This window comes from Pseudomonas sp. D2002 (assembly GCF_013385735.1).
GTDB lineage: Bacteria > Pseudomonadota > Gammaproteobacteria > Pseudomonadales > Pseudomonadaceae > Aquipseudomonas.
Window position 1 is genome coordinate 275835 of record NZ_JACAPL010000009.1, and the last position, 57422, is coordinate 333256.

The following is a 57422-nucleotide window of genomic DNA, read 5'->3' on the forward strand; positions in this document are numbered from 1 at the left end:
CGCTGGTGCTCAAAATGGCGCTGGCGCTGAGTGCAAGCACGCAGCGGCTGATCAGTCGGTTCATGGTGGATCCCTCGGCAGGTCGTTATTGTGGGGGCCGGCGTCTTTGTGCGCCGTGGGATCAAGTTACGTACCTTCGGGCCCGACAAAACGCACGGCGGCGACCCGCTCTTGCACTGCAGCGACCTGTGCTCTTGAATGGCCCGTTGAACTGGCGTATCACAGTGACCACGCTGCCCGTCCTACGAGAGCGCCACCATGTCCCAGGATTTCTACTTTCTGTTGATGCCGGGTTTCTCGGCCATCGGCTTTATCTCCGCGCTGGAACCGCTGCGGGTGGCCAACCGCTTTCGTGGCGAGCTGTACCGCTGGCATGTGTTGAGCGCCGACGGCGGCGCGGTGCTGGCGAGCAATGGCATGTCGGTCAACGCCGACGCCGCACTGGAACCGCTGAAAAAAGGCGCGACGCTGATGGTGGTTGCCGGCTTCGAACCCTTGAAGTTCACCACACCCGCGCTGGAACACTGGCTGCGACGCCTCGACCATGAAGGCGTGACCCTTGGCGCCATCGACACTGGCGCCTGTGTGCTCGCTGAGGCCGGTTTGCTCGACGGCCACCGCCTCACCCTGCACTGGGAAGCCATCGACGCCTTCAAGGAGTCCTATCCACAGCTCACGGTGACCCAGGAACTGTTCGAGATCGACCGCCGCCGCATCACCTGCGCCGGCGGCACTGCGTCCATCGACCTGATGCTTGACCTGATCGCCCAGGCCCACGGCCCGGAGCTGGCGATCCAGGTTTCCGAACAATTCGTACTCAGCCGCATCCGCCCACGCAAAGACCACCAGCGCATGCAGATCGCCACGCGCTACGGCATCAACAACAAGAAGTTGGTGCAGGTGATTGGCGAGATGGAACAACACACCGAACCGCCGCTGAGCACCCTGGCATTGGCCGACGCGATCAAAGTCACGCGGCGCCAGTTGGAGCGGTTGTTTCGTCTGCATTTGAACGATACGCCGAGCAACTTCTACCTCGGCCTGCGCCTGGAAAAAGCCCGGCAGTTATTGCGCCAGAGCGACCTGAGTGTGCTGGAGGTGAGCATTGCATGCGGGTTTGAGTCGCCGTCGTATTTCACCCGCAGCTATCGGGCAAGGTTTGCCAAGTGCCCGCGGGAGGATCGGCGACGGGAGGTGGTTTGACGGGCAATTATAGTCAATTATACTCGGTACTATAATTTATAGTCCTTTCCATAATTGAGTATAAAAGCATGTCGAAGAACAGCGGCTTCGTGTTTCGCCGCCCCGCTCTGGCAAGCAGTATTGCTGACGGATTGGTGGGGGCTGGTATTCAGGATTTCACCTCCGGCCTGTTCCTAGCGGCGCCGCGTCGTACCGGCAAAAGTACCTTTTTGCGCGAAGACCTGATTCCCGAGTGCCAGCTGCGCGGCTGGCTGGCGGTGTATGTAGATCTGTGGGCGGACAAAGAGAAAGATCCGGCTGAGTTGATCGCCAGCGCGATTGCCGCTGCGTTGGTGCCTTATGAAAAGGGCATTCGTAAACTGGCCAAGAACATCGGTATCGAGAAACTAAGCTTTCTGCGCACCCTTTCCTGGGACTTCACCAAGCCACAATTACCTGTCGGTGCGACGCTGACCCAAGCCTTGGAATTGCTCCACAGTGCTGCGGAAAAACCCGTCGTGCTGGTGATTGACGAAGCGCAGCACGCCTTAACCACCGAGTCAGGTATCAACGCGATGTTCGCGTTGAAGGCCGCCCGGGATCAGCTCAACCAAGGCCGTGACGAGGAGGGCAGTGGCTTGCACTTGGTGTTCACCGGTTCCAATCGCGACAAGCTGGCACATTTGGTTCTCGGTAAAAGTCAGCCGTTCTTCGGCTCCAGCATCACGCCATTCCCCTTGCTCGGCAAAGAGTTCACCCAAGCGTACACCGTGCACCTCAACGCGCACCTGGCCAACACCAATCAATTCAACGCCGCCGATATTGATGAGGCGTTCGAGTTGGTAGGCCGTCGCCCCGAGATGCTGCGCACCATCATCGGTGAAGTGGCCTTGGAGTTGGGCGAGGCAAGCAATTTGGGGCAACTGCTGCACAGCCGCGCCGAGTTTTTGCGCGCGGGCGTGTGGACGGAGTTCGAAAGCGCCTGGAACAACCTCACCATCCCACAGCGCGCGGTGCTGGAAGTGATGGTGGAGCGTTCGCAAAACAACCAACCTTTCGCGCCGTTTACCGACAGCACCCTCACGGCAGTCAGCAAAGCGCTGGAAGACATGGGCAGCGACGTGGTGCCAGGCACCCAGACCATTCAGGCCTGCATCGATGCGTTGCGCGACAAGGAGCTGGTGTGGAAGTCGAGCCGGGGCGGCTATGCCCTGGAAGACAAGTCTTTTGGCGATTGGCTGCTGCACAGAAGCCGTACATCTCACTGAAGGGCAACACGCATCAAATGTGGGAGCGGGCTTGCTCGCGAATGCGGTGGGTCAGTGAAAGATGTTTAACCTGACACTCCGCATTCGCGAGCAAGCCCGCTCCCACAGGGGATTTGTGGTGTGGCTTACTTCTTTACCAGTGCCGAACACGCTGTTTTGTAGGCCTCATGCTGATACTTGTTCAGCGTCGCCGGCAGCTCAAAGTTGTGTTTCTTGTTCTGCGCATTGATGGTCTGCGGCGACAACAGCATCACCTCAACGCCGTCCAGCAACTGAAACACACCTTCAATCTTGAATGTGGTCGGGCCACCGGCGAATTCGCCTTTTTTGCTGCGCTTCTTGATCGCAATGCGGGTGATCGCGTTCGCCTGTACGAAAGCCTTCACCTGGGCGGCGAAGGCTTTGACGTTGGCCGCTTCATCGTCATCTTCGAGGGCGATTTTCTTGGTGGCGAGGGCGACGTGTGTCAGCGCCTGGCTGTCCAGCGAGGCGACAGCGATGATGGCTTCGCTGCCTTTGATTTCGATGCCGCAGATAGTCATGCATTAGCCTATTGAGAGGGAGGAGGGCTGGGGGATCAGGTATCAGTAGTGCCGATCTTCCTCTTTATGTGCGTAGATTTTGTGGATCGTCCAGAACATCAGGATCAAGCACAGAATCATCAAGCCGGCGCTGACGCTCATGATGTAGAAGTTGGGTGAGCTGGATTTCAGGTTAGCCTTGATGTTATGCACCGTCGGGAACCACTTTGAGTACACCACCTCGACCGGGCCGCCAACCGTGTAGCCTCGGTCTTCGACATAGCTACTGTTGTTCACCATGCCTTCTTCGCGCTGGCCTTGGTGGTCGAAGGCGTAATACACGTTGGTGCTTGAATCCCGAGGGCCGACGCTTTCAAGTTGGGTGATTTGCCCCATCGTCTCCACGGGCGACACGTTGATCACTGCATAAGGTGCGCCCTTGTCCTTGGACAGGAACAGCATCAGCGACAGTACCAGCATGGAAACGAACAGCAGCGTGGCGCGCGTGAACAGGAAATCCCGTTGCGCTTCGCGTGGGTAGTACATGTGACGTCCTTTTCAATGATTTTCAGCGATTAAACCGACTTATTCCTGCCCAATCGACTCCAAAAACTCCGACCGCTCATCACTCATCCGCGCCAGGCAGTCATTCTGCTGGATCGCGTAGTCCTTGCTGCCATTCACCGCCGGGAAGGTGTCCACAGCGCAATCGGCGTCACGCAGTTTTTCCCATTTTTGTTGGGCATCCTTCAGACGAGCGGTAATGTCGGCCAGTTGCGACTTGTTACTGCCATAGGTCGAACCCATGCGTTCCAGCAAGCCTTGATAGTTATCCTTGAGCAATTGCTCGGCGGTGGTCTTGTTGTAGGTGGCGCATTCCAGGGTTTGCTTGTCGTTCTCGATGCCATCGCACGGCGTATTGTCCGTGTCTTCGGCCGCGTGGACGCCGGTTGCGATGAGTGCCAAAGCCAGGAAAATCGATTTCATTGCGCCGTCTCATATCAGGTGATGCGGAATTCTGGCTCAAGCGTAAGACAAAGAACAGTCGTCAGTCAGACGTGTCATGTAGGCCTTTGTCGCGGATTGACGCTTTCGGCAATTCCCCTGTCGTTTTTGCACCCGGTTCTTTCAGCCCCTGGGCATATGCTGGCCCCAAAGCGCCGGCAGACGATTCGGCGCATGAATCGCCAATAAGGGGACGCCTGATGAGCCCAGCCGAATTGCACGCCGACAGCATCGTTATCGACGGGCTGATCATTGCCAAGTGGAACCGCGACCTGTTCGAGGACATGCGCAAAGGTGGCCTGACCGCCGCCAACTGCACGGTGTCGGTGTGGGAAGGCTTCCAGGCCACGATCAATAACATCGTGGCCAGCCAGACCCTGATCCGTGAGAACAGCGACCTGGTGATCCCGGTGAAAACCACCGCCGACATCCGCCAAGCCAAGGAGCAGGGCAAGACCGGCATCATCTTCGGCTTCCAGAACGCCCATGCGTTTGAAGACCAGTTGGGCTACGTCGAGATCTTCAAGCAGCTCGGCGTGGGCGTTGTACAGATGTGCTACAACACCCAGAACCTGGTCGGCACCGGCTGCTATGAGCGCGACGGCGGCCTGTCGGGCTTTGGCCGTGAAGTCGTCGGCGAGATGAACCGCGTCGGCATCATGTGCGACCTGTCCCACGTCGGCTCCAAGACCAGCGAAGAAGTCATCCTCGAATCGAAAAAACCGGTGTGCTACTCCCACTGCCTGCCTTCAGGTCTTAAAGAGCACCCGCGCAACAAGTCCGATGAAGAGCTTAAGTTTATTGCGGACCACGGCGGTTTTGTCGGCGTGACCATGTTTGCGCCGTTTCTGGCCAAGGGCATCGATTCCACCATCGACGACTACGCCGAAGCCATCGAATACACCATGAACATCGTCGGCGAAGACGCCATCGGCATCGGCACCGACTTCACCCAGGGCCATGGCCAGGATTTCTTCGAAATGCTGACCCACGACAAGGGCTACGCCCGCCGCCTGACCAGCTTCGGCAAGATCATCAACCCGCTGGGCATCCGCACCGTGGGCGAGTTCCCCAACCTCACCGAGACCCTGCTCAAGCGCGGTCACAGCGAGCGCGTGGTGCGCAAAATCATGGGCGAAAACTGGGTCAATGTCCTGAAGGACGTCTGGGGCGAATAAGCCACCGCCAACATTTCTTTTCCCCAGGCCATCCGGTGCCTGGGGCATCCAAACGAATTTTCTGGAGTTAAGTTTCCATGGCCAAGATCGCCCCGCAATTGCCTATCGAAGTCGACAGCGAAACCGGTGTCTGGACCTCCGACGCCCTGCCGATGCTGTATGTGCCGCGCCATTTCTTCGTCAACAACCACATCGGTATCGAAGAAGTGCTGGGCGCAGATGCCTACGCCGAAATCCTCTACAAGGCCGGCTACAAATCCGCCTGGCACTGGTGTGAAAAAGAAGCTGAATGCCACGGCCTGGAAGGCGTCGCGGTATTTGAGCACTACATGAAGCGCCTGTCGCAACGCGGCTGGGGCCTGTTCAAGATCCAGGACATTGACCTCGACAAAGGTACCGCCAGCGTCAAGCTCGAACACTCGGCCTTCGTCTACGTGTACGGCAAGGTTGGGCGCAAGGTCGACTACATGTTCACCGGCTGGTTTGCCGGCGCCATGGACCAGATTCTGCAGGCGCGTGGCAGCAACATCCGCACCGTAGCCGAACAAGTCTACGGAGGCTCCGAAGAGGGCCACGACGACGGCCTGTTCACCGTCAAGCCGTTGTAAGTCGAGGAACCGTGCCATGGCTTTCGAAGCAATGTTCGCGCCGATCCAGATCGGCAAACTGACCATCCGCAACCGCGTGCTCAGTACCGCCCACGCCGAGGTGTATGCCACCGACGGCGGCATGACCACCGACCGCTATGTGAAGTATTACGAAGAGAAAGCCAAGGGCGGGATCGGCCTGGCGATCTGCGGCGGGTCTTCCAGTGTGGCCATCGACAGCCCGCAAGGCTGGTGGAAATCGGTAAACCTGGCCGATGACCGCATCATCCCGCACTTCCAGAACCTGGCCGATGCCATGCACAAGCATGGCGCCAAGATCATGATCCAGATTACCCACATGGGCCGTCGTTCGCGCTGGGACGGCGAGCATTGGCCGACGCTGCTGTCGCCGTCGGGCATCCGCGAGCCGGTGCACCGTGCGACCTGCAAAACCATTGAGCCGGAAGAAATCTGGCGCGTGATCGGCAACTACGCCACTGCGGCGGCGCGGGCCAAGGCCGGTGGCCTGGATGGCGTGGAACTGTCGGCGGTGCACCAGCACATGATCGACCAGTTCTGGAGCCCACGGGTCAACAAGCGCACTGACGAATGGGGCGGCAGTTTCGAAAACCGCATGCGCTTCGGCCTGGAAGTGTTGAAGGCCGTGCGCAAGGAAGTCGGCCCGGATTTCTGCGTGGGCATCCGCCTGTGCGGCGACGAATTCCACCCGGACGGCTTGTCCCACGAGGACATGAAGCAAATCGCCAAGTACTACGACGACACCGGCATGCTCGACTTTATCGGTGTGGTCGGCTCGGGGTGCGACACCCACAACACCCTGGCCAACGTGATCCCGAACATGAGTTATCCACCGGAGCCTTTCCTGCACCTGGCCGCCGGTATCAAGGAAGTGGTCAAGGCCCCGGTGCTGCACGCGCAGAACATCAAGGACCCGAACCAGGCCACGCGCATTCTGGAAGGCGGCTATGTGGATATGGTCGGCATGACCCGCGCCCATATCGCTGACCCGCACCTGATCGCCAAGATCAAGATGGGCCAGGTCGACCAGATCAAACAATGCGTCGGCGCCAACTACTGCATCGACCGCCAGTACCAAGGGCTGGACGTGCTGTGCATCCAGAACGCCGCGACCTCGCGTGAATACATGGGCGTGCCGCACATCATCGAGAAGTCCACAGGGCCCAAACGCAAAGTCGTGGTGGTGGGTGCCGGCCCGGCCGGGATGGAAGCTGCCCGCGTTGCCGCCGAGCGTGGCCACGACGTGACGCTGTTCGAGAAGAAAGAATTCATCGGCGGGCAAATCACTACCGCCTCCAAGGCGCCGCAGCGCGACCAGATTGCCGGCATCACGCGCTGGTTCCAGCTGGAGTTGGCGCGATTGAACGTTGATCTGCGCCTGGGCGTGGCGGCGAATGCCGATGCGATCCTCGACCTGCGCCCGGATGTGGTGGTGCTGGCTGTGGGCGGGCATCCGTTCCTGGAGCAGAACGAACACTGGGGCGCGGCGGAAGGCCTGGTGGTGAGCAGTTGGGATGTGCTCGACGGCAAGGTGGCGCCGGGCAAGAACGTGCTGGTCTACGACACCATCTGCGAATTCACCGGCATGTCGGTGGCGGATTTCCTTGCGGACAAAGGCAGCCAGGTCGAGATCGTCACCGACGACATCAAGCCAGGCGTGGCCATCGGCGGTACGTCGTTCCCGACTTACTACCGCAGCATGTACCCCAAGGAAGTGATCATGACCGGCGACATGATGCTGGAAAAGGTCTACCGCGAAGGCGACAAGCTGGTGGCGGTGCTGGAGAACGAATACACCGGCGCCAAGGAAGAACGCGTGGTCGATCAGGTTGTTGTCGAGAACGGTGTGCGCCCGGACGAAGCGCTCTATTACGGGCTCAAGGAAGGTTCGCGCAACAAAGGCCAGATGGACATCGAGGCCCTGTTCGCGATCAAACCGCAGCCGTGCCTGAGCGAGCCGGGCGAGGGGTACTTGCTGTTCCGCATCGGTGACTGTGTGGCGCAGCGCAATACCCACGCCGCGATCTATGACGCCCTGCGCCTGTGCAAGGATTTCTGACCCACTTGATCGTTCCCGCGCTCTGCGTGGGAATGCCGCCCTGGACGCTTCGCGTCCGCTCTTAGGTCGTGACGCAGAGCGTCACAGGATGCATCCCCACGCAGAGCGTGGGGACGATCATTGACCCCGTGGTCTTTGGGAGCTTCACCATGTTGAACATCCTTCTTCCCATCCTGCTCTTTGCCGCCCTGGGCCTTGCCGTCCTCGGCGCGCTGCGCCGGGTGAACATGTGGCGCCGTGGCCGTGCCTCCAAAGTCGATTTGCTCGGCGGCCTGCTGGCCATGCCCAAGCGCTACATGGTCGACCTGCACCACGTGGTCGCCCGCGACAAATACATTGCCAACACCCACGTCGCCACCGCCCTAGGCTTTGTGCTGTCGGCGTTGCTGGCGATTCTGGTGCACGGTTTCGGCCTGCATAACCGCATCCTCGGCTACGCCTTGCTGCTGGCCTCGGTGCTGATGTTTGTTGGCGCCACCTTCGTCTACCTGCGCCGTCGCAACCCGCCTGCGCGCTTGTCGAAAGGCCCGTGGATGCGCCTGCCGAAAAGCCTGATGGCGTTCTCGGTGAGCTTCTTTGTGGTGACCTTGCCGGTCGCCGGCATCCTACCCGCTGACTTCGGCGGCTGGCTGCTCGCCGCGTTGTTGAGCGTGGGCGTGCTGTGGGGCGTGAGCGAGATGTTCTTCGGCATGACCTGGGGCGGCCCGATGAAACACGCCTTCGCCGGTGCCCTGCACCTGGCCTGGCACCGACGCGCCGAGCGCTTTGGCGGCGGCCGTTCCACTGGCTTGAAGCCGCTGGACTTGAGCGACAAAACCGCGCCGCTGGGCGTGGAAAAACCCAAGGATTTCACCTGGAACCAACTGCTCGGCTTCGACGCCTGCGTGCAATGCGGCAAGTGCGAAGCGGCGTGCCCGGCGTTCGCCGCCGGCCAGCCGCTGAACCCGAAAAAGCTGATCCAGGACATGGTGGTCGGCCTGGCCGGTGGCACCGATGCCAAGTTCGCCGGCAGCCCGTATCCCGGCAAACCTGTTGGCGAACACAGCGGCAACCCACACCAGCCGATCGTCAACGGCCTGGTGGATGCTGAAACCCTGTGGTCGTGCACCACCTGCCGCGCCTGCGTGGAAGAGTGCCCGATGATGATCGAGCACGTCGACGCCATCGTCGACATGCGCCGCCACCTCACCCTGGAAAAAGGTGCCACGCCAAACAAGGGCGCCGAAGTCCTGGAAAACCTGATCGCCACCGACAACCCTGGCGGCTTCGCACCGGGCGGTCGGCTGAACTGGGCAGCGGATTTGAACCTGCCGTTGTTGAGCGAAAAAGGCAGCTGCGATGTGCTGTTCTGGGTCGGCGACGGCGCCTTCGACATGCGCAACCAACGCACCCTGCGCGCGTTCGTCAAAGTGCTGAAGGCGGCCAAGGTCGACTTCGCGGTACTTGGCCTGGAGGAGCGTGACAGCGGTGACGTCGCGCGGCGCCTGGGCGATGAAGCCACCTTCCAGCTGCTGGCCACGCGCAATATCCAGACGCTGGAAAAATACGGCTTCAAACGCATCGTCACCTGCGACCCGCACAGCTTCCACGTGCTGAAAAACGAGTACGGCGCGTTCAATGGCAACTACCTGGTGCAGCACCACAGCACCTTCATGGCCGAGTTGATCGGCGACGGCGCGCTGAACCTGGGCGAGCACAAGGGCAACAGCGTGACCTATCACGACCCTTGTTATCTGGGCCGCTACAACGGCGAATACGAGGCGCCGCGCCAAGTGCTGCGCGCGCTGGGCATCGAGGTCAAGGAGATGCAACGCTCGGGCTTCCGTTCACGCTGCTGCGGCGGCGGTGGCGGTGCACCGATCACCGACATTCCCGGCAAGCAACGTATCCCCGACATGCGCATGGAAGACATCCGCGAGACCGGCGCCGAGCTGGTGGCCGTGGGTTGCCCGCAGTGCACGGCGATGCTCGAAGGTGTGGTTGAACCGCGCCCGTTGATCAAAGACATTGCCGAACTGGTCGCCGATGCTTTGCTCGAAGACGCCGCCCCGGCAAAAGCCCCGATTAAGCGTGAACCTGCGGAGGTGCATTGATGAGCGACATTATCCGCCGCGACCCACGGGCCGAATGGATCGCCCGCAACCGCCTGCACCCGCTGCATGCGGCGATGCAGCCGGCGCTCCACAGTTGGATGGGGCCTAACGGCGTCATCCGCAAAAACCTGCACGGTGTGGGTTTTATCGGCCCCAACGGCCTCAAGCGTATCGACCGCAGCGGTGCCCAGCAGGGCGGCGCGGTCAAGCGCACGGCGGCAGTGGACGTGCAGTTGCCATTGCATCAGGTGACAGCCCCGGCGTTCTACATCAACGTGGTGCCGGACATGGTCGGTGGCCGCCTCAGCAGCCACGACCGCGATCTACTCGGCTTGGCGCGGCAACTCGCCGGCAGCGACGGGGCGGTGCTGGCGGTGGTGTTTGGCGAACACAAGGAAAGTGCCTTTGCCACGGCGGGCGTCGACCGGCTGTTGGTGCTGGACGGCCACGAATTCGAAGGTTATTCACCGGAACAACGTGTGCACGGCCTGCGGGCTGTGGATAACCAGTACAACCCACGCCATTGGCTGTTGCCGGACAGCCGCAGTGGCGGCGGCGAACTGGGGCGGCGTTTTGCTGCGAGCCTCAAGGAACGCCCGGCCACACGCGTGTGGCAGATCAAGGACGGAGCGTGCATCGGCCGCGCCGGTGCGGGCCAGGAAGATTTGGCCCGACCATTGCCACGCCTGATTCTCGCGGCGGCCGAATGTGCCGATCCGGTCAGTGAAACGCGTCACGAAGTGTTGGCCATGGAGTTATCCACACCCCTGGCGCGCAGCTTGCCGCGCATCGAAGACCTCGGCGCGGTGGCGGTGGACCCGGCCGCGATTCCGATGGCCGAAGCCGAATTCATTTTCTCCGGCGGCAACGGCGTGAAGGATTGGGCACTGTTCCACCAGACCGCCGCCGCACTGGGCGCCACCGAAGGTGCGTCACGGGTGGCAGTGGACGATGGCTTTATGGCGCGTGATCGCCAGGTCGGCGCCAGCGGCACGTGGGTCACGGCGCGGGTTTACGTGGCCGTGGGGATTTCCGGGGCGATCCAGCACCTGCAAGGCATCGGTGCCTGCGACAAGGTGGTGGCGATCAACCTCGACCCGGGCTGCGACATGATCAAGCGTGCCGACCTGTCGGTGATCGGCGAGAGCGCCGCGATTCTGCAAGCCTTGATCGCTGCGGTCGAGGCCTACCGCAGCGGCGCCAAGCGCGACGCGGCTTAAGGACATGACCATGACCACGAATGTAATCAGCTTGGTGTCCATCGGCGCCCATCCGACCTCAGGCCGCCCACGTCGCGCCGAGCAAGATGCCCGGGCGGTCGAGCTGGGCCTGCAAATGGCTGGGGATAAGTTGCAGGTGCTGCATGCCGGCGATATTCACGAGCCTACGTTGCGCAGTTACCTGGGCATGGGCTTGCCACAATTGCAGGTGCTGGAACAGCCGGCAGGTTCCGATGCCTTGCCGGTACTCAGTGAGTATTTGCGCGGTGCCGGCGCCCAAGTGGTGCTGACCGGCAGCCAGGCGGAAACCGGCGAAGGCTCGGGCATGTTGCCGTTCCTGCTGGCCGAGCAACTGGGTTGGCCGCTGATTGTCGGGCTGGCGCACGTGGAGTCCATCGAAGGCGGTGTAGCCCACGTGCTGCAGGCGTTGCCGCGTGGGCAGCGGCGGCGCTTGAAAGTGCGCCTGCCGTTTCTGGCCACGGTGGATAACGCCGCGCCCAAGCCACGCCAGAGCGCCTATGGCCCTGCACAGCGCGGTGAGCTGGCGGCCCATGAAGTCGAGATCGAACAGGACGAGTTATTCACAGACGCACTGCTGCAACCCGCCAAGCCACGGCCCAAGCGCCTCAAGGTGATCAAGGCCAAGAGTGGTGCGGACCGTATGAAGGCTGCCACGGCCAAGGCCAGTGGTGGCGGTGGGCAAGTGCTCAAGGGGTTGAGCCCTGAGGCGGGTGCTGAAGCCATTCTCAAGCTGCTCATCGAAGAAGGCGTGGTGCGCTAATTAAATGTGGGAGCGGGCTTGCTCGCGAAGACGGCGTGTCAGTCGATACATGTGTTGACTGATCCACCGCCTTCGCGAGCAAGCCCGCTCCCACATTGGACCTATGGCCTTACCCACAATCCCTGTTGACCCACCTGTGGATAACCTGTTCGCGGTTGTCCACACCCCCGGTAACTCAAGCCCTGCAGCCCTCTGTACGAAAAACAACCAGGCTAACTGACGGTTTTTCCAGGGTTTTTCCATGAATAACTTAATTCGCCGATCCAGACTTGCCCCCAAAGTCTGTTGGCGCTTCTGTGGATAAGATGTTCGCTATCGTCTGTAGCCCCTATAAATAAAGGCTTTCATGGGGTTGATCAAAATTTGATCAAATTGGCTTCTTTGTTGATTTAAAGCGCCAGAACCCCCGACTTATGAAGGTTTGACGCGGTTTTCCACAGCGCCGATAAACTTGCCCCCAAAGTCTGTTGGTGCTTCTGTGGATAAGGTGTTCGCGTACTGCTACAGGGCACGTAATCCGTGGCCTTCGAAGATTTGATCAATAAATGATCAGGCCGGGCTGAAACCGCACTACTTGAATAAGTCACGGATTTTCTTGATTTATTTCCGGGGGGTAGCGCACTTGCCCACAATTGCTGTGGGTGGCTTTGTGGATAAGTTGTTGGGAGAAGGCTGGAGGGCAAGGTGGTAAGGGGTTGCGAAGGACTTGATCAATTCTTGAGCAGTGTGGAAACCTAATGTGGGAGCGGGCTTGCTCGCGAAGGCGGTGTGTCAGTCACCGGATGGGTTGGCTGATCCACTGCATTCGCGAGCAAGCCCGCTCCCACATTTTGATCGGTGGTGTAGCCGTTATTCGTGAACGGCCACGCCCTTGAGGTATGGCGCCGGCGCAGCGCCGAGGTTGCTCAGCAAACGCTCGCTGTACCAATCCACGAAGTTCACCACGCCAAACTCATAGGTCTTGGAGTACGGGCCTGGCTGGTAAGCGGTGGAGTTGATCCCGCGCTGGTTCTCTTCGGCCAGGCGACGGTCCTGGTCGTTGGTGGCGTCCCACACTTTGCGCATGCGCTCCACGTCGTAGTCCACGCCTTCGACGGCGTCCTTATGCACGATCCACTTGGTGGTGACCATGGTTTCCTGGGCGCTGATCGGCCACACGGTGAACACGATGATGTGGTCGCCCATGCAGTGGTTCCACGAGTGCGGCAGGTGCAGGATGCGCATCGAGCCCAGGTCCGGGTTTTTGATGCGGCCCATCAGCTTGTTGCAGCCTTGTTTGCCGTCCAGGGTCATCGACACAGTGCCCTTGAGCAGCGGCATGCGCACGATACGGTTACGCAAGCCGAAGCTGGCGTGGGCGTAAGGGATTTTTTCAGCGTCCCAGGCGGCAGCGGAGGCGGCCACGTGGTCCTTGAAAGCCTGGTCGGCGCGCGGGTCGGTGACGTCGTCCCACTCCAGCAGGGTTTTCAACAGCTCCGGGTGCGACGCGTTGCAGTGGTAGCACTCGCGGTTGTTTTCCAGTACCAGCTTCCAGTTGGCCTTTTCGAACAAGGTGGTCTGGATCGCCACCTTGGTGTTTTCCATGTCGTAGGGTTCCATGTAGTGGTTCAACGTCGACAGGAAGTCATCGATGGCCGGCGGGTTCTCCGCCAGGCTGATGAAAATGTAGCCGCCGGCAGTCTTCACATTCACGGGTTTCAGGCCGTACTGCTTCATGTCGAAGTCGTCGCCCATCTCGGTACCGGCGAACAGCAGGCGGCCGTCCAGCTCGTAGGTCCACTGGTGGTAATGGCACACCAGTTTGGCAACCTTGCCCTTGTCGCTGGTGCACAAGCGCGACCCACGGTGGCGGCACACGTTATGGAACGCATGCACCACGCCTTCGGCGCCACGAATCACGATGATCGGGTTCTTGCCCACTTGCAGGGTCAGGTAATTGCCCTTGGTGGGGATCTCGCAGGTCATGCCGGCGATCAACCACTCTTTCTGGAAGATCTCCTGCATGTCGATATCAAACAGCCGCTCGTCAGAGTAAAACGGCTGCGGCAGCGAAAAGGTGCGCTCGCGCTCTTGCAACATTTGCGCGGTGGCCTTGCGTGCGGGTTCCAGCGGATCGCCCAAGCTTAAGGTTGCGGTGACGTCCATCGTGTGTGTCCTCAGGGCCATTCTGTGTGGCCGGCGAATAGTGGCTACGGTTGGTGCTTTGCAAGGCGTAAAGAAAGCGTCTTTGTTGAGAGCGAGTGTGGGGCCGCCGATGCGCCGAACCTTGTCCATTAGCGACATGGCCCACTCTGATCCCGACGCGCAACCCCCGTGGTATGGGGGCTGGTCGCGATAAGTATGTGAATGTCGCAGATAGGTAAATGGGTGGTTCTCGCGTTACGCAGAATCGCCACCATCAGGCCGATATACGGCTGCGGAGAACAGCATGTCCAACAGCTTCCTGAATCCGGTAACCACCCAGACCTGGGCCAATGGTCGGCACATCGTCCGTTGCGTCAAAGTCATCCAGGAAACCTGGGATGTGCGCACCTTCTGCTTTATGGCCGACCAGCCGATCCTGTTCTTTTTCAAGCCGGGGCAGTTCGTCACCCTGGAGCTGGAAATCGACGGCCAGCCGATCATGCGCTCGTACACCATTTCCAGTTCGCCGTCGGTGCCGTACAGCTTCTCGGTGACGATCAAGCGGGTGCCGGGCGGCAAGGTTTCCAACTGGCTGCACGACACGCTGCATGAAGGCCAGGAGCTGGCGGTGCACGGGCCAGTCGGGTTGTTCAATGCCATCGACTTCAGCAACCCCAAAGTCCTTTACCTCAGCGGCGGTGTCGGCATTACGCCGGTGATGTCCATGGCGCGTTGGTATTACGACACCAACGCCAATGTCGACATGACCTTTATCCACAGTGCGCGCTCGCCCAAAGACATCATTTACCACCGCGAGCTGGAGCACATGGCGTCGCGGATCGACAACTTCAGCCTGCACCTGATCTGCGAGAAACACGGCCTGGGCGAGCCCTGGGCGGGTTATCGCGGCTACCTGAACCACAAGATGCTCGAACTGATGGTGCCGGATTTCCTCGAGCGCGAAGTGTTCTGCTGCGGCCCTACGCCGTACATGAACGCGGTGAAGCGCCTGCTGGAAGCGGCGGGCTTCGACATGGCGCGCTATCACGAGGAATCCTTCGGCGCCACGCCACCGGAGGCGCGTGCCGATGCGGTCGAGCAAGCCGAACAAGCCGCCGAAGCGCCGGAAATCGACCTGGCCGACTTGCATCAAGTGGAATTTATCGCCTCGGGCAAAAGCATCCGTGTGGCGCCAGGCGAAACCGTGCACGCAGCGGCAGCCAAACTTGGGCTAATGATTCCAAAAGCCTGCGGCATGGGGATTTGCGGCACCTGCAAGGTGATGAAGCTGGGCGGGGAGGTCGAGATGGACCACAACGGCGGCATCACCGAAGAAGACGAAGCCGAAGGCTACATCCTGTCGTGCTGCAGCGTGCCGAAGGGCGACGTGCGTATCGAGTTCTAACTTCCCGCATCCGATCGTTCCCACGCTCCGCGTGGGAATGCCTCATGGGACGCTCCGCGTCCCGCCTTCAGTTGTGACGCGGAGCGTCACTGGCTGCATTCCCACGCAGAGCGTGGGAACGATCATCAGTTCTGACTTCCCGCATCCGATCGTTCCCACGCTCCGCGTGGGAACGCCTCTTGGGACGCTCTGCGTTCCGCCTTCAGTTGTGACGCGGAGCGTCACTGGCTGCATTCCCACGCAGAGCGTGGGAACGATCATCAGTTCTGACTTCCCGCATCCGATCGTTCCCACGCTCCGCGTGGGAATACCTCATGGGACGCTCCGCGTCCCGCCCTCAGTACCACCTTTGTATGTCTATTAACCCCTCCCGTCCGGCGTAATTACGGGCGCTGGAATATCGCCAGTGCTCAGCTAAGTCCACGTACCCTCGCTTTACCGGGTTGTGGTGGATGTAATCAAGTTTTTGGCGCATCACTGTCTCGCTGTAGACCAGTTCGGCATGTGAGCCTTCCTGCCAAAGTTGATAAACCCGATCTGCCTTGTGTGCCCGTTTGCTGAAGCGTAGGCGTTGTAATACCCGCTCGGCACCTTTGCGCTGCAGGTCGTCGACGAGGGTGCGAGCAGTGAAGGATTTGAATTGACTGACGCACTTGCACAGATCAGGCGCTTGCGCGACGAAGTGCAGGTGGTTTTCGAGAATGACGTAGCCAAACAGGCGTAGCGCATGGTGCTTTTGCTGATATCGCCAACAATCCAGGAGATGGCCCACGAGGTAGTCGCGGGTAAATAGCGGTAGCCACTCCATGACAGTACACGTCAGGAAATGCGGTTTTTCGGGTTCGGTGATGACGTAGCGGCTTCTACCCATCCAGTCGTCCTTGATTCGAGTTGTGGCAATGGACGCGGAGCGTCCGGGGAGGCATTCCCACGCGGAGCGTGGGAACGATCGGGCTGGTTAGGTATTAACGGGCGTAGAGTTGGATGGAGAACTGATCGCCGGAGGCTGTCAATTCAAAGGTTTTTTCATAGATGTGCAGGGTTCTTGAAGGCTCCCTGATGGTGTCACCGACGTTAGCCAGTTTTCGAAACTCGTCCCAGCTTACGAACGTGTTGCTGAGACTGCCGTCTTGTTGCGCTTTGGCGGCGTAGCATTGAACTTCCATGGTCTAACCCTCTGCTGGATTTCCGTTTCCGGCCGATTATTCGGCAGGCAGTTGTACCCGAAAGGTGGCCGCTGCAGCGGCGTTTTCCTTTCGGGTTCCAAGAGGCTAGTCGATGAAAATAGGGTTGGCTGCTGTCGGAAATACCAAATAACAGTCTCGGCAATTCGCCAGTATTCGTCGCGCCTAGGCGCCCATCACTGTCCGAATATCCGCGGCTAATTCTCTTACACGCTCTTCCTCTGTATCCCACGCACACATGAAGCGCGCGCCGCCTTTGCCGATGAAGGTGTAGAAGCGCCAGCCCTTGGCCGTCAGGGCTTCGATGGCCGCTTCCGAGAGCTGCAGGAACACGCCGTTGGCTTGTACCGGGAACATCAACTCCACGCCGGGAATATCCGCCACCAGGCTGCTCAGCAGTTGAGCGCAGTGGTTGGCGTGGCGGGCGTGTTTGAGCCAGGCGTCGTTTTCCAGCAAGCCCACCCAGGGCGCGGAGAGGAAACGCATTTTTGAGGCCAACTGGCCGGCCTGTTTGCAGCGGTAGTCGAAGTCTTCAGCCAGTTTGTGGTTGAAGAACAGGATGGCTTCACCCACCGCCATGCCGTTTTTCGTGCCGCCGAAGCACAGCACGTCCACGCCAGCTTTCCAGGTCAGGTCGGCCGGCGAGCAGCCGAGGAAGGCGCAGGCGTTGGAGAAACGTGCGCCGTCCATGTGCAGGTTCAGGCCCAACTCTTTGCAGGTGACACTGATCGCGCGGATTTCTTCCGGGGTGTACACGCTGCCGACTTCAGTGGCTTGGGTCAGGGTGACCACGCGCGGCTTGGGGTAGTGAATGTCCTGGCGCTTGAGGGCGATCTCGCGGATCGATTCCGGAGTCAGCTTGCCGTTTTCGGTGCGGGCAGTGAGCAGCTTGGAGCCGTTGGAGAAAAACTCCGGCGCGCCGCATTCGTCGGTTTCGACGTGGGCGGTTTCCGAGCAAATCACGCTATGGTAGCTCTGGCACAACGAGGACAGTGCCAGGGAGTTGGCGGCGGTGCCGTTGAAGGCGAAGAAGACTTCGCAGTCGGTTTCGAACAGATTACGGAAACCGTCGGCGGCGCGGTGGGTCCATTCATCATCGCCGTAGGCGCGTTGATGGCCCTGGTTGGCGAGTTCCATGGCGGCCCAGGCTTCCGGGCAGATGCCGGAATAGTTGTCGCTGGCGAATTGTTGGCTCTTGTCGGTCATGGCCCATTCCTGTGGTCGATGTTGGTGCGCACTGTAACCAAGATTGTCGCGGGTGCGCACGCACTGTAAATGCAAAGTCACTGGGGAATTATGCACGGTACACAAACGATGCCTGTCGGACGCTTGCGCGATGGCGCCCTGGATTTGCTCAAGTGGTTGGCGCTGCTGAGCATGGTGCTGGACCATCTGCGCTATGTCGGGCTGAGCCTGGATGGCCTGTATGTGCCGGGGCGCCTGGCGTTTCCATGGTTTTGTTTGGCGATTGCGGCCAATTTGCAGCGTGTCCGAAATTCGCCCGTGACCGGCCAATGGCGCTACTTGGGCTGGCTGCTGCTGTTCAGTGTGATCAGCGAAGTGCCGTACCGGATGTTTATCGACGATGCCGATACGTTGAATGTATTGCCGACGTTGGCATTGGGGCTGCTGGTTGCCAGAGGATGGCAGCAGAAGGCGCTTTTTGACCGAGGGTTGGCGCTGCTTGCCCTGATACTGGCGGGTGTGTTTTCGACGCAGCTGATGTTCGGTTTCTTTGGTGTGTTGTTGCCGTTGGCGATGCTGCTGGTGTTCAGCCGCCCATGGTATTTCAGCGTGTTACCGGGCTTGGTCTGCGTGGCTGCCAACCAATGGCAGATTCTACTCAACAGTGGCAGCGTGATTGCGCTGCTGGGGCTGGCCGCCTGCCTGATCGCGCCATTGGCGGGGTTGCTGCTTTTGCGCCGCGCCAAATATGTCACTGTACCGGCCATGCGCCGGTGGGCCTACGCCTTGTACCCGATGCATTTTTTACTCTTGTTGGTGGTCCGCAAGGCCATTGGCTGACGTCGTGTTGAGCCAATCAGGAGCAAACGGATGAGCGGCGTAGAACGCGCGCATTTTTTGCACATCGTGCTCGAACCAATCCCGCAACCATTGGCAATAGTGCCGCGAGATTTCGCGTCTATGCGCGGGGCTGGCCGTTTCATCGGCGATACAGCGTGCAGCCATCATGCCCGACATCAGTGCCTTGAGTACGCCGTGAGAGGCGCCCGGGTCCAACACACTGGCGGCGTCGCCGATGATGAAATAGCCGTTGCCGGCCGCTTGATCACAGCGTCTCCAGGTGACATCGGCACCCTGGATGGCGCCCTCACAGGCCAGTTGTTCCAGGCAGGCCGGCACCGCTGACGCCTTGGGCTGCTTGTCTTGGGCAAAACGCAGTCGTGTCCAGTGATAAAGCCCCTGGCCGATGTGAGCTGTCCAATACCAACCCGATTGATCCGCGAAGATACCAAGTGCTGTTTCTTCCACCCAGCCTCGCTTATAGCCATACACGGCGGTTAACTGCGGTGAGTAGCGACGCGCTGTAAGCCCCAGTTGGCGAGCCAGCCAACCGTGCGCGCCACTCGCATCAACCAAGTGCCTGCAATACACATTCTCTGTCTGGGTCTGAATGCCGATGACGCGGCCCTTTTCCACTAACACCTGTTTTGCCTGGCAGGGTTGCAGGGTATGCACGCCGGATGCGATGGCTTGATCCAACAGCAACCCATCGAGCGTCGCCCTGGGAATTTGAAACCCTCGCCAGGGCCCGTCTTTATCTTCGCCAAATGGAACAAAGCGTCGCTCTTGATCCCACTGCACCCAGGTCCCCGCAGGTCGGATGAATGCATCGCCGCGAATGTGTTCAGCCACGCCCAGTTGCGCAAGCAAAGGCTCTATGCCCGGATGCAAGGTTTCGCCCGGGCGTGCGCGTGGAAACAGCAGGCGCTCGATAACGGCTACTTTCAGGCCGTGTTGAGCGCACGAAATGGCCGCCGCACACCCGGCCGCGCCGGCACCCAGGATGATGACGTCGTAGTGCTTCATGGGGCCTGGCCTGGCATGTTCTAAACGCGCTGCCAGGGCTTGATGCCCTGCTGACGCAAGACAACCTGCGGCCATACCAGGTAAGTAAACGTTTCCGTGAGTTTGATACGCACTTGGTCGAACGCGGGCGATGTCACCCGTTCATAGCGAAACAGTTCAAAGCGATAACCCACGTCATTCGGCGTAACGGTAACGTTGGTGTTGAGAGTGATTATGTGGGACTCGTCCGGTGTTGCAGTGTTGAACGAGTCGATAAACCAATCCCTGGCGTTGGTGCCCAATGACAGCCTGACTCGGCGCCATGCATCGACACGACGTTGATATTCCAGCGAGTCGACTTTGCCCGTCAGCGCCAGCGCGAACTTGCCGTTGAGCGCGTTTTCCACATAGTCGGTGTAGCGGAAAGTCTCGTAGGCCCTATGGGTGGCGCTATTGGCGATATATTTTTTTGCGGCGGGTACACCGTCCCAGGGGAACCCGGCATTTTTGCCGATCTCCTGGTCCAGCATCGGTTTGATGCTCGGACCGGCGCCGGCATTCGGCTCATAGGATTGCGCTGAGTCGGGTGCAACGGCGGGCCAAAAGGAACTCAGGGCTGCACACAGCTTCGCATCTTCGGGAAATGGGCTACCCAGCCTGAAAGCCGCCAGGTGTTCAATGCTGCTCGAATCCTCTGGGTAAAAACCGGTGCCAATATCCCAGCCGGGTGCGAACACCCCTGAACCTGCATCGGGAAGGCACGAGGCGCACCTGGCGGACGGGACGCTCGGCTGAGGCGTGGCCATGGCAGGCGAAGTATTAAATTGGGCAACGATGGCAGTAATGCTGAGGTCCGTACTGGAAAAGGACTCGGGAAAAGACTGGATATTGGCGGGCATACGAGTGTCGGACAGGCACCGCGGTTGCACGCGGAACATCGTGAGCTGAGTAAGCAGGTCCAGGGTTTCGAGCCACTCCATCAGGTGGCGCTGCTTGCACAGGGGATAAAAGTCCGGTGCGCAAACCAATGAATACGCGGCCACGCGCTGTGGAATGGCGTTGTCCAGCGCTGCGCACTGAGCCTGGATTCGACCATCGGCGGTAAAGTCCACGTAGTGCAGGGCCTTGTAATTGCCCTTCTGCAACTCATCAAACATGCCGGCCCGGCGATTGAGATTGATGACGTTGCCCGCGTCATCGACTTTATGGCGAATATGCACGAACTCCGGCGCATTTCCGTTCAGTGCCAGGCTGGAAGCCAGGAGGCTAGCGTCTTCAGGAACGTTGAACGTCAACGGTTTACCCAGGTATCGGGCGGCTTCAGCCAGATGTTCATGGGGCGTGGCGGCCATTAACCCTGGGCCATACGCTGGCTCAGGCAGCCAGTCCGCGAGGCCTTCGGTGGTGATGAAGGGCGGTTGGCTGATATGGGGTTCACCCCAGCCGGAATCCGGTGCCAACTCCAAGTGTATGCGGCGTAACTTTTCGTTTTTATGCTGTGCGTGCAGATTAAGATCAAGGGTCATGCCAGCCATGCACTCACTGCCATTGAACAGTTTATGCAGCGGCACCCAGAAATCACCGGTTGCATCTGCTGCGCCAAAGCGCATCGGGCCGAAATTGGCACGGTCGCCTTTGAGCTGGACCGCGATGTAAGCACTGTAGCGCGCAGGCAGCACTCGAATGGCGTGGTCTTCCCCTTCTACAAACGGCAGGAAACCCCGGGTCGGCGCGTCGTACAACGGGGCCTTTGTGCCCACCCGCGCGATGCCGGTGCGCGAAAAACACAAATCGGCGTGGGCCTTGTGCACCGTGTCCGGTGCCGGGCGGTACTCGACCGCGAACACCACCACCGCCATCGGGTGCCCATTCGCACGTGCCTGCAATTGCGCAAGGCTGGGCGGCTGGCGGCCGTAAACGTAGTTGAGGACGGTTTCAAGTTCTGCCGGCGTGGGATAGGCCTGCAGTGGGTTGCCGCTGGCGTCGGTGGTCACATTGGCGTTGGCCAGAGCGTGGTAGAGCAGGCTGTGTGCGGGCTTGCCAGGTTCAATACCGCGCGTTCCGGTCAAGGCAAAGTCTTTAAAACCGCTAAGTGTCCGGTTTGGGGTCAGCGGTTTACCCAGTTCGGCGTCAAGGTTGGGCGCGAGGATGTCGAGGCCATGGCCAAGCAACAGGTTTCGCCAGCCATGGGGAGCCAGACGTTTGCAGATATCAATAACTTGGTTAAGTAGCGCCATGCCTGCTTCCTCGACGGGGTGGCGTTCAATCTTTCGGATTGAACGGTGAACGCGTCGAATGCATGAGCTGGCGCTGTTTGAGTGGCAAGCGTAGCTAGCTTTTTGGTGTTTTGTGCGAGTGGGTGGTTTTTTCCACCTCCGCAGCTCGTAAGACGTGAACAATCCCGGCGCTTTGTTCGCCTGCGCGCCAGGCCATGTCGTAAACGCACCTTTGCGTGGCGTCCGTAGGCATTTGACCTGTGTGCACCAGCCCTACCATCGCATCAAAGGGCTCTGCACGGGCCTCAACAATACGAAAGGCTGGGAGAGACGCGATGTTCAGCAAAAAAGACCAGATCCAGGGATATGACGACGCTTTGCTGGCGGCGATGAATGCCGAGGAGCAGCGTCAGGAAGATCATATCGAGCTGATCGCGTCAGAGAACTACACCAGCAAACGTGTGATGGAAGCTCAGGGCAGCGGCCTCACCAACAAATACGCCGAAGGCTACCCTGGCAAGCGCTACTACGGCGGCTGCGAGCACGTCGACAAGGTTGAAGCCCTGGCCATCGAGCGCGCCAAGCAACTGTTCGGCGCCGATTACGCCAACGTGCAGCCGCACTCCGGTTCTTCCGCCAACAGCGCGGTGTACCTGGCACTGCTGAACGCTGGCGACACCATCCTCGGCATGAGCCTGGCTCACGGCGGCCACTTGACCCACGGCGCCAAAGTGTCGTCCTCGGGCAAGCTCTATAACGCCGTGCAGTACGGCATCAATACCGACACCGGGCTGATCGACTACGATGAAGTCGAGCGCCTGGCCGTGGAGCACAAGCCGAAAATGGTCGTGGCGGGTTTCTCTGCCTACTCCAAGACCCTGGATTTCCCACGTTTTCGCGCGATTGCCGACAAGGTCGGTGCGCTGCTGTTCGTCGACATGGCCCACGTCGCCGGCCTGGTTGCCGCCGGCCTGTACCCGAACCCGCTGCCGTACGCCGATGTGGTCACCACCACCACCCACAAAACCCTGCGCGGTCCCCGTGGCGGCCTGATCCTGGCCAAGGCCAACGAAGAGATCGAGAAGAAACTCAACGCTGCTGTATTCCCCGGTGCCCAGGGCGGCCCGCTGATGCACGTGATCGCCGGCAAGGCCGTGTGCTTCAAGGAAGCGGCGGAGCCTGGCTTCAAGGCCTACCAGCAACAAGTGATCGACAACGCCCAGGCAATGGCCAGCGTGTTTATCCAGCGCGGTTATGACGTGGTGTCCGGCGGCACCGACAACCACCTGTTCCTGGTCAGCCTGATCCGTCAGGGCCTCACCGGCAAAGAGGCGGATGCCGCCCTCGGTCGCGCCCACATCACCGTCAACAAGAACGCCGTGCCGAATGACCCGCAGTCGCCGTTCGTGACCTCGGGCCTGCGCATCGGCACCCCGGCGGTGACCACGCGCGGTTTCAAAGTGCCGCAATGCATCGAGTTGGCGGGCTGGATCTGCGACATCCTCGACAACCTCGGCGACGCCGACGTCGAGGCCAACGTGGCCAAGCACGTGTCTGCCCTGTGCGCTGATTTCCCGGTTTATCGCTGAGCGCGGTTTTGGAGTAATGACTATGCAACGCTACTCGGGCTTCGGCCTCTTCAAACACTCACTCAGCCACCACGAAAACTGGCAGAAGATGTGGCGCACGCCGACCCCTAAAAAGGTCTACGACGTGGTCATCGTCGGCGGCGGCGGGCATGGTCTGGCAACCGCTTACTACCTGGCCAAAGAACACGGCATCACCAACGTGGCCGTGGTCGAAAAGGGTTGGCTGGGCGGCGGTAACACCGCGCGCAACACCACCATCGTGCGTTCCAACTACCTGTGGGATGAGTCGGCGCACCTGTACGAACACGCGATGAAACTGTGGGAAGGCCTGTCCCAGGACCTGAACTACAACGTGATGTTCTCCCAGCGTGGCGTCTACAACCTGTGCCACACCCTGCAAGACATCCGTGATTCCGAGCGTCGCGTCAGCGCCAACCGCCTTAACGGCGTCGACGGCGAACTGCTCAACGCCAAGCAAGTGGCCGACGAGATCCCGTACCTCGACTGCTCGAAAAACACCCGCTACCCGGTACTCGGCGCCACCGTGCAACGGCGTGGCGGCGTGGCTCGTCACGATGCCGTGGCCTGGGGCTTTGCCCGCGCGGCGGATGCACTCGGCGTGGACTTGATCCAGCAGACCGAAGTGATCGGCTTCCGCAAGGAAAACGGTGTGTGCATCGGCGTGGAAACCAACAAAGGCTTTATCGGCGCCAAGCGCGTCGGCGTGGTGACCGCGGGTAACTCCGGGCACATGGCGTCGCTGGCCGGCTTCCGCCTGCCAATCGAATCCCACCCGCTGCAAGCGCTCGTCTCCGAGCCGATCAAGCCGATCATCGACAGCGTGATCATGTCCAACGCTGTGCACGGCTACATCAGCCAGTCCGACAAGGGCGACCTGGTGATCGGCGCCGGTATCGACGGCTACAACGGCTACGGCCAGCGCGGCTCATACCCGGTGATCGAACACACCATCCAGGCCATCGTCGAGATGTTCCCGGTGCTGTCCCGCGTGCGCATGAACCGTCAGTGGGGCGGCATCGTCGACACCACGCCGGATGCGTGCCCGATCATCTCCAAGACGCCAGTGCCGAACATGTTCTTCAACTGCGGTTGGGGCACCGGTGGCTTCAAGGCCACGCCGGGCTCAGGCAACGTATTTGCTGCCAGCCTGGCCAAGGGTGAAATGCACCCATTGGCTGCTCCCTTCTCCATCGACCGTTTCCACAACGGTGCGTTGATCGATGAGCATGGCGCTGCGGCCGTCGCCCACTAACAGGAGAAATTCCCTATGTTGCATATCTTCTGTCCTCACTGTGGCGAACTGCGCTCCGAAGAGGAATTCCACGCGTCCGGCCAAGCGCACATCCCGCGCCCGCTGGACCCGAACGCCTGCACCGATGAAGAGTGGGGCGACTACATGTTCTTTCGCGATAACCCGCGTGGCCTGCACCACGAGCTGTGGATTCACGCTGCCGGGTGCCGCCAGTATTTCAACGCCACGCGCGACACGCTGACCTACGAAATACTTGAAACCTACAAGATCGGCGAGAAGCCGCAATTTACCGCCAAGGCTTCTGGAGAGAAGGTATGAGCCAGATCAATCGCCTGTCCAACGGTGGCCGCATCGACCGCAATAAAGCCCTGACGTTTACCTTTAACGGCCAGAGCTACAAAGGCTTTGAAGGCGACACCCTGGCCGCCGCCTTGCTGGCCAATGGCGTCGATATCATCGGCCGCAGCTTCAAGTATTCGCGCCCACGCGGCATCTTTGCAGCGGGCGCCGAAGAGCCCAACGCGGTGCTGCAGATCGGCGCCACCGAAGCCACCCAGATTCCCAACGTGCGCGCCACACAACAGGCGCTGTACCAGGGTTTGGTCGCCACCAGCACCAACGGCTGGCCGAGCGTTAACAACGACATGATGGGCATTCTCGGCAAGGTCGGCGGCAAGCTGATGCCGCCGGGTTTCTACTACAAAACCTTCATGTACCCGCAATCGTTCTGGATGACCTACGAGAAGTACATCCGTAAAGCTGCTGGCCTCGGCCGCTCGCCAACCGAGAACGACCCGGACACCTACGACAACATGAACCGTCACTGCGACGTGCTGATTGTGGGCGCAGGCCCTGCCGGCCTGGCGGCTGCGTTGGCGGCTGCGCGCAGCGGCGCTCGGGTGATCATTGCTGACGAGCAGGAAGAATTCGGCGGCTCCTTGCTGGACTCGCGCGAAAGCCTCGACGGCAAGCCAGCAGTTGAGTGGGTTGCCAGCGTGATTGCTGAGCTGAAAGCCTTGCACGATGTGGTGCTGCTGCCCCGCGCGACCGTCAACGGTTACCACGACCATAACTTCCTGACCATTCACGAGCGCCTCACCGATCACCTCGGCGACCGTGCGCCGATTGGTGTGGTACGCCAGCGCATTCACCGGGTGCGCGCCAAGCGTGTGGTGCTGGCGACCGGCGCGTGCGAGCGCCCATTGGTGTACGGCAACAACGACGTGCCGGGCAACATGCTCGCCGGTGCGGTCTCGACCTACGTGCGTCGCTACGGCGTGGCACCGGGTAAAAAACTGGTGCTGTCGACCAACAACGACCACGCCTACCGTGTGGCACTGGACTGGTTCGACGCCGGCCTCAGCGTCGTCGCCGTCGCCGATGCCCGCCACAACCCACGTGGCGCGCTGGTTGAAGAAGCCCGCGCCAAGGGCATTCGCATCCTCACCGGCAGCGCCGTGATCGAGGCGCGTGGCAGCAAGCACGTGACCGGCGCGCGCGTGGCGGCCATCGATGTCAAAGCCCACAAAGTCACCAGCCCCGGCGAGTGGCTGGACTGCGACCTGGTCGCCAGCTCCGGCGGCTACAGCCCGGTGGTTCACTTGGCTTCGCACCTGGGCGGCAAGCCAACCTGGCGTGAAGACATTCTCGGTTTTGTGCCGGGCGAAGCACCGCAAAAACGCGTGTGCGTCGGCGGCATCAATGGCGTCTACGGCCTGGGCGATTCCCTGGCGGATGGTTTTGAAGGCGGCGTGCGCGCAGCCAGCGAAGCCGGTTTCGCGCCGGTGGAAGGCACCTTGCCGAAAGCCTTGAGCCGTCTCGAAGAGCCGACCTTGGCGCTGTTCCAGGTGCCGCATGAAAAAGCTACCGCACGGGCGCCGAAGCAATTTGTCGACCTGCAAAACGACGTGACCGCCGCCGCCATCGAACTCGCCACCCGCGAAGGTTTCGAGTCGGTCGAGCACGTTAAACGCTACACCGCGCTGGGCTTCGGCACCGACCAGGGCAAGCTCGGCAACGTCAACGGCCTGGCCATCGCCGCCCGTTCGCTCAACGTGACCATCCCGCAGATGGGCACCACCATGTTCCGCCCCAACTACACGCCGGTCACCTTCGGCGCTGTCGCGGGCCGCCACTGTGGGCACATCTTCGAGCCGGTGCGCTACACCGCGCTGCACGCCTGGCACGTGAAAAACGGCGCCGAGTTTGAAGACGTCGGCCAATGGAAACGCCCATGGTATTTCCCGCGCAACGGTGAAGACCTGCACGCCGCGGTGAAACGCGAATGCCTGGCCGTGCGCGACAGCGTCGGCCTGCTGGATGCGTCCACGCTCGGCAAGATCGACATTCAAGGCCCGGATGCCCGCGAATTCCTCAACCGCATCTACAGCAACGCCTGGACCAAGCTCGACGTGGGCAAGGCGCGCTACGGCCTGATGTGCAAGGAAGACGGCATGGTCTTCGACGACGGCGTGACTGCCTGCCTCGCCGACAACCACTTCCTGATGACCACCACCACCGGCGGCGCGGCCCGCGTACTCCAGTGGCTGGAAATTTACCAACAGACCGAATGGCCAGACCTTAAGGTGTACTTCACCTCGGTCACCGACCACTGGGCGACCATGACCTTGTCCGGCCCCAACAGCCGTAAGCTGCTGGCGGAAGTCACCGACATCGACCTGGACAAGGACGGCTTCCCGTTCATGACCTGGAAAGAAGGCCTGGTCGGCGGCGTGCCGGCGCGGGTGTTCCGTATCTCGTTTACCGGTGAGCTGTCGTACGAAGTCAACGTGCAGGCCGACTACGCCATGGGCGTGCTGGAAAAAATCGTCGAGGCTGGCAAAAAGTACAACCTGACGCCGTACGGCACCGAGACCATGCACGTGCTGCGTGCCGAGAAGGGTTTCATCATTGTCGGCCAGGACACCGACGGCTCGATGACCCCGGACGACCTGAACATGGGCTGGTGTGTAGGCCGCACCAAACCGTTCTCTTGGATCGGCTGGCGCGGGATGAACCGTGAAGACTGCGTGCGTGAAGAGCGTAAGCAGCTGGTGGGCTTGAAGCCGATTGACCCAACCGTGTGGCTGCCGGAAGGCGCGCAGCTGGTGCTGGATCCGAAGCAGTCGATTCCGATGAAGATGGTCGGCCACGTGACTTCAAGCTATGCGCATAACTCGCTGGGTTATTCGTTCGCGATGGCGGTGGTGAAGGGCGGCTTGAAGCGCATCGGCGAGCGAGTGTTTTCACCGCAAGCGGATGGCAGCGTGATTGAGGCGGAGATTGTGTCTTCGGTGTTCTTTGACCCGAAAGGTGATCGCCAGAACATCTGACACCTGATCGTTCCCACGCTCTGCGTGGGAATGCATCCCGGGGCGCTCTGCGCCCAAAGAGCGGACGCAGAGCGTCCATGGCGGCATTCCCACGCAGAGCGTGGGAACGATCAAGCAGAATTCAGGAAAGGTGCTTTATGACAGCAGCCAATGTTTACCAACAACGCCCCACCTCCGGCGCCAAGGCCGAGTCGTCGCTGCACCATGCCGACCTCGCCAGCCTGGTCGGCAAGGGCCGCAAAAACGCCGGCGTGACCGTGCGTGAAAAGAAACTTCTCGGCCACCTGACCCTCCGTGGCGATGGCCATGACGCGGCCTTCGCTGCCGGCGTGCACAAGGCCCTCGGCATCGAACTGCCCGGCGCCTTGCAAGTCATCATCAAAGGCGAAACCAGTCTGCAATGGCTCGGCCCGGACGAGTGGCTGCTGGTGGTGCCCAGCGGTGAAGAATTCGCCGCCGAACAAAACCTGCGTGCCGCCCTCGGCGATTTGCACATCCAGATCGTCAACGTCAGCGGCGGCCAGCAGATCCTCGAACTCAGCGGCCCGAACGTGCGCGACGTGCTGATGAAGTCCACCAGCTACGACGTGCACCCCAACAACTTCCCGGTGGGCAAGGCCGTGGGCACGGTGTTCGCCAAGTCGCAACTGGTGATCCGCCATACCGCCGAAGACACTTGGGAGCTGGTGATTCGTCGCAGCTTCTCGGATTACTGGTGGTTATGGCTGCAGGACGCCTCGGCCGAATTCGGCCTGAATGTCGTCGCATAACGATCAAGGAGTCACGCACTATGAGCCGCGCACCCGATACATGGATTTTGACTGCCGACTGCCCCAGCGTGCTCGGCACGGTGGACGCGGTCACCCGCTACCTGTTCGAACAGGGTTGCTACGTCACCGAGCACCACTCGTTCGATGACCGCCTCTCGGGCCGGTTTTTTATTCGCGTCGAATTCCGTCAGCCCGACGGCTTTGACGAGCAGGCTTTCCGTGCTGGCCTGGCCACGCGCGGTGAAGCCTTCGGCATGATCTTCGAACTGACGGCGCCGAACTACCGGCCAAAAGTGGTGATCATGGTCTCCAAGGCCGATCACTGCCTGAACGACCTGCTGTACCGCCAGCGCATCGGCCAACTGTCGATGGACGTGGTCGCCGTGGTCTCCAATCACCCGGATTTGAAGCCGTTGGCCGACTGGCACCAGATTCCCTACTACCATTTCCCCCTCGACCCCAACGACAAACCGTCCCAGGAGCGTCAGGTGTGGCAGGTGATAGAGGAGACCGGCGCCGAACTGGTGATTCTTGCGCGCTACATGCAAGTGTTGTCGCCGGAGCTGTGCCGCAAGTTGGATGGCAAGGCGATTAATATTCACCACTCGTTGCTGCCGGGGTTCAAGGGCGCCAAGCCGTATCACCAGGCTTACAACAAGGGTGTGAAGTTGGTCGGCGCCACGGCGCATTACATCAACAACGACCTGGATGAAGGCCCGATCATCGCCCAGGGCGTGGAAGTGGTGGATCACAGCCACTATCCCGAGGATTTGATTGCCAAGGGGCGGGATATCGAAGGGCTGACATTGGCCCGGGCGGTGGGGTATCACATTGAGCGGCGGGTGTTTTTGAACGCCAATCGCACGGTGGTGCTCTGACTGACGCCTTCGCGAGCAAGTCGAATCGTCGCACCGCCGCTCCCACATTCGACCGCATTTCAAGGTTGGAACCCGATCAAATGTGGGAGCGGGCTTGCTCGCGAAGAGGCCCTTACTAACAACCCAAGAAACAGCATCTGTAACCCGAGCACTTAAACGCGCTGCCTGCCTGGGCAACGCGGTTCCATAAAAACAACAGCGAGGTGAAAGCATGTCTGGTAATCGTGGTGTCGTGTATCTCGGCAACGGCAAGGTCGAAGTACAGAAAATCGACTATCCCAAAATGCAGGACCCCCGTGGCAGGAAGATTGAGCACGGCGTCATCCTGCGCGTGGTCTCCACCAACATCTGCGGCTCCGACCAACACATGGTGCGCGGCCGTACCACCGCACAGACCGGCCTGGTCCTGGGGCACGAAATCACCGGCGAAGTGATCGAGAAGGGCAGCGACGTCGAAAACCTGAAAATCGGCGACCTGGTCTCGGTGCCGTTCAACGTGGCGTGCGGCCGCTGCCGTTCCTGCAAAGAACAACACACCGGCGTGTGCCTGACCGTCAACCCGGCCCGTGCCGGTGGCGCCTATGGCTATGTCGACATGGGCGACTGGACCGGCGGCCAGGCCGAATACGTGCTGGTGCCGTACGCCGACTTCAACCTGCTGAAACTGCCGGACCGCGACAAGGCCATGGAGAAAATCCGCGACCTGACCTGCCTCTCCGACATCCTGCCGACCGGTTACCACGGCGCAGTCACGGCGGGCGTTGGCCCAGGCAGCACGGTGTACATCGCCGGTGCAGGCCCTGTTGGCCTGGCCGCTGCCGCCTCCGCCCGTCTACTCGGTGCGGCGGTAGTGATCATCGGCGACGTCAACCCGATCCGCCTGGCCCACGCCAAGGCCCAGGGTTTTGAAATTGCCGACCTGTCCAAAGACACGCCATTGCACGAACAAATCGCCGCACTGCTGGGCGAGCCGGAAGTCGACTGCGCCGTTGACGCGGTAGGCTTCGAAGCCCGTGGCCACGGCCATGAAGGCGCCAAGGCCGAAGCCCCGGCCACCGTGCTCAACTCGCTGATGGGCGTGGTGCGCGTGGCGGGCAAGATTGGTATTCCTGGGCTCTACGTGACCGAAGACCCAGGCGCCGTCGACGCCGCCGCAAAAATGGGCAGCCTGAGCATTCGCTTTGGCCTGGGCTGGGCTAAATCCCACAGCTTCCACACCGGGCAAACGCCGGTGATGAAGTACAACCGCCAGTTGATGCAGGCGATCATGTGGGACCGTATCAACATTGCTGAGATCGTGGGTGTGCAGGTAATCAGCCTGGATGACGCGCCACGCGGGTATGGCGAGTTTGATGCGGGTGTGCCGAAGAAATTTGTGATTGATCCGCATAAGTTGTTCAGTGCGGCGTAGATAGATGAGGAATTAAAAAAGCGACCGTAAGGTCGCTTTTTTTTGTGGGTGTTTTGGTTATTTAAGGGTTGTGAGTCGCAGATACGGGTCGGCCACCACGCCGTTTTTTATCAGGCGCGTTCCGCCGTAATCACAATGAACCTTCCCGTCCTTTTCGTTGATGGCTTCTGCCTTCAGTGCATATTCCGGGGCCAGGTAATCATCGTCAGTACCGGCAGTCTGACCTGTCCACGCCTTACCGTTGGCAGTGGCGGTGTATTGATAGCCTTCGCCGTAAGGCGATGGAAGGTTGGGGTCGGTGTAGGGTTTGGACTGGATGTCCGGTGTGGCCGGGCACTGGCCTATATCAGTGGCCGTTCGGTCTTGTGCGGCGGGAATACCGAGGGCGCTGAAGGCGGTAAAAAGGTTGGGTATCAATCCGATCATGATCGTTACAGCTCCTGTGTGTTTAGCCGGATGGCGGCTGTTTTGAGTGAGCTGTAGCGACGTTTCGGTTCCTTGGAATTGTTTACTTCGAGCAAACGAAAGGGCGACGTGTAGTCGCCCTTTTTTCCTCTGGTGTTTAAGCCTGCAAGCGCCGGCTGATCACATCCAGCAGGTCGCAGCCATCGCGCAGCGGAATGGCGCAAAGCAGGGCAAAGTCCTGGAGGACAAGGTTGTCGGTGTTCAGACCTTCACGAAACGCGAGGTTTTCCATGACTTGGGTCACCGCGCGGATGCGGTAGACGGCGGCGTCGTGGAGTACGTCGAGCGGGACTTGGGTGTCGATAAGCAGGGAAGGGGTGGTGCTGTCGTGGCCGGTGAGCGGCATGTATCGGTTCATGTTTTAACCTTTATTTCAGAGAGTGGGGCTACCACTCACACGTCGCCAAACGAATGGGTGGCAGCTGTACGCAGGTTGGCGAACCGGTGAAATAAAGCAAAGGCCGGCAGACCCGAAGGTCTCCCGCGCACAGCCGCCATGAAGCAGCTTTACGCGTACAAAAAAACCTGCAAAGGAGCAGGTGCTTTTGCATGCATTATTTCAATCGAGTCGCCAAACCCGTGTCGCCATGTGGACGACCGCCGAACTATAAGCGCCATCCATCGCCAGGAGCAAGTCGCCCAGCCGAGCAAGCCCGCTCCCACAGGGGTTGAGTGGTGTCAGCGCGAGGCCAGTGCGCCTTGGTAGAGCACCGGTCCGGTTGGTTGGCCAGTCGGTGAACCGCCTTGTGGCTCCAGGCTGACGGCCAGGGTCACGGGGGCGGTCAACAGCGCTTGCTGTTCTTTGCTCAACTGGATGCGGCCTTTACCCGAGCTAGGCACCAAACCCAGTGAGATCGGTTTACCGCCGGGCGCAATTGCCCACAATTCCAGGGCACGCGTCGGCTCAACAGCCGCCAACGTCAACGGCTCTACTTGCAAGTGATCACCAAATGTTTGGATCTGCAGCGCCGGTTGCTGATTCGCCGCCACCAGCGTGGCGTTGTACTCGGCGCCGATATCACGTTGATAAAGCACACCCACCAGCACGGCGACGACCACCGCGCAGGCGGCCGCCAACAGGCGCAAATTCATCCAGAACGGCTTCTTCGCCGGCACATGCAGCACTTGCGGTTCGATGCGCGCCTTGATGCCGGCCCACACGTGGTCGGGCACCGGCCGCTCGGGCAGTGCGCCGGTCAGGCTGGCGAGGGCGTCCTGCCAATGGCCGAGTTCGACGCGCAGCGCGGCGTCTTCCAGTAACAGCGCGTCGAAGCGCCGACGGGCGGTCGCAGGCATCAGCCCGATGGCATAGTCGGCGGCCAGGGCGCGGCGCAGGGCGGTGGTTTGGTAGTTCATGATTCAAGGCACCTGCGCAGGCGCTCCATGCCGCGGCGAATCCAGGATTTGACCGAGCCCAGGGGCGCGGCCAAGTGTTCGGCCAGTTCCGAGCACGACAGGCCCTGGAAGTAAGCCACGGTGATCGACTGGCGCTGCATGCCGTCAAGGGTGTCGAGGCAGCGGTTGAGGGCGCGGGCTTCGCGCAGGCTATCGAGTTGTTCGTGGGCGCTGGGGCTGTCGTCGAGCAGGGCGTCTTGCTGGCCGTCGGCCAAGGGCTGTTCGCGGTGTTTGCGCAATTGGTCGATGGCCAGGTTGCGCGTGATGTTCACCATCCAGGTCATGGGCGCTGCCAGATGGGCTTCGTAGCGCGAAGCGTTGTACCAGATGCGCACAAAAGCCTCCTGCAGCACTTCTTCGGCCAGGTCGGTGCGCCCCATGAAACGCAATGCAACACCGTGCAGCCGTGGCGAAACGCTGCGGTAAAGGGTCTCGAATGCCTGGCGGTTGCCCAAGGCGCACTGGGCCAGCAGAGGCTGCAAGGGGTCAGCATCGTTGATCGAAATAGGGCTTCTCCAGGCTCTCGAATGAGGGCGACGGGACGGCGCACGGTAGGCAGAGGGTAGACCAGCTTGTGCATTCATTCCATCCAACTCCGGGCGGTGCATGGTGGATATACGCGCAGGCGTGGCATTTGGATGCGGCGTTTTCTGAACTAATCTCCAAGTGGGAACAATCCTTCGGGGCTGTCAGTCCAACGCCTGCTTTTAGCTCTTACATTCAGAGGTTGTCTTGATGAAGATTTCACGCGGTTTTGCCCTGTCCTGCCTGATGACCGTGGCTGCCAGCCCGGTGTTTGCGGCAGGTTTCAGCCTCGGCGACGTGGCTAACGCCGTCTCCGGCGCCCAGGGCAGCAATGAAAAGGCCGCTGCAGCAGCGCCGAGCACCCAGACCGCAGGCCTGCTGAGCGCCTTGACCTCGCAACTGAACGTCACTCCCGAACAAGCCGTGGGCGGCACCGGCGCGATGTTGGGCCTGGCCAAAAACAAACTGAGCGGCAATGACTATTCGCAACTGGGCAAGAGCGTGCCCGGCCTGGATCAACTCTCGGGGAGCAATTCCCTGGGCAGCCTCGGTGCCTTGAGCGGGCTGCTCGGCCAGAGCGGCGGCAGCAAGACCAGCGGCCTGGACAGCGTGCTGGGTAACGTGAAGAGCACCAGCGACCTGAACACCGCGTTCAGCGCACTGGGCATGGATAACAGCATGATCGGCAAGTTTGCGCCGGTGATCCTGCAATACCTGGGCGGCCAGGGCGCCAACCAATCGGTGCTGGGCAAACTGGCCTCGGCCTGGGGCACTGGCAGCTAAATACGCTCTGCGCGCAGTTGTTCGATGCGCGCATCTTTCTCCATCCAGAGCTGGTTCACCCAGTTCTGGACGGTCTGGCGAAAGGCCGGATCATTCTCGTAATCGCCCTGCCACAGCGCCGGGTCGAGCTCGCGGGTGCGAATGTCGATGATCACTTTCGGCACCGCGCCGCTGATCAAATCCCAGAACCCTGGAATCTTTTGCTGCGGATAGACGACGGTCACGTCGAGCACTGCGTCCAGCTGTTCGCCCAGCGCCGCCAGCACAAACGCCACGCCGCCCGCCTTGGGCTTTAGCAGCCGCGCAAAAGGTGAGTTCTGCTGCTTGCGTTTGGCCTCGCTGAACCGCGTGCCTTCCAGGTAGTTCACCACGGTCACCGGCTGGCGCTTGAACAGCTCACAGGCTTCTTTGGTGATTTTAAGGTCCTGGCCCGCCAGCTCCGGGTGTTTGGCCAGGAACGCCTTGGTGTAGCGCTTCATGAAGGGGTAATCCAGCGCCCACCAGGCCAGGCCCAGGAAGGGCACCCAGATCAGCTCTTTTTTCAGGAAGAATTTGAAGAACGGCGTGCGGCGGTTAAGCGCCTGGATCAGCGCCGGAATGTCGACCCAGGATTGGTGGTTACTGATCACCAGGTAAGAGGTGTCGCCGCGCAGGTCGCCGCCGCCGCGAATCTCCCATTGGGTCGGGATGCACAGCGCGAAGATCAGCTTGTCGATTTCAGCCCAGGTCTCGGCGATCCACATCACGGCCCACGAGGCATAGTCGCGATAGCGCCCTGGCGCTACCAGCTTGAGCAGGGCGAACACCATCAGCGGCCCAAACAGCACCAGGGTGTTGAGCAGTAGCAGCAGGGTGACGAAACAGCCGGTGAGCAGGCGGCGCATAAGTAACTCTTGGAATTCTGTGGGCGGGCCATGATAAGCAAGCCTGGCCTATAGGCCAAATCGCAAATCGCCGTACGAATGTTTCACAATGTGAAGGCTATGCTGATCGTTCCCACGCAGAGCGTGGGAACGAGCTGCTGATGGCGGGGCTAACTAAGTGCTGCTTTTGCGGTCTAGAATCCGCCTACTTCTTTCGAGGAAATCACTTCGTGAAATTGCTCCTTGCTGCGTTTGCCTTAGTGGCTCTGCCGGTCATGGCTGGCGAACCGACCCTCTACGGTCGCTACGAATACATCCAGTTGCCGGAGATCGGCGAAACCTTCAAGGCCAAGATGGACACCGGCGCGCTGACCGCTTCGCTGTCGGCCCGTGACATCGAGACCTTCACCCGCGATGGCGACGATTGGGTGCGCTTCCGCCTCGGCGGCAAGGACGCCTCCAACAAAGTCTACGAACACAAAGTCTCGCGTATCAGTAAGATCAAGAGCCGCGCCGACGAAGACGATGACAAGGACGAAGCCACCGTGGCCAAGCGCCCGGTGATCGACCTGGAAATGTGCCTGGGCGACGTCAAGCGTACCGTCGAGGTCAACCTCACCGACCGCAGCAGCTTCAACTACCCGCTGCTGATCGGCGCCAAGGCCCTGCGTGAATTCGGTGCAGCGGTGAACCCGGCGCGTCGTTACACTGCCGACAAACCGGACTGCTGACGGACCCACATGCCGCATATCCTGATTGTCGAAGACGAGGCGGCGATTGCCGACACGCTGATATTCGCCCTGCAAGGCGAGGGCTTCACCACCACCTGGCTGAGCCTCGGCCAGGAGGCGCTGGCCCATCAGCGCCAGACGCCCGCCGACTTGATCATCCTCGACATCGGCCTGCCGGACATCAGCGGCTTTGAAACCTGCAAGCAATTGCGGCGTTTCAGCGAAGTACCGGTGATGTTCCTCAGCGCGCGGGATGCTGAGATTGACCGGGTGGTGGGCCTGGAGATCGGCGCCGACGATTATGTGGTCAAACCGTTCAGCCCACGGGAAGTGGCGGCGCGGGTGCGGGCGATCCTCAAACGCGTCGGCCCAGGTGTGGCGCCCAGCGTGTTTCAGATCGATCTGGAGCGCATGCAAATCCAGTATCGCGGCCAGCCTTTGAGCCTGACCCGCCACGAATTCCGCCTGTTGCAAAGCCTGCTCGAGCAACCCGAGCGCGTGTTCAGCCGCGAGCAATTGCTCGATGCAGTGGGCGTGCCCGCCGACGCCGGCTATGAGCGCAATATCGACAGCCATATCAAAAGCCTGCGCAGCAAACTGCGTAGCGTGGCCGCCGATGCCGAGCCGATCCAGACCCATCGCGGCCTCGGCTACAGCTACAGCCCGAGCCACAGCTGATGCGCCTGGGGCTGCGGATTTTCCTGGTGTACGCGCTGTTTATCGGCCTGACCGGCTACTTCGTGCTCAACACGGTCATGAAGGAAATCCGCCCCGGCGTGCGCCAGTCCACCGAAGAAACCCTGGTGGACACCGCCAACCTGCTGGCCGAGATCCTGCGGCTGGATGTGAAGAACGGCACCCTCGGCCAGAGCCACTGGCCGGAATTGCTCAAGGCCTACGGCAGCCGGCAACCGGGTGCGACCATTTGGGGCCTGCCGAAAAACCAGGTCAACCACCGCATCTACGTCACCGACGCCAAGGGCATTGTGTTGCTCGACTCCACGGGCGAGGCGGTCGGCCAGGACTATTCCAAATGGAATGACGTGTACCTGACGCTGCGCGGCGAATATGGCGCGCGTTCGACCCGTAATGAGTTGGATGACCCCAACTCGTCGGTGATGCACGTGGGCGCGCCGATCCGCGACAACGGCCAGATCATTGGCGTGGTCACCGTGGCCAAGCCCAACAGCTCGTTGCAGCCGTATGTCGATCGCACCGAACATCGCCTGCTGTGGTACGGCGCCGGGCTGGTGGTGTTGGGCCTGCTGCTGGGCGCGCTGTTGTCCTGGTGGCTGAGCCGCGCGTTGCATCGGCTGACCGCGTATGCCCAGGCGGTGAGCGAAGGTCGGCGCGCCGAGCTGCCGCATTATCGCGGTGGCGAACTCAAGCAACTGTCCACCGCCGTGGAGCACATGCGCACGCAGCTGGAGGGCAAGGCTTACGTCGAGCATTACGTGCACACCCTGACCCATGAACTGAAAAGCCCGCTGGCAGCGATTCGCGGCGCGGCGGAGCTGTTGCAGGGCGACATGACCCGCGAGCAGCAGCAGCGTTTCGTCGGCAATATCGACAGTGAAAGCGCGCGTTTGCAGCAGTTGATCGAACGCTTGCTGAACCTGGCCCAAGTGGAACAGCGCCAAGGCCTGGAAGAGCAAATCAGCATGCCGCTGGCCACCTTGGTCGACGATGTGCTTAAGGCCCAATGCGCACGCATCGAAGGCGCCGGCTTGCGCGTCGAACAGGCGATTGCCGCGGATGTGAAGGTGTTCGGCGAGCCTTTCCTGTTGCGCCAGGCGTTGGGCAATCTGCTGGATAACGCCCTGGACTTCACGCCAGCGGGCGGCACCTTGCGGTTCAGTGCGCACACTCAGCACAACGACGTGCAGGTCAGCCTGTTCAACCAGGCCGCGCCGATTCCCGACTACGCCTTGCCGCGTCTGAGTGAGCGTTTCTACTCACTGCCACGCCCGGCCAGCGGGCGCAAAAGCACTGGCCTGGGCCTCAATTTTGTCGAGGAAGTGATGAAGCTGCACGGCGGTGCGTTGCAGATCGGCAATGTGCCTGGCGGCGTGCAAGTGGTGCTGCATCTCCACACAGTCTCCACATTGCCCACATAAATCTCCCACAGGCGCGGCTCACTCTCTGCCCATCAAAACAGGGAGAGCCCTATGAACCGCAGCTTGCTTTTCAAACTTGGCGCGATTGCGCTACTGATCCTGCTGTTGCTGATTCCATTGCTGATGATCAACGGCATCATCAGCGACCGCCAACAGACGCGCGACGACGTCTTGATGGACATCGCCCGCAGCTCCAGCTACAGCCAGCGCCTCACCGGCCCGGTGATGGTGGTGCCGTATCGCAAGACCGTCCGTGAGTGGAAGCTCAATGAAAAACTCAACGAGCGCTACGAGCAAGTCAGCGAAGTGCGTGGTCGTCTGTATTTCCTGCCGGAGCAGTTTGAGCTCGACGGCAAGGTGCAAACCGAGCTGCGCTCGCGGGGCATTTACCAGGCGCGGCTGTTCCATGCCGACAACCGCATCAGCGGGCGTTTTGAGTTGCCTGCGCAGTTGGGCATTACGGAAAACTTTGCGGACTATCGTTTTGAGCCGGCGTTTCTGGCGGTGGGTATCAACGATATTCGCGGCATCGAAAATGCGTTGAAACTGGAGCTGGGCAGCCAGCGTCTGGAGTTTTCGCCAGGTTCTCAAGTGGCGTGGCTGGGGGAAGGCGTGCACGTGATGCTGCCCGAGCAAGACAGCAAAAAACCGGCCCCGCTGGACTTTGCCTTCGACCTGCGTCTGCAAGGCACCGAGCAGTTGCAAGTGGTGCCGGTGGGCAAGACCAGCCAGGTCAAGCTGGCCTCGAACTGGCCGCATCCCAGCTTTATCGGCAACTTTCTGCCGGCCCAGCGTGAGGTCACCGCGCAAGGTTTTACCGCCAACTGGCAGACCACGTTCTTCTCCACCAACCTGGAAGAAACCCTGCGCGGCTGTGAGTGGGACAAGGTGTGTGACGACTTCAACAGCCGCAGCTTTGGCGTGAGCTTCATCGACCCGGTGGACCAGTACCTCAAGAGCGACCGCGCGATCAAATACGCACTGCTGTTTATCGCCCTGACCTTTGCCGGCTTCTTCCTGTTCGAAGTGCTCAAGAACCTGGCGGTGCACCCGATTCAATACGCGTTGGTGGGCTTTGCCTTGGCGTTCTTCTATCTGCTGTTGTTGTCGTTGTCCGAGCACATCGGCTTTGGCCTGGCGTACCTGCTGTCGGCGAGTGCCTGCGTGCTGTTGATTGGTTTCTACGTGTGCCATGTGCTGCGCAGTGTTGCCCATGGCCTGGGGTTCTCGGCGGGGTTGGCGGCTTTGTATGGCTTGTTGTACGGGCTGCTGAGTGCCGAGGATTACGCGCTGCTGATGGGCTCGCTGTTGTTGTTCGGCCTGCTGGGCACGGTGATGGTGCTGACGCGCAAACTGGATTGGTATGGCGTGGGCAAGCGCAAGGTGCAGGTTGATCTGGAGGTGGGGCAATGATTGGGTTGCGGGAAGATCAGCAGGTGGGTGCGCAGTTGGCCGCAAGCATTGCCACATTCCTCAACGCCACCACCTTCCACTGTGGGAGCGGGCTTGCCCGCGAAGGCGGTGGGTCAGGAACAGAGGTGCTGGATGACACGCCGCAATCGCGGGCAAGCCCGCTCCCACAGTGTATTGGGGTGAATGTCAGATTGGGGGCTGGGTCTCTAGCATTGAAGGCCGCTGGCTGACCTTGGCGTACCAATCGGCAAGCTGGGGATTCGCGGTGCGCCATTGCAGGTCGGGGTGGCGGAAGTCGAGGTAACCCAAGGCGCAGGCCACGCTGATGGCGGCGATATCGAAGTGGCTGGCCAGCTCGGCAATTGCATTGGCCTCAAGTTCGGCGACAGCGCGGCGGATCTTGTTGCGCTGCTCATCCAGCCAGGGGGCCCAGTGCTTGTCCGCCGGGCGCATGGCGGTCTCGTAACGCACCAGCACGGCGGCATCCATGATGCCGTCGGCCATCGAAGCCAAGGTCAGGCGGCGCCAGCGGGCGGAGCCGTCACGGGGGATCAGCGGGTTGCCGACATGCTGGTGGTCGAGGTAATCGAGGATCACCCGGCTGTCGTGCAGCACCGAGCCGTCGGCCAGGCGCAGGGCCGGGATCTTGCCCACGGGGTTCTCCTGCACCAGCTGCGCGTCCGGGTTGACCGGCGTCGGCATGCAGCCGTGCAAGGCCACGCGGTCCTGCTGGCCGGTCTCGGCCAGCAGCACGCGGACTTTGCGCACAAAGGGTGAGGCGGGGTTGTGGAACAAGGTCATGCTGGGCGTGGACATGGGCATTCCTCGAAATGGGCAGTGGCTAGCCTAGAGGGTTGTTCAGTGGCTGGCGAGGGGGCTTTTGAGTGTTTTTCAGGGCCTCATCGCAGGCAAGCCAGCTCCCACCTTGAAATGCATTCCCCCTGTGGGAGCTGGCTTGCCTGCGATGGCGCCCTCAGCCGCGCCGCTTGAACAACGCCCAAACACCAATCACAGCAGGAACCCCCAACCCGACCCAACTCAACGAATCCCACAGCCCATCCCCCAGCAACGCCGCAAACAACCCGGCCGCACTGAGCACGCCAATCCCCAGCGGAATGCCAAACACCTTCCAGAAATTCGACTGACGCGGCTTCATGCCTTGGCCGCCTTGCGCCGCACGATCCATAGATAAACGCCGCTGCCCAGCACAATGATGGTCAGCACATCCAGCACCGCCCACAGGATCTTCATCGGCATGCCGCCGTAGTCACCAAAGTGCAGCGGCTGGGACATGCCCATGGCGTCCATGTACCAGGGCCGCTCGGCGATGGCCGTGACGGCGAGGGTGCTGGCGTCGATCAGCACCGGCGTCAGCAAGTGTGACGTCAGGTGCGTGCTGCCCTTCATGAACACCGCGTAATGGTGCTCACTGGAAAAGCGCGTGCCGGGGAAGGCGATAAAGTCCGGCTGCATGCCGGGCGCGGCTTTGGCGGCGATGCTCAGCAACTCGGTGGCCGGTGCGCGTTGGGTCAGCGGTGGCGCGTTTTTGTACGGCTCGATCATCGCGCTGAGGCTGTCTTGGCGCCAGGCGGCGATGATCAGGTCGGCGCAGGCACTGATCACACCGGTCACGCCTACCACCAACGCCCAGGTCAGCGTGACCACACCGATCAGGTTATGCAGGTCGAGCCAGCGCAGGCGCGTGGACTTGTCCTGGCGCACGGTGGCGAACTTCAACCGGCGCATGAACGGCAAGTACAACACCGTGCCCGAGACAATCGCGACTACAAACAGAATGCCCATGAATGCCAGCAGCAACTTGCCCGGCAGGCCGGCAAACATGTCCACGTGCAGGCGCAGCAGGAACAGCGTCAGCCCACCGTTGGCGGCCGGCGTTTCCACGGCTTCACCGGTGCGCGCATCGAGCATGAAGGTGTGCGACGAATTGGGCTCGGTGCCGGCAGTCGCGGCCATGATCGCGATCACGCCGTTCTTGTCGTCCTCGTCCCACGCCAGGTATTGCATCGCCTCACCGGGGCGGTGCGCCTGGGCTTTTGCCACCAGTTGCTCGAGGTTCAGCTGCGGGGTGTCGGCAGGCATCTGCGCCAGTTCAGGCTCGTTGCCCAGCAGGTGATCGATCTCATGGTGGAAGATCAACGGCAGGCCGGTGAGGGCCAGCAGCAGGAGGAAGACGGTGCAGATCAGGCTGGTCCAGGTGTGGATGAAGGACCAGCGGCGGATGGTTTTGCTTTTCATTTTTCTAGCCTTCAGACACACCAAAGCCGCCCCGGAGGACGGCCTGGTTATTAACTCAGCCGATTACCACTGGTAGGTGGCGCTGGCGACGACGCTGCGTTGGTCGCCGAAGTAGCAGTAGGAGCCATCGCAGGTGGAAATGTAGTCCTTGTTGAACAGGTTAGTGGCGTTGAGTTTCACCGAGGCACCTTTGAGGCTGTTGTCGAGGCGGCCAAGGTCGTAATGCACGGCACCGTCGAACACCGTGTAGGCATTTGCCTTACCCAGCCAAGTGTTAGCTTGGTCGCCATAAGTGTTGCCGGTGTAGCGGGCGCCAAAGCCGATGCCGAAACCATCGAGTACGCCGTTGTGCCAGGTGTAGTCGGTCCACAGGGAGGCTTGCTGCTCGGGCATCAGTTGCAGGCGGTTGCCTTTGAATTCGCCTTTTTGTACTTCGGATTTGGCCAGGGTATAAGCAGCGATGACCTTGAGATTCTCGGTCACGTCAGAAACGGCTTCCAGTTCCAGGCCTTTGACTTTCACTTCCCCGGTTTGGTCAGTGACTGATTGGCCACCTGCGCCGGTGCTCGTAACCAATACGTTTTTCTGCGTCAGATCGTATATCGCCGCACTCAGCAAAGTGTTGGAACCAGGCGGCTGGTACTTGATCCCCAGTTCCCATTGCTTGCCTTCGGTGGGCTTATAGGACTTGAGTGGGTCTACGCTGGCGTTGCTCGCTGGCTGGAAAGATTCCGCGTAGGACAAGTACGGCACAAAGCCCGAGTCAAACACGTAGCTCAATGCCGCGTTGCCACTGAAGTTCTTGCTGCGATCAGTATTAGTCGCATCGTTTTTGTTGAAGTAGGTGGTGCCTTGATGCACCCAGTCTTCACGCCCACCCAACGTCAGGCGCCACTTATCCAAAGCCATCTGGTCTTGTGCATAGAGGCCGGTTTGTACGGTTTTCTGGTTGTAGTCGTAGTACGCATCGGTGCGTGGGGGGCGCACTACCGGTGCAGTGTTGACGGGGTTGAAGATGTTGATGCGCCCGGCGGGGCCGTAGATCGACAGGTAAGAAGTGTCGGTGCGCTGGTGGTCCAGGCCCAACAGAAGGGTATGGGTGACATCACCGGTTGCGAAGTCGGCCTGGAAGTTGTTGTCGACCGCGAATTGGCCGATGTTCTCATCAACGTTGGTCGAGGTGCGGTCGATATTGCCCGTAGCGTCTACTGGATAATAGGCAAAGGCACCCACGGTCAGTTGTTGGAATGAAAGCTCCGATTTGGTGTAACGCAGGTTCTGCTTGAACTGCCAGGTATCGTTGAAGCGGTGCTCGAACGCATAGCCCAATGCGTAGTAGGTGCGGTCGTAGAATTCGTAATCCGGGTCGCCCAGATTCTTATGATGGGAGACTTTACCCAACGGAGAATCGATTTTGGTGCCCACAATTGGCAAAAACTGACTGGTGGCACCGGTATCGTCCCGAGTGAACTGCGACAGGAAGGTCAGCTTGGTATCGGTGTCGATATTCCACGTCAGGCTCGGCGCAATGTTGTAGCGCTTGTTGTCGATGTGGTCGACCTGGGTGCCGGCGTCGCGCACTACACCGCTGAGGCCATACAGGAACTGGCCTTCATCATCGATTTTGCCGGTGCTGGCAAAGTTGATCTGGCGGTAGTTGTCACTGCCGTATTGCACTTGGACGGCGTTGCTCGACTCAGCACTTGGACGGCGGCTGACCATGTCCAGCAGGCCGCCCGGTGGCGTTTGGCCGTAGATCGACGAGGCCGGGCCACGCAGCAAGGCCAGGCGATCGAGGTTCCAGGTTTCGGCTTTCGGGTTGGCGTACACACCACGCGGCAGTGGCAGGCCGTCGAGGAATTGCGTGGGTTCAAAACCGCGCACGCGCATCCAGTCGTAACGGGTGTCGCTGCCATAGCTGGAAGAGACGATGCCGGGCATGTATTTGACCGCGTCATCGAGGTTCTGGACGTTGCGGTCCTGCATCTGCTGCCGTGTGGCGACGGAGATCGAACGCGGTGCTTCGACCAGTGCGGTGTCGGTCTTGGTGCCGGCGGCGGTGCGTGTTGCCAAGTAGCCTGTCACCGGGCCCCAGGCACTTTCGGTGTTGCCCTGAGCAATGATGCTCGTCTCCGGCAACGCCACAACCCCCTCCGGAATCGCCACCAACGTAAACGTCCCGGCGCTGCTCTGCTCCAACTGCAACCCGGTCCCACGCAACGCCTCGCGCAGTGCGCCCTGTGCATCGAACTGGCCGTTGACCGGTGCCGAGGTCTTGCCCGCTGCCAGCGAAGGATTCAGCGTCAGCGCAAGGCCGGCCTGGCTGGCGATCTGGTTCAGGGTGCTGGCCAACGGCGCCGCCGGCAGGTTGTAGGCGCGCACGCTGGAAGCCTGTTCAGCGGCGATCAGCGTGGTGCTGGCCAGCGGGGCGCTGAGGGCAATGGCCACGGCTAACAGGCTGGGGCGCAACAAGGTGTCTAGCGTGCGGGACATAGGGCGGCTCCTGAATGGAAGTAATTCGCAATTGCCTATGTGCCGAGCGAGATTCAAAAAGTGATAGGGCTGGGTGGAAATATTTTTCAGGGTGGTCTTGAGGACCCCATCGCAGGCAAGCCAGCTCCCACAGGGGGAATGCATTTCAAGGTGGGAGCTGGCTTGCCTGTGATAGCCATTGCCCAAACTGCGCAAAACTCAGGGCTTGGCGGTGACGGTCACCCACCACGGCGTGTGCTGCTCAATCTGCACCGGCAGGGTCGGCAGCAGCGCGTTCAGCGCCAGCGTGGTGTCGTGCAGCGGGAAGCTGCCGGTGATGCGCAGGTCGGCGACGTTTTTATCCACGCCCAGATAGCCGGTGCGGTAGCGGCTGAGTTCCGCGACCACATCGCCCAGGCGGGCGTTGTCGACCACCAGCATGCCGCGCGTCCAGGCGTCGGCGGCGGGTGTCACGGCAAGCAGCGGGCCGAGGCCGTCGCTGCGCATCAGCACTTGCTGGCCTTGCTTGAAAATCTGTTCCTTGTGCAGCGCCTCAGGCTGGGCGGCCACGGCGGACTGCAACACGCTCAGGCGCGTGGCGTCGTCTTCGCGTTTGACGATAAACCGCGTGCCCAATGCGCGCAGGCTGCCGTCGCGGGTTTGGACATAAAACGGGCGGGCATCGTTATGGCCGGTCTCGACGAGAATCTCGCCTTCCTGCAGCACAATCAGCCGGCGTTTTTCATCAAACCGCACGTCGATGGCGCTGTGGGTGTTGAGGTTGATCAGCGTGCCGTCCGCCAGTTTCAGGGTGCGCTGCTCGCCGGTGGCGGTGCGTTGGTCGGCCAGCCAATAGTGGATCGGCACGTAACGCTCGCCGGCAAACAACGCCAGGCCGCAGACCAGCGCGATACTCGCCACGCCGCGCCCCAGCTTGCGCACGCGCTGGCGAATGCCTTCGCGTGACTGCAACAACGCCGCCCGCGCCGGGCCTGCGGCCACGCTGAACCGCTGGTCGAGCATGCCCAACTGGCGCCAGGCGCGTGCATGCTCTTCATCGCTGGCCAGCCATTTGGCGAATTCTTCCTGTTCCACGGCACTGCCGTCGCCGGAGTCGAGGGACAGTTGCCACGCAATCGCGGCATCCAGCACACGCGCCGACACCGGTTTGGTGCTGATCACCGTCACAACGGCTCGCCGTACAGCGCGACGTAGCATTGGCGAATGCCCTGGGCCAGGTATTGGCGCACGCGCGGCACCGACACGCCGAGGCGCTCGGCGATTTGTGCGTGGCCCAGGCCGTCGAGGCGGTTATAGAGGAAGGCGGCGCGGGCCTTGCTCGACAGCTTGCCGAGCAGGCGGTCGATGGCCTTGAGGTCTTCGAGGATCAGTTGCTGTTCTTCCGGCGACGGGTGTTCGCTTTCCGGGATCAGCATCAATTCGGTGAGGTAGGCCTGTTCCAGCGCCGCGCGCCGGAAGTAGTCGAACAGCAACCCTTTGGCGATGGCCACCAGAAACGCGCGGGGCTCGCGGGGTTCGCGCAGTTCGTCACGGCCCAGCAGGCGCATGAACGTGTCCTGGCTCAGGTCTTCGGCGCGGCTCGGGCAGGCCACATTGCGGCGCAGCCAGGCCAGCAGCCAGCCGCGATGGTCGCGATACAACGCGCCAACTAGCTCACTGTGCGGGGTCTGGACCGACGACAAGGCATCACCGAATAAACAAGAGGTTTAAACTAACGAGAATTATTCGCGATTGTGTCAGAGGCAAGCAGTGGGCGCAATTGGCGTCTGTCGGGCGATCGTTCCCACGCTCAGTGTGGGAATGCATCCCGTCCCTTGTGCGGGGCTTGAGTTTTGCGCCACAAGCGGACGCGGAGCGTCCCCGCCGGCATTCCCACGCAGAGCGTGGGAACGATCTTAGAAACCGGGGGCTTGTTTGCGCCGTTTCCATTGGCTCAAGCGCGCCTGAAGCGCCTGCGGGGAGTCGATGTGCTGCTGGCGCGCACGACTCAACAGGATGAGCATCAGCTCCGCGGTGGCCAGGGCGTCGGCGCTGGCGTGATGGCGCTCGCCGACCTGCAGCTTGAAGTGGTTGATCCAGTCGTCCAGCCCGGCCTCGCGGATATTCGCTTCGGGGCACAGCAGCGGGGCGATGTCGGCGACGTCGAGGAACGGATGCGCCAGGCGATAACCCAGGCTGTCTTTGAGTGCGCGGCACAGCATGTGTTGATCGAAGGGCGCATGGAATGCCAGTAACGGGCTGTCGCCAACAAACGCCATGAACTCCAGCAACGCCTCGGCCGGGTCGCTGCCGGCGGCAATCGCACTGGGGCCGAGGCCGTGGATCAACACGCTGGGGCTGAGTTTGGTTTCGGCACGGTGCAGGGTGCGCTCGAACATCTGCGAAAAATCCACGGCGCCGTCTTCGATCACCACGGCGCCGATGGACAGCACCTGGTCACGGTTGAGGTTCAGGCCGCTGGTTTCCAGGTCGACCACGACCCAACGCTGGCTGCGTAAGGCGCCGTCGCCCAGCACCGCGGGTTTAGGCAGTTGCGCCAGGCGCCGCTGCTGTTCTGCGTCGAGCCCTGGCTTTTTCGTACGCAGCCAGTCGAACAGGCTCACAGTTGATACCGAAAGGTCAGGCTGCTTTGCAGGCGCTGGGCCTGGCGCAGGGATTCACGCAGGATGCGCCGGTCCAGGTGGTTGAGGCTGTCGGGATCGACGCGGTTGGAATACGGCTGGTTCTCGCGGGTTTGCAACTGGTGCTGCTGCATGCGGGTTTGCTGGATAAAGTGATAGGCCTCTTCGTACGCGGCGCCGTCCAGGGGCTCGATGACCTCTTTGGTCACCAGCTGGCGCAGGCGCTCCAAGGTGTTATTGGCGTGAACGCCATTGGCCAGGGCCAGCAGGCGCGCGCCATCGACAAAGGGCGTGAGGCCTTGCACCTTGAGGTCGAGGGTGGCCTTTTCGCCACCTTTGCGCGTCAGCACGAAATCGCGGAAGCGCCCAACGGGCGGGCGCTGGCGCAGGGCGTTCTCGGCCAGCATGCGTTGAAACAGCCGGTTATCCGCGACTTGATCCAGAACGCTCTGGCGCAATTGCTCGCAGCCCTGTTCGTCGCCCCATACCACGCGCAAATCGAAATAGATGCTGGAGGCCAGCAGGTTCTCAGGCGTCGCCTCGCGGATAAACGCGCCGAAACGCCGCGCCCATTCGGCCCGCGACAGGCACAGCTCGGGGTTGCCGGCCATGATGTTGCCCTTGCACAAGCTGAAGCCGCACAGCGCCAGGCTCTGGTTGATCTGCTGCGCCAGGGGCAACAAGCGGCCGCGAATTTCGGCGGCTTCGGCGGCGTCCTTGGCGTCGAACAGAATGCCGTTGTCCTGGTCGGTAAACAGGGTTTGCTCGCGGCGGCCTTCACTGCCGAAGCACAACCAGCTGAAGGGCACGCCGGGGTCGCCTTTGTCGGCCAGCGTCAGCTCGATCACCCGGCACACGGTGTGATCGTTGAGCAGCGTAATAATGTGGGTGATCTGCGTGGACGACGCGCCGTGGGCGAGCATGCGTTCCACCAGTTGGCCGATCTCGCCGCGAATCGCCACTAGGTTTTCTACCCGCGGCGCATTGCGGATGGTGCGGGCCAGGTGCACCAGGTCCACCCGTTGCAGGGAAAACAGGTCGCGCTCGGACACCACGCCACACAAGCGCTGGTCTTTCACCAGGCACACGTGGGCGATGTGCCGCTCGGTCATGGCGATGGCGGCGTCGAAGGCGCTGTGGTCGGGCGTCAGGAAGAACGGCGCCTGGGTCATATGGCCTTCGATGGCTTGATTGAAATCACTGGTGCCGTCGGCCACCACTTGGCGCAGGTCGCGCAAGGTGAAGATCCCGAGAGGCGCCTTGTGCTCGTCGACAATCACGATGCTGCCGACTTGCTGCTCATGCATCAGCGTCACCGCCTCGCGCAGCGGCGTGCTTGGGTTGCAGGTGACCGGATGGCGCATGGCCAATTCGCCCAGGCGCGTGTTCAACGAGTACTGGGTGCCGAGGGTTTCCACGGCTTTTTGCTGCACCTGCTGGTTAACCTGGTCCAGCAGTGCGCTGACACCCCGCAGGGCGAAATCGCGAAACGGGCTGGAGAGTGCGAACAGCTTGATAAACGCCGGCTTGTTCAGTTGCAGGCAGAAGGTGTCTTCGGCGGCCTTGTGCTCGGTGCGGGTCGCGCGTTCGCCCAGCAGCGCGGCGAGGGGGAAACATTCGCCGGTGGTGATTTCGAAGGTGGTTTGGGTGGAGTCCGGCCGTTCGCCGACGACTCGGCCTTGCTTGACGATGTAGAAATGCTCCACCGGCCCGCCCGACGGCTTGAGGATGCTGTCGCCGGGACCGTAGAAGCGCAATTGGCACTGTTCCACCAGAAACGCCAAGTGGGCATGTTCCATCTGGTTGAACGGCGGGAAGCGTTGCAGGAATTGCAGGGTGCCGTGGATGTTCTGCAACACGGCGGTTTTTCCCGCCTGGGTGAAAGCATCAGCTTTACTCATAACAGTGACCGCAGTTTCTTGTCGTTATCGTCCTTTATGGTCAGCCCCCGCGCCCTGGGTGCCCATTGGACGTAAGTCTAGGTAGCGGTAAACCGATGGGCGACTAGGGAAAAACCTTACATGACTATCGTCCAAACCCCGTAGAACACCCACTAGGCAAACTTTCCGACGAAGTGCACATTGTTCGCCCTTCTGCAGATGTCTGACGAGTGTGCTGGGAGATTGATGAGAACTGCTGAGAAACGTATGTCCGACCACGATATTTTGAGCGATGCCGAGCGCGAGGCGCTGAGCGCTGTGATGCTGGAGCCTGATTTACCGCCACAACGCGTGTTGATTGTTGATGACGACAAGGACGCGCGTGAACTGCTGGCGGAGATCCTGGGCCTGGACGGCATTCGCTGCATGACGGCTGACAGTGGTGAGGCCGCGTGGGATTTGTTGAAAACCAGTAGCTCTATTGGTCTATTGATTACTGACCTGCGCATGGAACCCAGCAACGGCCTTGAACTGATCGAAAAGGTGCGCGAGTCCGAGCGGGCGGCGTTGCCGATCATCATCATGTCGGGGGACGCCGAGGCGCCGGATGTGATCGATGCGATGCACTTGAGTGTGGTGGACTTTTTGCTCAAGCCGATTGATAGCGTGAAGTTGGCGAAGATGGTCAAGCGTGAATTAGGAATGGCGCAGTAGTTACCGTTGGTCAGGTTTGTCCGATACCTGTTAGTTTTAACAGTAGGAAAGCTTGGGAGGCTCTTGTTTACTGGGTGAAGTAGCGCGCAGAGATCGTTACTTTAAATACCCATTAAGCGGGAGATGGAAATGGCGACTAAAAGTCCGTTCAAAGGCTCGGCAATTCTAAAAGTTACCTATAAAGATAAACCTCACCTTGAATTTAATTTGGATAAGGTTGAAGGGGCCGCAAACAATTTCGTGGCGTTTGACAATAAAGGCAAACCCATCTTGGCAATTGTTTACCCCGAGAACGTTGAAGACGGTAAAACCTATAATTTTGAATACGCCGCAGATCATCCTTGGGGGTTACGCTTCTCTGGCGACGGGGACGAGCGCTCTTTGGCCGGGAAAGTTACTGTGATAGTTACGGATGGTGGCGATCATCAAGCACTGACGATCGCGGCGGTTTATGAAAAAGAAGTAGGTAAGAAGTACGTGTTTGAGGGGAAGGCTGATATTCAATACATCCCATGATAAAAACACATGGGTTAATTATAGGTGTTGACTTGAACTCCCTGATCTCAAGATCAGGGAGTTCGCGTTTAACTACATACCGTTTTTCGCTTTAAACTCCCGACGCCGACGGTGCAACACCGGCTCGGTATAACCATTCGGCTGTTTAGTCCCTTCAATCACCAACTCCACCGCCGCTTGAAACGCGATGTTGCTGTCGAAATCCGGCGCCAACGGGCGATACAGCGCATCCCCGGCATTCTGACGGTCGACCACCGGCGCCATGCGCTTGAGGCTTTCCATCACTTGGGCTTCGTTGACGATGCCGTGGCGCAACCAGTTGGCGATGTGCTGGCTGGAGATGCGCAGGGTGGCGCGGTCTTCCATCAGGCCGACGTCGTTGATGTCCGGCACTTTAGAGCAGCCCACGCCTTGGTCGATCCAGCGCACGACATAGCCGAGGATGCCCTGGGCGTTGTTGTCCAGCTCGTTGCGGATCTCTTCGTCGGACCAATCGGTGTTGCTGGCCAGAGGAATGGTCAGGATATCGTCCACCGAGGCGCGCTCACGCTTGGCCAGCTCGGCCTGACGCGCGAACACGTCGACCTTGTGGTAGTGCAGCACGTGCAGTGCGGCCGCAGTGGGCGACGGCACCCAAGCGGTGTTGGCGCCGGCCAGTGGGTGAGCGATTTTCTGTTCAAGCATCGCCGCCATCAGGTCGGGCATCGCCCACATGCCTTTACCGATCTGCGCACGGCCTTGCAGGCCAGTGCTCAGGCCGATATCGACGTTCCAGTTCTCATACGCGCCGATCCACTTCTCGGCTTTCATGGCGGCCTTGCGCACCATCGCACCGGCTTCCATGGAGGTGTGGATCTCGTCGCCGGTACGGTCGAGGAAGCCGGTGTTGATAAACACCACGCGCTCGCTCGCCGCCTTGATACAGGCCTTGAGGTTGACCGTGGTGCGGCGCTCCTCGTCCATGATCCCGACCTTGAGGGTGTTGCGCGGCAGGTTCAGCACGTCTTCGATACGGCCGAACAGCTCGTTGGTGAACGCCGCTTCTTCAGGGCCGTGCATTTTCGGTTTAACGATGTAGACCGAACCGGTGCGGCTGTTCTTGCGGCTGCTGTTGCCGTTGAGGCTGTGGATCGCTGCCAGGCTGGTGAGCAGGCCATCGAGGATGCCTTCCGGCACTTCGTTGCCGTCTTTGTCGAGGATCGCGTCGATGGTCATCAAGTGGCCAACGTTGCGCACGAACAGCAGCGAACGGCCGTGCAAGGTCACGTCCTGGCCATCCACGCCGGTGTAGACGCGGTCGGCGTTCATGGTGCGGGTGAAGGTCTTGCCGCCCTTGGCCACTTCTTCGGCCAGGTCGCCCTTCATCAGGCCGAGCCAGTTGCGGTAGATCACCACTTTGTCATCGGCATCGACGGCGGCGACGGAGTCTTCGCAGTCCATGATGGTGGTCAGCGCGGCTTCCATCAGCACGTCTTTGACGCCGGCGGCGTCGGTCTGGCCGACCGGGGTGCTGGCGTCGATCTGGATTTCGAAGTGCAAGCCGTTGTGCTTGAGCAGGATCGCAATCGGCTGGGCCGCAGGGCCCTGGAAACCGATCAGTTGGGCATCGTCACGCAGGCCGCTGTTGCTGCCGCCCTTGAGGCTGACGATCAGCTTGCCATCCACGATCTTATAGCCGGTGGAGTCCACGTGGCTGCCGGCGCTGAGCGGCGCGGCTTCGTCGAGGAAGGCGCGGGCGAAGGCAATCACCTTGTCGCCACGCACTTTGTTGTAGCCCTTGCCCTTCTCGGCGCCGTCGGCTTCGCTGATGGCGTCGGTGCCATACAGCGCGTCATACAGCGAGCCCCAGCGTGCGTTGGAGGCGTTGAGGGCGAAGCGGGCATTCATCACCGGCACCACCAGCTGCGGGCCGGCCATGCGGGCGATTTCGTCATCGACGTTTTGGGTCGAGGCCTGGAAGTCTGCGGCTTCTGGCAGCAGGTATCCGATATCTTGCAGGAAGGCTTTGTAGGCCACAGGGTCGTGGGCCTGGCCGGCGTGCGTCTGGTGCCAGGTATCGATCCGCGCTTGGAAATCGTCGCGTTTGGCGAGTAGGGCTTTGTTCTTCGGTGCCAGGTCGTGGATGACCTTGTCGGCGCCGGCCCAGAACTGGTCGGCAGTGATGCCGGTGCCGGGAATGGCTTCGTTGTTCACGAAGTCGAACAGGACTTTGGCGACCTGCAGGCCACCGACTTGAACGTGTTCAGTCATTGCTTGCCTCACTCTGCGGAGCTTATGCGCTGTTTCAGATTTTCATTATGTAGTGCAAGGTTGGGCATACTACATGATGACTTGCGGTTGTGAAAATTAGACTAAATACGTCGTTTAGCGACCCACTTTGGCCGTACGGTCACAGCGGAGAACGGGATGTTCTCAAAAAACTATTGGATTGTTCCAGATAAATATAAAAATGGTACACGATTTGTTTTCGAGGGCGCCTGCGTCCACCTTGTAGATTGAAATCCCAGAGGGCTTCGCCATGGACCATCTTGTACTCACTATTATCGCCGCCGACAAACCCGGCCTGGTTGAACGCATTGCGCAGAACATTGCGGCCCACGGCGGCAACTGGCTGGAGAGCCGCATGGCGCACATGGCCGGGCAGTTTGCCGGGATCCTGCGGGTCAGTGTGCCTGCAGAAAGCCGTCAGGACCTGGTGAATGCGCTGGAGGACTTATCCACACACGGCATTCGCGTGCTGGTGGGTGAGGGCAGTACCGGGCAGGCCGCGGCATCCAAGGCGATCCTGATGACGCTGGTGGGTAACGACCGGTCGGGCATTGTGCGTGAGATCACGGCGCTGCTGAGCAAACAGGGCGTGAACCTGCAAAGTCTGAGCACGGATGTGCGCCCGGCGCCCATGAGCGGCGATCCGTTGTTTACCGCCGAGGCCGTGTTGCAGGTGCCGACAGCGTTATCCCTGGATACCTTGCAACTGGCCCTGGAAACCCTGGCGGATGACTTGATGGTGGAGTTGCACCACGAGGAATAACTGCCCACAGGGTTATGCATGGAAATCTTGCATGGGCCTGTGGATAACCTGTAGAGACCCGGCGCCAGGCCACGCCGGCCGGGCTTCTGCTCGGCTTGAGCAAAAAACGAGCAGTTTCAACGGCTTGTGCACAAATGGCGGGGATCAGGTTGTGGATAACCTTGGGGTGGATGTCTGCAAGCCACGCCCGCCGTGGCTTGCAGAGGTTTGTACGTTGTTTGATCAGCGTTTGCGCACGGTCAGCCAGGCGTCCAGGCTGTAGACCACCAGGCCCGCCCAGATGAATGCGAAGGCGATCAGCGTGCTGGTCGCCAAGTGTTCGCCGAACAGGAACACCGCTTCCAACAGCACCAGCGTGGGTGCCACGTACTGCAAGAAGCCCAGCGCGGTATAGGGCAGATGGCGCGCGGCCGCGTTGAAGCACACCAGCGGAATCAATGTGACTGGGCCTGCGGCCACCAGCCACCAGGCTTCGGAGGTGCTCCAGAATTCAAGCTGCGCACTGTGCGCCGTAGGGTTGAACAGCAGCCACGCCACGGCAATCGGCACCAGCATCCAGGTTTCCACCACCAGCCCCGGCAGTGCCTTGACGGGGGCTTGCTTGCGGATCAAACCGTAGAAACCAAAGGTCAGCGCCAGCACCAGCGACACCCACGGCAAACTGCCGACTTGCCACACCTGCTGCGCCACACCCACCGCTGCAAGACCGACGGCCATCCATTGCAGGCGCCGCAGGCGTTCGCCGAGGATCAACATGCCCAGCAGCACATTCACCAGCGGGTTGATGTAGTAACCCAGGCTGGCTTCGAGCATGCGCCCGCTGTTGACCGACCACACATAGGTCAGCCAGTTGGCGGCGATCAACGAGCCGCTGAGTGCCAATATCGCCAGGCGCTTGGGGTTATCGAGCAGTTCACGCAACCAGCCCGGGTGTTTCCACACCATCAACAGCAGGCCGCCGAACAGCGCCGACCACAACACGCGGTGCACGATGATTTCGGCAGCGGGAACGCTGGCGATGGCTTTGAAATAAATCGGGAACAGGCCCCAGATGACATAGGCGCTCAGGCCCAGGATGTAACCCTTGCGGGGGTTGGCGGGTTGCATTGCGGAATCCTTGCATAGGCAGCTAACAAAGGCGCAATTGTAAGGATTTTTGTCAGCAGGTGGGATGATGCTTGATCGTTCCCACGCTCTGCGTGGGAATGTGGCTTTTTTGGACGCTCCGCGTTCGCAACTGGAATCGTGACGCAGAGCGTCACAGGCGGCATTCCCACGCAGAGCGTGGGAACGATCAGGGGTTAGAAGAGTTTCAGCGGTTCTTCATTGAGCGCCGACAGCTGCTCACGCAACGCCAGCACCTGGTCGCCCCAATAGCGCTCGCTGCCAAACCACGGGAAGCTGTGAGGGAACGCCGGGTCATCCCAACGCCGTGCCAGCCAGGCGCTGTAGTGCATCAGGCGCAAGGCGCGCAGGGGCTCGATCAAGGCCAGCTCGCGTGGGTCGAAGTCGTGGAATTCCTGATAGCCGTCCATCAATTCCGACAGCTGGCCCAGGCATTCCTGACGGTCGCCGGCGAGCATCATCCACAAATCCTGCACGGCCGGGCCCATGCGGCAGTCGTCCAGGTCGACGATATGGAACATCTCATCGCGGCACATCATGTTGCCGGGGTGGCAGTCGCCGTGCATGCGGATGTTCTTGTGCGGCGTGGCCTTGTACACCTCTTCCACGCGCTTGAGCAGGTCGCGGGCTACAGACTCGTAGGCCGGCAGCAGGCTTTTCGGAATGAAATTGCCTTCGAGCAAGGTGTTGAGGGAGTCGTGACCGAAGTTCTTCACCCCCAGGGCTTCACGGTGTTCGAACGGGCGCGTGGAGCCCACCGCGTGCAAACGCCCGAGCAACTGCCCCAGGCGATAGAGCTGATCGAGGTTGCCCGGCTCCGGCGCACGGCCGCCACGGCGAGGGAACAGGGTGAAGCGGAAACCGGCATGTTCGAACAGGCTTTCGCCGTTGTGGATCAGCGGCGCGACCACCGGCACTTCGCATTCGGCCAGTTCGAAGGTGAAACGGTGCTCTTCGAGGATCGCTTCGTTGGTCCAGCGCTGGGGCCGGTAGAACTTGGCGATCAGCGGTTCGGCGTCTTCGATGCCCACCTGATACACACGGTTTTCGTAGCTGTTGAGCGCCAGAACGCGAGCATCGCTGAGAAAGCCGATACTTTCGACGGCGTCGAGTACCAAATCTGGCGTGAGTGTTTCAAACGGATGGGCCATGCGAACTCCTGCGCGCAGCAGGGCGCCGCGTCCGGCCCGGTATGGTAACGCACCAGAGCTTATATAGGTGGTGGCTGTTCTGACGCCTTCGCGAGCAAGCCCGCTCCCACATTCAATCGAGTTCCACCTTTGGAATAGGGTCGAATGTGGGAGCGGGCTTGCTCGCGAAGAGGCCTTATCAGGCGCCGACGACCCCGCCGTCATCGCGCCGAATCGCTATCACCGACGAGCGCGGTTTGCCGTTTGGCAGGTGCTCCGGCCAGGTCGAACCACCGGTTTCGCCGGGGTGCTGAATGCCCACAAACAGCGTCTTCTGGTCCGGCGAAAAGCTGATACCTGTCACCTCACATGCCACCGGCCCAACCATGAACCGGCGGATTTCCCCGGTAGTCGGGTCGGCACACAGCATCTGGTTATTGCCCATGCCGGCGAAGTCGCCCGCGTTGCTGTAGTCGCCGTCGGTGAGAATCCACAAGCGCCCGGCCTTGTCGAAACCCAGGCCGTCGGGGCTGTTGAACATGTTTTGTGGGTTGATGTTGGATGAGCCGCCCTTCGGCGTACCGGCATGCACGCCGGGGTTGCCGGCCACTACAAACAGATCCCAGGTGAAGTCCAGCGCACCGTGGTTATCGGCGTCGGCCTTCCAGCGCAGGATCTGACCGTAGACGTTTTTCTCGCGTGGGTTAGGCCCGCCCACCGGCTGGCCGTCTTCGCCGCGTTTGGCGTTGTTGGTCAGGGTGCAATAGACCTGGCCGTCGGTGGGGCTGACCACGATCCATTCCGGGCGGTCCATGCGTGTGGCTTTCACCACGCTGGCGGCCAGGCGCGCGTGGATCAGCACTTCGGCCTGGCTGGCGAAACCACTGCTGGCGTCGATGCCGTTTTTGCCGTGGGTCAGCTCGACCCATTGGCCTTTGCCCTTGGGGTGGTCGGCGTCGCCGTCGCCCGCGTCGAAAATCGCCACGTATAAGGTGCCGTGGTCGAGCAGGTCTTTGTTGGCCTTGGGGTTGTGATGGTTGATGGGGTCGCGGCTGACGAACTTGTAGATGAACTCGCCGCGTTCGTCGTCGCCCATGTACACCACGGCGCGGCCGTCGCGGGTTTCAGCCAGGGCAGCGTTTTCGTGCTTGAAGCGGCCCAGGGCGGTGCGCTTGACCGGTGTGGATTGCGGGTCGAACGGGTCGATCTCGACCACCCAGCCATGGCGATTGAGTTCGTTGGGGTTCTTGGCCATGTCAAAGCGCGGGTCGTGCAGGTGCCAGTTGATTTCTTTGCTGGCTGCCACCACGCCGTAGCGCTTTTGCCCGGCGTCGAAGGCCTGTTGTGGGTTGCTGCTGCCAAAGCAGTCAGTGAAGTTCTCTTCGCACGTCAGGTAAGTGCCCCAAGGCGTCTTGCCATTGGCGCAGTTCTGAAAGGTGCCGAGGGCTTTTTTGCCGGTTTTGTCGGCGCTGGTTTTCAGCCAGGCGTGGCCGGCAGCCGGGCCGCTCAGGCGGATCGGCGAGTTGCCGTGGATGCGCCGGTTGTAGCGCGAGTCCTGGACGAACTGCCAGGTGTCGCCCGTGCGCCGCACTTCAATCACCGACACGCCTTCGCTGGCCTGGGCCTTGTGCACGTCTTCGGCCGATTGCGGCGCGCCGCCGTGGGCGTAGAGGTAGCGGTAATTGGTGTATTCGTTGTTGATTGCCAGCAGTGCGCGGTTGTCGTCGCCGGGGAAGGCGAACAGGCTCATGCCGTCGTTGTTGTCGCCGAACTGCTGCTCCTGGGCTTTGGCGGTGCCGTTGCCGGACGGGTCGAATGCCGGCGCCTGCTTGTGCAATGGCTGGCCCCAACTGATCAACACCGAGGCGCTGTAGCCGGGTGGCAAGGTAATGGCGTCGCTGGTGGCGGCGGCGATGCTGGTGAACCCCAGCAGCGGGCTGGCGCTGGCGGCGTTCACCGCCAGGGCGCTGCGGGTCAGCAGGTTGCCACCGAGGAACATCGCAGCGCCGCACAGGGCGCCGGCGCCGATAAAACGCCGGCGGGTGAGGCCGACCATCTGTTCAAGGTCGGTGGCTTGGTTTTCTTCTAATAGGCTCATTTCAGGCTCCCTGCGGTTTTTGCAGACACCTTAAGGAGCACGCGTGACGAAATTGTTGCAGTTTGAAGTCGACCTGCGCGCTACACCGGCGTGCCGAGCAACACGTTGCTGGGTGAGAACT

At 60.8% G+C, this 57422-nt stretch carries 53 protein-coding genes (2 of these 53 cut by a window edge); 25 read left to right on the plus strand and 28 right to left on the minus strand.

Annotated elements, in window-relative coordinates; translation table 11 throughout:
- Positions 1-64, minus strand: the beginning of a protein-coding gene (locus tag HX783_RS19020; RefSeq protein WP_177017898.1) for a choline ABC transporter substrate-binding protein. The gene continues 881 nt to the left of window position 1, outside the view; only the first 64 of its 945 coding nucleotides appear in the window; the start codon lies at positions 62-64; the stop codon falls past the left edge of the window.
- 194 nt (positions 65-258) lie between these two features.
- Between HX783_RS19020 and HX783_RS19025 the strand changes: the two genes are divergently transcribed.
- Entirely contained in the window at positions 259-1203 is a 945-nt protein-coding gene (locus HX783_RS19025) for a GlxA family transcriptional regulator (protein ID WP_177017899.1), read from the plus strand.
- Positions 1204-1271: 68 nt separating this feature from the next.
- Positions 1272-2450, plus strand: a complete 1179-nt coding sequence (locus HX783_RS19030) for an AAA family ATPase (protein WP_177017900.1) — start codon at positions 1272-1274, stop codon at positions 2448-2450.
- A gap of 125 nt (positions 2451-2575) precedes the next feature.
- Here HX783_RS19030 and HX783_RS19035 read toward each other — a convergent pair whose 3' ends face one another.
- From HX783_RS19035 to HX783_RS19045, 3 genes are read right to left on the minus strand one after another with little or no spacing between them, the layout of a single operon-like run.
- The gene (locus tag HX783_RS19035; protein WP_177017901.1) at positions 2576-2992 is read right to left on the minus strand and encodes a DUF3010 family protein; all 417 of its coding nucleotides are present in this window, start codon (positions 2990-2992) and stop codon (positions 2576-2578) included.
- A gap of 42 nt (positions 2993-3034) precedes the next feature.
- Positions 3035-3517, minus strand: a complete 483-nt coding sequence (locus tag HX783_RS19040; RefSeq protein WP_177017902.1) for a hypothetical protein — start codon at positions 3515-3517, stop codon at positions 3035-3037.
- 39 nt (positions 3518-3556) lie between these two features.
- Positions 3557-3958: a lysozyme inhibitor LprI family protein gene (locus HX783_RS19045; RefSeq protein ID WP_056857778.1), complete on the minus strand. Its 402-nt coding sequence runs from the start codon at positions 3956-3958 to the stop codon at positions 3557-3559.
- A 218-nt stretch (positions 3959-4176) separates the two neighbouring features.
- Between HX783_RS19045 and HX783_RS19050 the strand changes: the two genes are divergently transcribed.
- The 6 genes from HX783_RS19050 (at position 4177) to HX783_RS19075 (ending at position 11933) form a co-directional block, all read left to right on the plus strand.
- Positions 4177-5154 carry a dipeptidase gene (locus HX783_RS19050; protein WP_177017903.1) on the plus strand — a complete coding sequence of 326 codons (978 nt, stop codon included), beginning with the start codon at positions 4177-4179 and terminating at the stop codon, positions 5152-5154.
- Positions 5155-5231: 77 nt separating this feature from the next.
- On the plus strand, positions 5232-5762 hold the full coding sequence (locus tag HX783_RS19055; RefSeq protein ID WP_128588989.1) for a DUF5943 domain-containing protein: 531 nt from the start codon (positions 5232-5234) through the stop codon (positions 5760-5762).
- A gap of 16 nt (positions 5763-5778) precedes the next feature.
- The gene (gene dgcA, locus HX783_RS19060; protein ID WP_177017904.1) at positions 5779-7839 is read left to right on the plus strand and encodes a dimethylglycine demethylation protein DgcA; all 2061 of its coding nucleotides are present in this window, start codon (positions 5779-5781) and stop codon (positions 7837-7839) included.
- 149 nt (positions 7840-7988) lie between these two features.
- Positions 7989-9932 (plus strand): dimethylglycine demethylation protein DgcB, encoded by a 1944-nt coding sequence (gene dgcB, locus HX783_RS19065; RefSeq protein ID WP_177017905.1) that lies wholly within the window; start codon positions 7989-7991, stop codon positions 9930-9932.
- The gene (locus HX783_RS19070; protein WP_177017906.1) at positions 9932-11152 is read left to right on the plus strand and encodes an electron transfer flavoprotein subunit alpha/FixB family protein; all 1221 of its coding nucleotides are present in this window, start codon (positions 9932-9934) and stop codon (positions 11150-11152) included. The genes dgcB and HX783_RS19070 overlap by 1 nt, the downstream gene beginning before the upstream one ends.
- A gap of 10 nt (positions 11153-11162) precedes the next feature.
- Positions 11163-11933, plus strand: a complete 771-nt coding sequence (locus HX783_RS19075; RefSeq protein WP_177017907.1) for an electron transfer flavoprotein subunit beta — start codon at positions 11163-11165, stop codon at positions 11931-11933.
- Positions 11934-12782: 849 nt separating this feature from the next.
- Here the strand turns inward: HX783_RS19075 and gbcA are convergent.
- Positions 12783-14078, minus strand: a complete 1296-nt coding sequence (gene gbcA / locus HX783_RS19080) for a glycine-betaine demethylase subunit GbcA (RefSeq protein ID WP_177017908.1) — start codon at positions 14076-14078, stop codon at positions 12783-12785.
- A 283-nt stretch (positions 14079-14361) separates the two neighbouring features.
- Between gbcA and gbcB the strand changes: the two genes are divergently transcribed.
- Positions 14362-15462, plus strand: a complete 1101-nt coding sequence (gbcB, locus tag HX783_RS19085; RefSeq protein ID WP_159960473.1) for a glycine-betaine demethylase subunit GbcB — start codon at positions 14362-14364, stop codon at positions 15460-15462.
- A gap of 337 nt (positions 15463-15799) precedes the next feature.
- Here the strand turns inward: gbcB and HX783_RS19090 are convergent, their stop codons facing one another.
- The 3 genes from HX783_RS19090 to HX783_RS19100 all read right to left on the minus strand — a co-directional run bounded on the left by HX783_RS19090 (position 15800) and on the right by HX783_RS19100 (position 17852).
- Positions 15800-16333: a transposase gene (locus HX783_RS19090; protein WP_177017909.1), complete on the minus strand. Its 534-nt coding sequence runs from the start codon at positions 16331-16333 to the stop codon at positions 15800-15802.
- Positions 16334-16427: 94 nt separating this feature from the next.
- Positions 16428-16628 carry a hypothetical protein gene (locus HX783_RS19095; protein ID WP_159960471.1) on the minus strand — a complete coding sequence of 67 codons (201 nt, stop codon included), beginning with the start codon at positions 16626-16628 and terminating at the stop codon, positions 16428-16430.
- Between the two features lie 183 nt (positions 16629-16811).
- Positions 16812-17852, minus strand: coding sequence for a low specificity L-threonine aldolase (locus HX783_RS19100; RefSeq protein WP_159960469.1), 1041 nt, complete (start codon positions 17850-17852; stop codon positions 16812-16814).
- A 90-nt stretch (positions 17853-17942) separates the two neighbouring features.
- Between HX783_RS19100 and HX783_RS19105 the strand changes: the two genes are divergently transcribed.
- Positions 17943-18671, plus strand: a complete 729-nt coding sequence (locus HX783_RS19105; protein ID WP_177017910.1) for a TraX family protein — start codon at positions 17943-17945, stop codon at positions 18669-18671.
- On the opposite strand, the gene HX783_RS19110 is transcribed toward HX783_RS19105, so the two are convergent.
- Entirely contained in the window at positions 18636-19697 is a 1062-nt protein-coding gene (locus HX783_RS19110; RefSeq protein WP_177017911.1) for an NAD(P)/FAD-dependent oxidoreductase, read from the minus strand. The two genes, HX783_RS19105 and HX783_RS19110, sit on opposite strands and share 36 nt — an antisense overlap.
- Before the next feature lie 20 nt (positions 19698-19717).
- Positions 19718-22075 carry a hypothetical protein gene (locus tag HX783_RS19115; protein WP_256347213.1) on the minus strand — a complete coding sequence of 786 codons (2358 nt, stop codon included), beginning with the start codon at positions 22073-22075 and terminating at the stop codon, positions 19718-19720.
- A 152-nt stretch (positions 22076-22227) separates the two neighbouring features.
- Here HX783_RS19115 and glyA point away from each other — a divergent pair, with 152 nt between their 5' ends.
- The 7 genes from glyA (at position 22228) to fdhA (ending at position 31145) form a co-directional block, all read left to right on the plus strand.
- Positions 22228-23481, plus strand: a complete 1254-nt coding sequence (gene glyA, locus HX783_RS19120; protein WP_159960461.1) for a serine hydroxymethyltransferase — start codon at positions 22228-22230, stop codon at positions 23479-23481.
- A 22-nt stretch (positions 23482-23503) separates the two neighbouring features.
- Complete coding sequence (locus tag HX783_RS19125) at positions 23504-24754, plus strand: sarcosine oxidase subunit beta (protein WP_010207084.1); 1251 nt, start codon at positions 23504-23506, stop codon at positions 24752-24754.
- 15 nt (positions 24755-24769) lie between these two features.
- A complete protein-coding gene (locus HX783_RS19130; protein ID WP_010207083.1) occupies positions 24770-25072 on the plus strand; it encodes a sarcosine oxidase subunit delta in 303 nt (100 codons plus the stop codon).
- Positions 25069-28086 carry a sarcosine oxidase subunit alpha gene (locus tag HX783_RS19135; protein ID WP_177017912.1) on the plus strand — a complete coding sequence of 1006 codons (3018 nt, stop codon included), beginning with the start codon at positions 25069-25071 and terminating at the stop codon, positions 28084-28086. Before HX783_RS19130 ends, HX783_RS19135 begins: the two co-directional genes overlap by 4 nt.
- A gap of 137 nt (positions 28087-28223) precedes the next feature.
- Entirely contained in the window at positions 28224-28856 is a 633-nt protein-coding gene (locus tag HX783_RS19140; protein WP_177017913.1) for a sarcosine oxidase subunit gamma, read from the plus strand.
- Between the two features lie 20 nt (positions 28857-28876).
- Positions 28877-29734, plus strand: a complete 858-nt coding sequence (gene purU / locus HX783_RS19145; protein ID WP_024077780.1) for a formyltetrahydrofolate deformylase — start codon at positions 28877-28879, stop codon at positions 29732-29734.
- A gap of 211 nt (positions 29735-29945) precedes the next feature.
- The gene (gene fdhA, locus HX783_RS19150) at positions 29946-31145 is read left to right on the plus strand and encodes a formaldehyde dehydrogenase, glutathione-independent (protein WP_034116135.1); all 1200 of its coding nucleotides are present in this window, start codon (positions 29946-29948) and stop codon (positions 31143-31145) included.
- Positions 31146-31202: 57 nt separating this feature from the next.
- Here the strand turns inward: fdhA and HX783_RS19155 are convergent, their stop codons facing one another.
- The 4 genes from HX783_RS19155 to HX783_RS19170 form a co-directional block, all read right to left on the minus strand.
- Positions 31203-31571 (minus strand): hypothetical protein, encoded by a 369-nt coding sequence (locus HX783_RS19155; protein WP_177017914.1) that lies wholly within the window; start codon positions 31569-31571, stop codon positions 31203-31205.
- Between the two features lie 136 nt (positions 31572-31707).
- Entirely contained in the window at positions 31708-31968 is a 261-nt protein-coding gene (locus HX783_RS19160; RefSeq protein ID WP_237235701.1) for a hypothetical protein, read from the minus strand.
- A 320-nt stretch (positions 31969-32288) separates the two neighbouring features.
- Positions 32289-32966 (minus strand): anti-sigma factor domain-containing protein, encoded by a 678-nt coding sequence (locus HX783_RS19165; protein ID WP_177017915.1) that lies wholly within the window; start codon positions 32964-32966, stop codon positions 32289-32291.
- On the minus strand, positions 32963-33589 hold the full coding sequence (locus tag HX783_RS19170; protein WP_177017916.1) for a sigma-70 family RNA polymerase sigma factor: 627 nt from the start codon (positions 33587-33589) through the stop codon (positions 32963-32965). The genes HX783_RS19165 and HX783_RS19170 overlap by 4 nt, the downstream gene beginning before the upstream one ends.
- 151 nt (positions 33590-33740) lie before the next feature.
- On the opposite strand from HX783_RS19170, the gene HX783_RS19175 reads away from it, so the two are divergent.
- Positions 33741-34313, plus strand: coding sequence for a DUF2780 domain-containing protein (locus HX783_RS19175; RefSeq protein ID WP_177017917.1), 573 nt, complete (start codon positions 33741-33743; stop codon positions 34311-34313).
- On the opposite strand, the gene HX783_RS19180 is transcribed toward HX783_RS19175, so the two are convergent.
- Entirely contained in the window at positions 34310-35197 is an 888-nt protein-coding gene (locus tag HX783_RS19180) for an acyltransferase (RefSeq protein WP_177017918.1), read from the minus strand. The genes HX783_RS19175 and HX783_RS19180 overlap by 4 nt on opposite strands.
- A gap of 209 nt (positions 35198-35406) precedes the next feature.
- Here HX783_RS19180 and HX783_RS19185 point away from each other — a divergent pair, with 209 nt between their 5' ends.
- Genes HX783_RS19185 through creD form a run of 4 tightly spaced genes read left to right on the plus strand, consistent with a single transcriptional unit; the run spans position 35407 to position 39437 of the window.
- A complete protein-coding gene (locus tag HX783_RS19185; RefSeq protein WP_159960447.1) occupies positions 35407-35907 on the plus strand; it encodes an ATP-dependent zinc protease in 501 nt (166 codons plus the stop codon).
- Positions 35908-35916: 9 nt separating this feature from the next.
- Complete coding sequence (gene creB / locus HX783_RS19190) at positions 35917-36585, plus strand: two-component system response regulator CreB (protein WP_159960445.1); 669 nt, start codon at positions 35917-35919, stop codon at positions 36583-36585.
- Positions 36585-38024 (plus strand): two-component system sensor histidine kinase CreC, encoded by a 1440-nt coding sequence (gene creC / locus HX783_RS19195; RefSeq protein WP_177017919.1) that lies wholly within the window; start codon positions 36585-36587, stop codon positions 38022-38024. The genes creB and creC overlap by 1 nt, the downstream gene beginning before the upstream one ends.
- A 51-nt stretch (positions 38025-38075) precedes the next feature.
- The gene (creD, locus tag HX783_RS19200; RefSeq protein ID WP_177017920.1) at positions 38076-39437 is read left to right on the plus strand and encodes a cell envelope integrity protein CreD; all 1362 of its coding nucleotides are present in this window, start codon (positions 38076-38078) and stop codon (positions 39435-39437) included.
- Positions 39438-39623: 186 nt separating this feature from the next.
- Here creD and HX783_RS19205 read toward each other — a convergent pair whose 3' ends face one another.
- The 8 genes from HX783_RS19205 to HX783_RS19240 all read right to left on the minus strand — a co-directional run bounded on the left by HX783_RS19205 (position 39624) and on the right by HX783_RS19240 (position 48708).
- Complete coding sequence (locus tag HX783_RS19205) at positions 39624-40253, minus strand: glutathione S-transferase (protein ID WP_177017921.1); 630 nt, start codon at positions 40251-40253, stop codon at positions 39624-39626.
- Between the two features lie 157 nt (positions 40254-40410).
- Entirely contained in the window at positions 40411-40593 is a 183-nt protein-coding gene (locus HX783_RS19210) for a hypothetical protein (RefSeq protein WP_094949497.1), read from the minus strand.
- Positions 40590-41693, minus strand: a complete 1104-nt coding sequence (locus HX783_RS19215) for a PepSY domain-containing protein (protein WP_177017922.1) — start codon at positions 41691-41693, stop codon at positions 40590-40592. The genes HX783_RS19210 and HX783_RS19215 overlap by 4 nt, the downstream gene beginning before the upstream one ends.
- 63 nt (positions 41694-41756) lie before the next feature.
- Complete coding sequence (locus HX783_RS19220) at positions 41757-44186, minus strand: TonB-dependent siderophore receptor (RefSeq protein WP_177017923.1); 2430 nt, start codon at positions 44184-44186, stop codon at positions 41757-41759.
- A 198-nt stretch (positions 44187-44384) separates the two neighbouring features.
- A complete protein-coding gene (locus HX783_RS19225; protein WP_177017924.1) occupies positions 44385-45353 on the minus strand; it encodes a FecR family protein in 969 nt (322 codons plus the stop codon).
- Positions 45350-45868 (minus strand): RNA polymerase sigma factor, encoded by a 519-nt coding sequence (locus HX783_RS19230; RefSeq protein WP_159960429.1) that lies wholly within the window; start codon positions 45866-45868, stop codon positions 45350-45352. The genes HX783_RS19225 and HX783_RS19230 overlap by 4 nt, the downstream gene beginning before the upstream one ends.
- Before the next feature lie 213 nt (positions 45869-46081).
- Entirely contained in the window at positions 46082-46789 is a 708-nt protein-coding gene (locus HX783_RS19235) for a PolC-type DNA polymerase III (RefSeq protein WP_159960427.1), read from the minus strand.
- Positions 46786-48708, minus strand: a complete 1923-nt coding sequence (locus HX783_RS19240; protein ID WP_177017925.1) for a putative nucleotidyltransferase substrate binding domain-containing protein — start codon at positions 48706-48708, stop codon at positions 46786-46788. Before HX783_RS19240 ends, HX783_RS19235 begins: the two co-directional genes overlap by 4 nt.
- Before the next feature lie 246 nt (positions 48709-48954).
- Here HX783_RS19240 and HX783_RS19245 point away from each other — a divergent pair, with 246 nt between their 5' ends.
- Both HX783_RS19245 and HX783_RS19250 read left to right on the plus strand, forming a co-directional pair.
- Complete coding sequence (locus tag HX783_RS19245) at positions 48955-49401, plus strand: response regulator (RefSeq protein WP_177017926.1); 447 nt, start codon at positions 48955-48957, stop codon at positions 49399-49401.
- Positions 49402-49530: 129 nt separating this feature from the next.
- Positions 49531-49917: a hypothetical protein gene (locus HX783_RS19250; RefSeq protein ID WP_159960421.1), complete on the plus strand. Its 387-nt coding sequence runs from the start codon at positions 49531-49533 to the stop codon at positions 49915-49917.
- Between the two features lie 72 nt (positions 49918-49989).
- On the opposite strand, the gene HX783_RS19255 is transcribed toward HX783_RS19250, so the two are convergent.
- On the minus strand, positions 49990-52167 hold the full coding sequence (locus tag HX783_RS19255; protein WP_177017927.1) for a malate synthase G: 2178 nt from the start codon (positions 52165-52167) through the stop codon (positions 49990-49992).
- Between the two features lie 268 nt (positions 52168-52435).
- Between HX783_RS19255 and HX783_RS19260 the strand changes: the two genes are divergently transcribed.
- Entirely contained in the window at positions 52436-52948 is a 513-nt protein-coding gene (locus tag HX783_RS19260) for a glycine cleavage system protein R (protein WP_177017928.1), read from the plus strand.
- A 222-nt stretch (positions 52949-53170) separates the two neighbouring features.
- Here HX783_RS19260 and rarD read toward each other — a convergent pair whose 3' ends face one another.
- From rarD to HX783_RS19280, 4 genes are all read right to left on the minus strand, one after another.
- Positions 53171-54055, minus strand: coding sequence for an EamA family transporter RarD (gene rarD, locus HX783_RS19265; protein WP_159960415.1), 885 nt, complete (start codon positions 54053-54055; stop codon positions 53171-53173).
- Positions 54056-54249: 194 nt separating this feature from the next.
- Positions 54250-55224, minus strand: a complete 975-nt coding sequence (locus HX783_RS19270; protein ID WP_034116112.1) for a serine/threonine protein kinase — start codon at positions 55222-55224, stop codon at positions 54250-54252.
- Positions 55225-55402: 178 nt separating this feature from the next.
- Positions 55403-57301, minus strand: a complete 1899-nt coding sequence (locus HX783_RS19275; RefSeq protein ID WP_177017929.1) for a PhoX family phosphatase — start codon at positions 57299-57301, stop codon at positions 55403-55405.
- Positions 57302-57381: 80 nt separating this feature from the next.
- Positions 57382-57422, minus strand: partial view of a TOBE domain-containing protein gene (locus HX783_RS19280; RefSeq protein WP_177017930.1) — the 3' end only. It continues 724 nt past the right edge of the window; only the last 41 of its 765 coding nucleotides appear in the window; its start codon lies off the right edge, out of view — the gene reads right to left on this strand; its stop codon occupies positions 57382-57384.

Coding starts and splice junctions, on each gene's coding strand:
- HX783_RS19260 (WP_177017928.1), top strand. CDS start 52,436: ATGGACCATCTTGTACTCACTATTATCGCCGCCGACAAACCCGGCCTG.
- HX783_RS19050 (WP_177017903.1), top strand. CDS start 4,177: ATGAGCCCAGCCGAATTGCACGCCGACAGCATCGTTATCGACGGGCTG.
- dgcA (WP_177017904.1), top strand. CDS start 5,779: ATGGCTTTCGAAGCAATGTTCGCGCCGATCCAGATCGGCAAACTGACC.
- creB (WP_159960445.1), top strand. CDS start 35,917: ATGCCGCATATCCTGATTGTCGAAGACGAGGCGGCGATTGCCGACACG.
- HX783_RS19135 (WP_177017912.1), top strand. CDS start 25,069: ATGAGCCAGATCAATCGCCTGTCCAACGGTGGCCGCATCGACCGCAAT.
- purU (WP_024077780.1), top strand. CDS start 28,877: ATGAGCCGCGCACCCGATACATGGATTTTGACTGCCGACTGCCCCAGC.
- gbcA (WP_177017908.1), bottom strand. CDS start 14,078: ATGGACGTCACCGCAACCTTAAGCTTGGGCGATCCGCTGGAACCCGCA.
- HX783_RS19110 (WP_177017911.1), bottom strand. CDS start 19,697: ATGAAGCACTACGACGTCATCATCCTGGGTGCCGGCGCGGCCGGGTGT.
- HX783_RS19095 (WP_159960471.1), bottom strand. CDS start 16,628: ATGGAAGTTCAATGCTACGCCGCCAAAGCGCAACAAGACGGCAGTCTC.
- HX783_RS19030 (WP_177017900.1), top strand. CDS start 1,272: ATGTCGAAGAACAGCGGCTTCGTGTTTCGCCGCCCCGCTCTGGCAAGC.
- creC (WP_177017919.1), top strand. CDS start 36,585: ATGCGCCTGGGGCTGCGGATTTTCCTGGTGTACGCGCTGTTTATCGGC.
- HX783_RS19070 (WP_177017906.1), top strand. CDS start 9,932: ATGAGCGACATTATCCGCCGCGACCCACGGGCCGAATGGATCGCCCGC.
- HX783_RS19220 (WP_177017923.1), bottom strand. CDS start 44,186: ATGTCCCGCACGCTAGACACCTTGTTGCGCCCCAGCCTGTTAGCCGTG.
- HX783_RS19175 (WP_177017917.1), top strand. CDS start 33,741: ATGAAGATTTCACGCGGTTTTGCCCTGTCCTGCCTGATGACCGTGGCT.
- HX783_RS19240 (WP_177017925.1), bottom strand. CDS start 48,708: ATGAGTAAAGCTGATGCTTTCACCCAGGCGGGAAAAACCGCCGTGTTG.
- HX783_RS19205 (WP_177017921.1), bottom strand. CDS start 40,253: ATGTCCACGCCCAGCATGACCTTGTTCCACAACCCCGCCTCACCCTTT.
- HX783_RS19025 (WP_177017899.1), top strand. CDS start 259: ATGTCCCAGGATTTCTACTTTCTGTTGATGCCGGGTTTCTCGGCCATC.
- HX783_RS19275 (WP_177017929.1), bottom strand. CDS start 57,301: ATGAGCCTATTAGAAGAAAACCAAGCCACCGACCTTGAACAGATGGTC.
- HX783_RS19130 (WP_010207083.1), top strand. CDS start 24,770: ATGTTGCATATCTTCTGTCCTCACTGTGGCGAACTGCGCTCCGAAGAG.
- HX783_RS19125 (WP_010207084.1), top strand. CDS start 23,504: ATGCAACGCTACTCGGGCTTCGGCCTCTTCAAACACTCACTCAGCCAC.
- HX783_RS19180 (WP_177017918.1), bottom strand. CDS start 35,197: ATGCGCCGCCTGCTCACCGGCTGTTTCGTCACCCTGCTGCTACTGCTC.
- HX783_RS19250 (WP_159960421.1), top strand. CDS start 49,531: ATGGCGACTAAAAGTCCGTTCAAAGGCTCGGCAATTCTAAAAGTTACC.
- dgcB (WP_177017905.1), top strand. CDS start 7,989: ATGTTGAACATCCTTCTTCCCATCCTGCTCTTTGCCGCCCTGGGCCTT.
- glyA (WP_159960461.1), top strand. CDS start 22,228: ATGTTCAGCAAAAAAGACCAGATCCAGGGATATGACGACGCTTTGCTG.
- HX783_RS19245 (WP_177017926.1), top strand. CDS start 48,955: ATGTCCGACCACGATATTTTGAGCGATGCCGAGCGCGAGGCGCTGAGC.
- HX783_RS19090 (WP_177017909.1), bottom strand. CDS start 16,333: ATGGGTAGAAGCCGCTACGTCATCACCGAACCCGAAAAACCGCATTTC.
- HX783_RS19040 (WP_177017902.1), bottom strand. CDS start 3,517: ATGTACTACCCACGCGAAGCGCAACGGGATTTCCTGTTCACGCGCGCC.
- HX783_RS19075 (WP_177017907.1), top strand. CDS start 11,163: ATGACCACGAATGTAATCAGCTTGGTGTCCATCGGCGCCCATCCGACC.
- HX783_RS19105 (WP_177017910.1), top strand. CDS start 17,943: ATGCACGGTACACAAACGATGCCTGTCGGACGCTTGCGCGATGGCGCC.
- HX783_RS19045 (WP_056857778.1), bottom strand. CDS start 3,958: ATGAAATCGATTTTCCTGGCTTTGGCACTCATCGCAACCGGCGTCCAC.
- HX783_RS19035 (WP_177017901.1), bottom strand. CDS start 2,992: ATGACTATCTGCGGCATCGAAATCAAAGGCAGCGAAGCCATCATCGCT.
- HX783_RS19210 (WP_094949497.1), bottom strand. CDS start 40,593: ATGAAGCCGCGTCAGTCGAATTTCTGGAAGGTGTTTGGCATTCCGCTG.
- HX783_RS19055 (WP_128588989.1), top strand. CDS start 5,232: ATGGCCAAGATCGCCCCGCAATTGCCTATCGAAGTCGACAGCGAAACC.
- HX783_RS19255 (WP_177017927.1), bottom strand. CDS start 52,167: ATGACTGAACACGTTCAAGTCGGTGGCCTGCAGGTCGCCAAAGTCCTG.
- gbcB (WP_159960473.1), top strand. CDS start 14,362: ATGTCCAACAGCTTCCTGAATCCGGTAACCACCCAGACCTGGGCCAAT.
- HX783_RS19165 (WP_177017915.1), bottom strand. CDS start 32,966: ATGAACTACCAAACCACCGCCCTGCGCCGCGCCCTGGCCGCCGACTAT.
- HX783_RS19215 (WP_177017922.1), bottom strand. CDS start 41,693: ATGAAAAGCAAAACCATCCGCCGCTGGTCCTTCATCCACACCTGGACC.
- HX783_RS19170 (WP_177017916.1), bottom strand. CDS start 33,589: ATGAATGCACAAGCTGGTCTACCCTCTGCCTACCGTGCGCCGTCCCGT.
- HX783_RS19270 (WP_034116112.1), bottom strand. CDS start 55,224: ATGGCCCATCCGTTTGAAACACTCACGCCAGATTTGGTACTCGACGCC.
- HX783_RS19100 (WP_159960469.1), bottom strand. CDS start 17,852: ATGACCGACAAGAGCCAACAATTCGCCAGCGACAACTATTCCGGCATC.
- rarD (WP_159960415.1), bottom strand. CDS start 54,055: ATGCAACCCGCCAACCCCCGCAAGGGTTACATCCTGGGCCTGAGCGCC.
- HX783_RS19140 (WP_177017913.1), top strand. CDS start 28,224: ATGACAGCAGCCAATGTTTACCAACAACGCCCCACCTCCGGCGCCAAG.
- fdhA (WP_034116135.1), top strand. CDS start 29,946: ATGTCTGGTAATCGTGGTGTCGTGTATCTCGGCAACGGCAAGGTCGAA.
- HX783_RS19160 (WP_237235701.1), bottom strand. CDS start 31,968: ATGAACCGATACATGCCGCTCACCGGCCACGACAGCACCACCCCTTCC.
- creD (WP_177017920.1), top strand. CDS start 38,076: ATGAACCGCAGCTTGCTTTTCAAACTTGGCGCGATTGCGCTACTGATC.
- HX783_RS19155 (WP_177017914.1), bottom strand. CDS start 31,571: ATGATCGGATTGATACCCAACCTTTTTACCGCCTTCAGCGCCCTCGGT.